General features: G+C 40.1%; 38 protein-coding genes and 1 tRNA gene (2 of these 39 only partly in view). 13 read left to right on the top strand and 26 right to left on the bottom strand.

The genetic code is table 11. The annotated features are described in order from the left end of the window. The 8 genes from KCTC52924_RS00955 to hutH all read right to left on the bottom strand — a co-directional run. Positions 1–64 carry the 5' end (the start) of a beta-ketoacyl-ACP synthase III gene (locus KCTC52924_RS00955; protein ID WP_251808630.1) on the bottom strand. It extends 1067 nt beyond the left edge of the window, so 64 of the gene's 1131 nt are visible here — the first part of the coding sequence; it begins with the start codon at positions 62–64; its stop codon lies off the left edge, out of view. After that, positions 64–990 carry a flavodoxin gene (locus tag KCTC52924_RS00950; protein WP_251808793.1) on the bottom strand — a complete coding sequence of 309 codons (927 nt, stop codon included), beginning with the start codon at positions 988–990 and terminating at the stop codon, positions 64–66. Before KCTC52924_RS00950 ends, KCTC52924_RS00955 begins: the two co-directional genes overlap by 1 nt. Before the next feature lie 122 nt (positions 991–1112). Next, complete coding sequence (locus KCTC52924_RS00945) at positions 1113–2003, bottom strand: lipid A biosynthesis acyltransferase (RefSeq protein ID WP_251808631.1); 891 nt, start codon at positions 2001–2003, stop codon at positions 1113–1115. Positions 2004–2019: 16 nt separating this feature from the next. After that, positions 2020–2262, bottom strand: coding sequence for an acyl carrier protein (locus KCTC52924_RS00940; RefSeq protein ID WP_251808632.1), 243 nt, complete (start codon positions 2260–2262; stop codon positions 2020–2022). Positions 2263–2264: 2 nt separating this feature from the next. Further along, positions 2265–3488 (bottom strand): beta-ketoacyl synthase, encoded by a 1224-nt coding sequence (locus KCTC52924_RS00935; RefSeq protein ID WP_251808633.1) that lies wholly within the window; start codon positions 3486–3488, stop codon positions 2265–2267. A gap of 16 nt (positions 3489–3504) precedes the next feature. After that, positions 3505–4248 carry a 3-oxoacyl-ACP reductase FabG gene (gene fabG / locus KCTC52924_RS00930; protein ID WP_251808634.1) on the bottom strand — a complete coding sequence of 248 codons (744 nt, stop codon included), beginning with the start codon at positions 4246–4248 and terminating at the stop codon, positions 3505–3507. Positions 4249–4266: 18 nt separating this feature from the next. Then, the gene (locus KCTC52924_RS00925) at positions 4267–5403 is read right to left on the bottom strand and encodes a WG repeat-containing protein (RefSeq protein ID WP_251808635.1); all 1137 of its coding nucleotides are present in this window, start codon (positions 5401–5403) and stop codon (positions 4267–4269) included. A gap of 133 nt (positions 5404–5536) precedes the next feature. Next, entirely contained in the window at positions 5537–7093 is a 1557-nt protein-coding gene (hutH, locus tag KCTC52924_RS00920) for a histidine ammonia-lyase (RefSeq protein ID WP_251808636.1), read from the bottom strand. 105 nt (positions 7094–7198) lie between these two features. Between hutH and KCTC52924_RS00915 the strand changes: the two genes are divergently transcribed. The 5 genes from KCTC52924_RS00915 (at position 7199) to KCTC52924_RS00895 (ending at position 12792) form a co-directional block, all read left to right on the top strand. Further along, entirely contained in the window at positions 7199–8446 is a 1248-nt protein-coding gene (locus tag KCTC52924_RS00915; RefSeq protein ID WP_251808637.1) for an NAD(P)/FAD-dependent oxidoreductase, read from the top strand. Positions 8447–8527: 81 nt separating this feature from the next. After that, positions 8528–9106: a DUF4256 domain-containing protein gene (locus KCTC52924_RS00910; protein ID WP_251808638.1), complete on the top strand. Its 579-nt coding sequence runs from the start codon at positions 8528–8530 to the stop codon at positions 9104–9106. Positions 9107–9193: 87 nt separating this feature from the next. After that, positions 9194–10087: a sugar phosphate isomerase/epimerase gene (locus KCTC52924_RS00905; protein WP_251808639.1), complete on the top strand. Its 894-nt coding sequence runs from the start codon at positions 9194–9196 to the stop codon at positions 10085–10087. A gap of 89 nt (positions 10088–10176) precedes the next feature. Next, entirely contained in the window at positions 10177–11292 is a 1116-nt protein-coding gene (locus KCTC52924_RS00900) for a DUF2914 domain-containing protein (RefSeq protein WP_251808640.1), read from the top strand. A gap of 291 nt (positions 11293–11583) precedes the next feature. Continuing rightward, entirely contained in the window at positions 11584–12792 is a 1209-nt protein-coding gene (locus KCTC52924_RS00895; protein WP_251808641.1) for a multidrug effflux MFS transporter, read from the top strand. Positions 12793–13384: 592 nt separating this feature from the next. On the opposite strand, the gene acs is transcribed toward KCTC52924_RS00895, so the two are convergent. The 6 genes from acs to KCTC52924_RS00865 form a co-directional block, all read right to left on the bottom strand. Then, a complete protein-coding gene (gene acs / locus KCTC52924_RS00890; RefSeq protein ID WP_251808642.1) occupies positions 13385–15292 on the bottom strand; it encodes an acetate--CoA ligase in 1908 nt (635 codons plus the stop codon). 157 nt (positions 15293–15449) lie between these two features. After that, positions 15450–17147 carry a sodium:solute symporter family protein gene (locus KCTC52924_RS00885; RefSeq protein WP_251808643.1) on the bottom strand — a complete coding sequence of 566 codons (1698 nt, stop codon included), beginning with the start codon at positions 17145–17147 and terminating at the stop codon, positions 15450–15452. A gap of 33 nt (positions 17148–17180) precedes the next feature. Then, on the bottom strand, positions 17181–17441 hold the full coding sequence (locus KCTC52924_RS00880) for a DUF4212 domain-containing protein (RefSeq protein ID WP_251808644.1): 261 nt from the start codon (positions 17439–17441) through the stop codon (positions 17181–17183). 108 nt (positions 17442–17549) lie between these two features. Further along, the gene (locus KCTC52924_RS00875; protein WP_251808645.1) at positions 17550–18626 is read right to left on the bottom strand and encodes an anhydro-N-acetylmuramic acid kinase; all 1077 of its coding nucleotides are present in this window, start codon (positions 18624–18626) and stop codon (positions 17550–17552) included. A gap of 18 nt (positions 18627–18644) precedes the next feature. Continuing rightward, positions 18645–21587, bottom strand: coding sequence for a glycoside hydrolase family 3 N-terminal domain-containing protein (locus KCTC52924_RS00870; protein WP_251808646.1), 2943 nt, complete (start codon positions 21585–21587; stop codon positions 18645–18647). A gap of 14 nt (positions 21588–21601) precedes the next feature. Next, positions 21602–22732 (bottom strand): acyltransferase family protein, encoded by a 1131-nt coding sequence (locus KCTC52924_RS00865; RefSeq protein ID WP_251808647.1) that lies wholly within the window; start codon positions 22730–22732, stop codon positions 21602–21604. Positions 22733–23036: 304 nt separating this feature from the next. Between KCTC52924_RS00865 and KCTC52924_RS00860 the strand changes: the two genes are divergently transcribed. Further along, positions 23037–26897, top strand: coding sequence for a phosphodiester glycosidase family protein (locus KCTC52924_RS00860; protein WP_251808648.1), 3861 nt, complete (start codon positions 23037–23039; stop codon positions 26895–26897). 68 nt (positions 26898–26965) lie between these two features. On the opposite strand, the gene KCTC52924_RS00855 is transcribed toward KCTC52924_RS00860, so the two are convergent. The 4 genes from KCTC52924_RS00855 to KCTC52924_RS00840 all read right to left on the bottom strand — a co-directional run bounded on the left by KCTC52924_RS00855 (position 26966) and on the right by KCTC52924_RS00840 (position 35084). Further along, positions 26966–28426 carry a sodium:solute symporter gene (locus KCTC52924_RS00855; protein ID WP_251808649.1) on the bottom strand — a complete coding sequence of 487 codons (1461 nt, stop codon included), beginning with the start codon at positions 28424–28426 and terminating at the stop codon, positions 26966–26968. 12 nt (positions 28427–28438) lie between these two features. Next, positions 28439–30001 carry a glycoside hydrolase family 10 protein gene (locus tag KCTC52924_RS00850; RefSeq protein WP_251808650.1) on the bottom strand — a complete coding sequence of 521 codons (1563 nt, stop codon included), beginning with the start codon at positions 29999–30001 and terminating at the stop codon, positions 28439–28441. Positions 30002–30124: 123 nt separating this feature from the next. Beyond that, positions 30125–31840, bottom strand: a complete 1716-nt coding sequence (locus tag KCTC52924_RS00845; RefSeq protein WP_251808651.1) for a RagB/SusD family nutrient uptake outer membrane protein — start codon at positions 31838–31840, stop codon at positions 30125–30127. A gap of 19 nt (positions 31841–31859) precedes the next feature. Continuing rightward, positions 31860–35084 (bottom strand): TonB-dependent receptor, encoded by a 3225-nt coding sequence (locus KCTC52924_RS00840; protein ID WP_251808652.1) that lies wholly within the window; start codon positions 35082–35084, stop codon positions 31860–31862. Between the two features lie 318 nt (positions 35085–35402). Here KCTC52924_RS00840 and KCTC52924_RS00835 point away from each other — a divergent pair, with 318 nt between their 5' ends. Then, entirely contained in the window at positions 35403–36152 is a 750-nt protein-coding gene (locus KCTC52924_RS00835; protein WP_251808653.1) for a DeoR/GlpR family DNA-binding transcription regulator, read from the top strand. 220 nt (positions 36153–36372) lie between these two features. Continuing rightward, positions 36373–37188, top strand: a complete 816-nt coding sequence (locus KCTC52924_RS00830; protein ID WP_251808654.1) for an N-acetylmuramic acid 6-phosphate etherase — start codon at positions 36373–36375, stop codon at positions 37186–37188. A 2-nt stretch (positions 37189–37190) separates the two neighbouring features. On the opposite strand, the gene KCTC52924_RS00825 is transcribed toward KCTC52924_RS00830, so the two are convergent. Next, positions 37191–37595: a cytochrome c gene (locus KCTC52924_RS00825; RefSeq protein ID WP_251808655.1), complete on the bottom strand. Its 405-nt coding sequence runs from the start codon at positions 37593–37595 to the stop codon at positions 37191–37193. Between the two features lie 209 nt (positions 37596–37804). Then, the gene (locus tag KCTC52924_RS00820) at positions 37805–38926 is read right to left on the bottom strand and encodes a PQQ-dependent sugar dehydrogenase (RefSeq protein WP_251808656.1); all 1122 of its coding nucleotides are present in this window, start codon (positions 38924–38926) and stop codon (positions 37805–37807) included. Positions 38927–39055: 129 nt separating this feature from the next. Between KCTC52924_RS00820 and KCTC52924_RS00815 the strand changes: the two genes are divergently transcribed. The 4 genes from KCTC52924_RS00815 (at position 39056) to KCTC52924_RS00800 (ending at position 48423) form a co-directional block, all read left to right on the top strand. After that, positions 39056–47542 (top strand): T9SS type B sorting domain-containing protein, encoded by an 8487-nt coding sequence (locus tag KCTC52924_RS00815; RefSeq protein WP_251808657.1) that lies wholly within the window; start codon positions 39056–39058, stop codon positions 47540–47542. Positions 47543–47621: 79 nt separating this feature from the next. Next, the gene (locus tag KCTC52924_RS00810; RefSeq protein WP_251808658.1) at positions 47622–48089 is read left to right on the top strand and encodes a GIY-YIG nuclease family protein; all 468 of its coding nucleotides are present in this window, start codon (positions 47622–47624) and stop codon (positions 48087–48089) included. A gap of 26 nt (positions 48090–48115) precedes the next feature. Continuing rightward, positions 48116–48355, top strand: a complete 240-nt coding sequence (locus KCTC52924_RS00805) for a GIY-YIG nuclease family protein (RefSeq protein WP_251808794.1) — start codon at positions 48116–48118, stop codon at positions 48353–48355. Beyond that, a tRNA-Pro gene (locus KCTC52924_RS00800) sits at positions 48346–48423 on the top strand. Before KCTC52924_RS00805 ends, KCTC52924_RS00800 begins: the two co-directional genes overlap by 10 nt. 138 nt (positions 48424–48561) lie before the next feature. Here the strand turns inward: KCTC52924_RS00800 and nagA are convergent. The 6 genes from nagA to KCTC52924_RS00770 form a co-directional block, all read right to left on the bottom strand. Further along, positions 48562–49749, bottom strand: coding sequence for an N-acetylglucosamine-6-phosphate deacetylase (gene nagA, locus KCTC52924_RS00795; protein ID WP_251808659.1), 1188 nt, complete (start codon positions 49747–49749; stop codon positions 48562–48564). Positions 49750–49756: 7 nt separating this feature from the next. Continuing rightward, positions 49757–51223: a sodium:solute symporter family protein gene (locus tag KCTC52924_RS00790; RefSeq protein WP_251808660.1), complete on the bottom strand. Its 1467-nt coding sequence runs from the start codon at positions 51221–51223 to the stop codon at positions 49757–49759. Between the two features lie 46 nt (positions 51224–51269). Beyond that, positions 51270–52301 carry a Gfo/Idh/MocA family protein gene (locus KCTC52924_RS00785; RefSeq protein ID WP_251808661.1) on the bottom strand — a complete coding sequence of 344 codons (1032 nt, stop codon included), beginning with the start codon at positions 52299–52301 and terminating at the stop codon, positions 51270–51272. Positions 52302–52429: 128 nt separating this feature from the next. Continuing rightward, the gene (locus tag KCTC52924_RS00780; protein ID WP_251808662.1) at positions 52430–53188 is read right to left on the bottom strand and encodes a glucosamine-6-phosphate deaminase; all 759 of its coding nucleotides are present in this window, start codon (positions 53186–53188) and stop codon (positions 52430–52432) included. A gap of 160 nt (positions 53189–53348) precedes the next feature. After that, positions 53349–54146: a DUF1080 domain-containing protein gene (locus KCTC52924_RS00775; RefSeq protein WP_251808663.1), complete on the bottom strand. Its 798-nt coding sequence runs from the start codon at positions 54144–54146 to the stop codon at positions 53349–53351. 158 nt (positions 54147–54304) lie between these two features. Next, complete coding sequence (locus KCTC52924_RS00770; protein ID WP_251808664.1) at positions 54305–55405, bottom strand: substrate-binding domain-containing protein; 1101 nt, start codon at positions 55403–55405, stop codon at positions 54305–54307. Positions 55406–55883: 478 nt separating this feature from the next. Between KCTC52924_RS00770 and KCTC52924_RS00765 the strand changes: the two genes are divergently transcribed. Continuing rightward, a protein-coding gene (locus KCTC52924_RS00765) for a TonB-dependent receptor (protein ID WP_251808665.1) crosses the window boundary here: on the top strand, positions 55884–57671 show its 5' portion. The gene runs 1347 nt beyond the window's last position; only the first 1788 of its 3135 coding nucleotides appear in the window; it begins with the start codon at positions 55884–55886; the stop codon falls past the right edge of the window.

Below are 57671 nucleotides of genomic sequence, written 5' to 3'. Positions count from 1 at the left end.
GATCATTATCAATTGGCTTATTTGGTAAGAACGTGGCTATTCTGGTAATGTAAACGTCTTTCATTAATTATTCTTTAAACGAACTGATGAATAATATTCTTTCTCTCTTTTTATGGTCTTATACCTGGGGATATAAGTTATTAAAAATACAATAAAAACTAGTGGAGCTATAGCCCAAATCGCAAATAACAAATAATATTTGAACAATACCAGTAATTTTTTACGTTTTCCATTTTCGGAAGCTCCACTCTTTATAATAAGATTGGCCCATTTAGTGAACAAAATATTTCCTCTCTTATCGGTCTGAATTAGAAGTGGTTTTATATGAACCGCATCCAGTTTTAACAACTCGTTCTGCAAATCTCCGTAGGAGTTAGACAGTAAGGCTTTATTGATGGGAACCCCAAATTTGGCGGAACCTTGGATATCTGCTTCAGATACCCCTGGTTTTGGGAATATCCCCAAGTACTTGGTTTTTTTTCCTCCCATCATCCAATGTACAATGGTAATTACGCTGATGTGATTTATATGTCGGTCTACCAAAGCTATATTTCCTACCAATTTTGCATTACAATCCAACAAAAGACGTTTCATTTTTTCCTGTGCCATTAGCCACATATTACGACAAGCAATAACGGTTACTACGGGAGTATTGTTTAATAATTGCTTGGCGAAACTGGAGGTTAAAAACGAATTTATTGGAATTGAAGGAGTTAAATACCAAACTTGATACCCTAAAATAACGAGGTCGTATTTTTTTTCTAATATTTTTTCTTCCGGCGGATGTAAGGCGCATGACAGTTGTAGGAAGGTCTCTGGAAATGCATCGTAGAAATCTGCCTGTGTCCAAGGGAAATCGAAATCCTTCTCTGGTCTGATACGATAGTAGGTAATGTTCACCTTTTGCTTGTCCAAAGTAGCAACCAGGTTTTGGGCGATGTCCCACAATTGTCCGGATTGGGAATAGTAAATAACAAGAACTTCTTTCATAGGGATATGTTCATTCATGCGTTCTATTGGTATCCCGACTGCCATTTCTTAACGAAAATATAGGTAGATGGGAAAGGTTCAGATTAGCAGGTTAAAACTTGGTTAACTAAGGGTTTGTTTTACTATTTAGGTGCTGGTTTGGAATTCCAAAAATCGAAATAATTGAACCATTGTAAGGGATATTGCTTAATTATCCACTCCATACTGCTCACATAATTTTGTAATAGACCTTGGGCATCCCGGTGTTTAAAATTAGCCTTTCTAGCATATAAATGATAATGGGAATTGGTTTCTTTCATCACATATACAAAAAGGACAGGCACCTGAAATCTAGATCCCAATAAAAAGGGTCCGGCAGGGAATTGGGCTTCCTTTCCCAAAATTGGGGCGGTCAATTGTTTTGCTGATTGGGCATAACGATCCCCCGTCATACAAACGATCTGGTTATTGGCCAAAGCGGCGTTCATTTCAAAGATATGGGAAAGATCATCCTTGAGAATAATAAATTTAGTCTTGGATTTTCTGGTGTACCGGGATAGGTATTCTTTGATGGCCTTATGTTCGGCGTCGGTGGTGAGGAGGTGGATGTTGGAATTCCCATCCAATTCATCCAGAAAAAATTCGGCAATTTCAAAGTTTCCTAAATGTGCGCTGATTAAAATGCCCCCTTTTTTGTCCGTCAAAGTTTGTTGCAAATTTTCCACACCGTCAAAATGATAGGTAAACTTGTCCCGGAGTCCAGAGGAAATAGCTACTTTGTCCAATATGGTCTGCCCAAAAACATAATAGCTTTTATAAATGGAAAGGATGCTCTTGAAAATACTGTAGTCAAGTCTTTTTCGGAAATAATAATAGCTAGATGTAGTGCTTTTTGGAGAGAAAAAACAAAAATAAAATGCTACAAAATACAGGATAAAATAGGCGGACCTTATCCCGAAATTTTTAATACAAAAAACAAAAATCTTATATCCTAAAACAGAACCTCTGGATTTTCCTTTCCATTGATTAGCCATTTTTTAGGATATTATTTTAAATTAATTTTTGCTCTATCAGATCATAGAAATCTTGAAGTGTAACAATATCAACGAAGTCTTCCCCCATTAATTTAACACCAAAGTTAGATTCGATGGCTACTACTAAATCAACAAAATCCAAGCTGTCCAATTCAAGGGTTTTCTTTAAATTGGCCATAGGTGAGATATCGTCCGAATCTACTTCGAATTCATCTATAAGAAAGTCGTTTATTTTCTCAATAATCACTTCTTTATCCATACTTATTCTTGCACTTTTTTGATTAACAAAGCTGAATTTGTACCTCCAAATCCAAATGAATTGGACAAAAATACATCAATTTTTTTATCTAGTGTTTTTCTTACTAGATTTAATTTGGCGGCATCATCGTCTGGATTTTCCAGATTTATATTTGGTGCAATGAAGGAATGCTCCATCATCAGCATTGAATATACAATTTCACTAGCACCAGCCATCCAGCATTCATGTCCGGTCATGGATTTGGTAGAACTAACATAGGGTCCGTTTTCCCCAAAAACCTCATAAATCGCCTTTGCTTCATTGGCATCGCCTACTGGGGTAGAGGTTGCATGGGCGTTTACGTAATCTATCTCACTGGTTTTTATGTTGGCTTGGTTTATTGCTTTTTTCATCGCTTTGGTAGGACCATCCACGTTGGGAGTTGAAATATGATCGCCATTGGAGGAAAATCCATATCCTATAATTTCCCCTAAAATAGGGGCGTTTCTTTTTATTGCAGATTCATAACTCTCGACAATTAATGATGCTGCACCCCCACTAGGGACAAGTCCATCCCTGTTTTTATCAAAAGGACGTGAAGCCATCCTTGGATCCTTGTCGTTTACTGAAAATACGCCAAGGCCGTCAAAACTGCCCATGGCCAGTTCATTAATTTCTTGGGCCCCGCCACAGATAATACAATCTTGTAGCCCACTTTTAATCAGTTGATAGGCTATGCCAATAGCATGTGATCCACTTGCACAGGCGGCACTAACGGTGAAGTTTATCCCCGTTAACCTAAAGATAGTAGATAAATTCATGGTTACCGATGAGTTCATGGACTTAAATATGGCACCAGAACCTACCAAGGTAGTATCTTTTTTATCCCTTAACTTGTCTATGGACTCTATAACTGATTTGGCAGTACTATCGTTCCCGTAAAGTACGCCAACCTCATTATTGTCCAGAAATTCCTGCGTTATTCCTGCGTTTTTTAAGGCCTCTAAGGTGGCTACATAGGCATAGGCACCCTCTTCTCCCATACTTAATCGTTGCCTTCGGGATAATAGTTCCTTTAGGTTTGGCTCTTCTACCATACCCGTTAAACAGGATCTAAATCCAAATTCTTTTCTTTTTTCATCAACTATTATTCCTGAAGTTCCATTGTAAAGGGACTCCTTAACTTCGGCCAAGTTTTTCCCCAAACAAGAATAAATTCCCATTCCTGTAATTACCACCCTGCTCATGCTCCTCTTTCTGTATTTAAGAATAAATTCCTCCGTTAATATTTATGACTTCCCCGGTAATATACGACGCGTTCTTGGAAGCTAAAAACGAAACCAAATGGGCAACTTCCTCGGCTTCACCAAAACGGTTGCTCGGGATCATTTTTTTAAATTCCTTTTCGTCCAGTTCTCCAGTCATGTCCGTTCTAATGAATCCGGGTGCTACCGCATTAACCGTAATATTCCTTTTCGCAATTTCCTGTGCCAAGGCTTTAGTTGCGGCAATTATACCTCCCTTTGCGGCAGAATAATTGGTTTGTCCCGGAGTGCCCTTTAGGCCGGAAACTGATACCATATTAATGATCCTTCCATATTTGTGAACCAATAATTTTTGAATCAGATGATTGGTGACATTAAAAAATCCGTTTAGACTGGTATTTATCACGCTATTCCAATCTTCGGGTTTCATCCACATAAACAATCCATCTTTTGTAATACCGGCATTGTTTACGATAACCTCTATGATTGCCTCCTTATTATTGTTGTGCCATGCGTCCAGTTTGGTTTGCACGTCCGCTGCATCGCCAACATTAAATTGTACAAGTTCCGCAGTTCCCCCAATTTTATGGATTTCTTGTAAGGTATCCAAGGCTGCAGCTTCATTGCCCTGATAATTGATTAATATTTTATAATCGGTATCTTTTGCAAGTTGTATGCATATGGCTTTTCCTATCCCTCTAGATCCTCCGGTTACCAGTGCAAACTTCTGTTTTTCCTTCATTTATAAAATTAGTATTATTTATTCCTTTACGTCATCAAATAGCTCTGCATTCTGATACCATTTATCACCCAATACTTCGCCTTTTTTATTTAAAAACCCCCAACCCTTTTTATGTTTTACGCGGGCCAGTCCATCAATAAAACCTTTTTCGACATTCTTTTTAAACATATCAAAGGACAATCCGGCGGTAATATCGTAGTCAGGTTGAATGGCCCATTTCCCAGTTTTATCTATAAAGCCCCATTTTTTATCTTTTGCTGGTGCCAGTCCGTTAGCACCAAATACTTCGGCATCCTTAAATTTAAAATCTATTATTTGTTCTCCCTTTTCGTTGATAAATCCCCAATTCTTATTCATGAAAACGGGGGCTAGGCCTTGGCTAAAATCGCGCGCCTTATCAAACTTTGGCGGAATAACCCATTCTCCCTGATTGTTGATAAAGCCCATTAACTTATTGCTCCTGGCATAGGTGAGGTCGGATTTGTCCGTAAAGTCCCAAATCCTTTCTGCATTCTCCACAGGGTTGAACGTACCGTTGGTAATTATCCCAAATGTGCCCTCTTTTTTCACCCAAACCCCTTTGCGGTTATAGTCGCCCACTTCTTCGTTTTCTATGGGAATATAAATTGCTCCTTTTGTGTCTACCATCCCCCAAAGATCTCCCTGTCTTGCTTTGGCGTAACCATCTACAAATCCTTTAATTTCATCATAAGTTGGCTCTATGACCAACTTTCCATCGGTTCCCAGTAAGCCAATTTTGTCGTTATTTTTATAAAAGGCCACGCCATAGTTAAAATCGTAATATTTATCAGAAGTAGGTGTGGCCACTACTTCCCCCGCGGTATTTATATAGTGCCACTGTTTATCTGCACTGACCAGTGCCAGTCCAGAGTTAAATTCCTTTACATTATCGTATTGTGGTTGAATGGCCCATTCTCCTTTTGGATTTATATATCCCCATTTGTCCCCATTGTTTGCGGCAGCACGCTCATTGGTGAAATTGTCCGCTTTTTTAAATTGGGGAGAGATGGCATACTCACCTGCTTTGTTGATATATCCAAACAAATTATTCTCCCTTACTAGTGCATATTGCTGGGCATAGATGCTGCCGAACATACAAAGAAGTACCATGGCCGATGTTATTTTTGTCTTCATTCTTAGGTGCTTTTTAGTTAATAAGATTCTTGATTATTAGATTTGTCTCATATAAAAAGGGGGAATGTTTAAAATGTTTAAACCGGTAATAATGTAAGGATTATTTCCATAATCTACTTCATTTGCAAATAATTTAATTCACTTGGCTATGGTTGTCTATCTCTAGTTCGGAGTTGAGAATAAAGTTTTTGACACTGTTGACGTAGGGATACATAGGCTCGTCCTTGTCGGAGATAGGGGGTACCAGTTTCCGGATATCGTCGTACATCTTTTTGGTTTTTGATGATATTTTATCCTGTACCTTTAAATATTCAATGGCCTGTACAATGGTTATCGCTTCTATTGCAATCACCTCAAAGGTGTTTTCAATTACTTTTTTGGTAATATTGGCCGCGTTGGTGCCCATGCTTACAATATCCTGATTGTCATTGTTGTTGGGGATACTGTGAACATACATGGGGTTGGACAACATTTGGTTTTCCGCGGTGGTGGAGGTGGCCGTAAACTGCACTCCTTGCATTCCGAAATTTAATCCTAAGGTACCCAGGTTTACAAATGGTGGCAGAATGTTATTTAGATGTGGGTTTAACAGATAATTCAGCTGTCTTTCCGCAAGCATACTCATTTTGGTAACAACCATTTTTAATTTGTCCATTTCTAAAGAAACATAGTCCCCGTGAAAATTACCGCCATGGTAAACATGTTCGTTTTCTACGTCAACAATGGGATTATCATTGGCAGAATTCACTTCTTCTATCAAGATCTTTTCCACATTGTTCAAAGTATCCAAAACGGGACCTAAAATCTGTGGTACGCAGCGTAGGGAATAGTACTCCTGCACCTTTTCCTCAAAAATAGTAACATCATTGTTGGGATGGTACAGATGATGTTCTCTTTTTCGGGTGAGGGTGCTATCCTTAAGATGGTCCCTCATTGTTTTGGCGATTTTGCGTTGGCCCAAATGTTTTTTGGACTGATTTAATTCGTGGGATAGGTGATCGTCGTAAGCTTGGACAATTTCATTGATCGCAGCGGAACAGCAAATCATCCAATTCAATAATTTTCTGGCATTTATCGTATTTATTAAGCCAATTCCCGTCATCACAGATGTCCCATTGATTAAGGCGAGGCCCTCACGTAGGGCAATGGAAATGGGAGTAAGGTTTTCAATTTTAAACACCTCCGGGGTATTTCTGCGTTCCCCTTTGTACATTACTTCCCCTTCGCCTATAAGTACTAGGGCTATATGTGCCAATTGTACAAGGTCTCCACTGGCACCTACTCCACCATGTTCATAGATGATTGGAGTAATGTTTTTATTGATAAGGGAAGTCATTAACGCTATAACTGAAATATGTACTCCGGAATGCCCTAGGCATAGGGTGTTCAATCTGGCCAACATGGCAGCCTTCACATAGGTAGGAGGAATTAAATTCCCAGTTCCGGATGCGTGGCTCCGTATTAAATTATATTGCAACTGAATCCTTTCAGAATCTTTGATCTTGTACTGAGCCATGGGGCCAAATCCCGTATTAACCCCGTAAATAACTTTGTTCTCAGAAAATTTTTTCAGAAAATCAAAACTATTTTCAACCGTAGATAAGACATTGTTGTTAATAAGAATAGATTCTTCTTTGAATATTATTTGGTAGAAATCTTCTATTCCCAACCTTCCTTTAAGAGTCAACATGTATATGAATTCAATATTTAAATAGTAAATTGGATTACTATTGTTAAAATTAGTTAATTTGGATTGCAAATGTATGATATTTAGGCAATCAATATTTTAAAAATAATGGATCAAAGTTTTGTTGAGGTCTTGGTAATTGGGGCAGGGCCCTCTGGATGCGTTGCTGCGGCCTATTTGAAGCAGCAAGGAATTAATGTTAAAGTAGTAGAGAAAAGTGTGTTTCCGAGGTTTGTGATAGGAGAAAGTCTTTTGCCTAGATGTATGGATCATTTTGAAGAGGTGGGACTTCTTGAGGGCTTGGACGCCATAGGATTTGAAAAGAAATTTGGAGCCCGATTTATTAAGGGAGATAAGGTATGTGAGTTCGACTTTAGTAAAAAGCATACCGCTGGTTGGGATTGGACCTGGCAAGTGCCACGGGCCGATTTTGATCAGGTACTGGTGGATCAAATTATAAAAATGGGAATCGATGTTTCCTTTGCCCATGAGGTAATGGATGTTAGTTTTAATGATAATGGCGAATCTACGACCTCGGTAAAGGACGAAAATGGGAAGCTGTACCAGATAAAGGCTAAATATATTATCGATTCTAGTGGCTACGGTAGGGTATTGCCCCGATTGTTAGATCTGGACAAACCCTCGGCACTGCCCAAACATTCCTCAATTTTCACCCATGTTGAGGATATAAACCGCCCCGCAGGAAAGGAGGGTACCCTCATTACTTTTGATGTGGTACAGACCGAAGTATGGTTATGGGTAATTCCGTTTTCCAATGGGAGAACAAGTATTGGCTATGTGGGTCCATCAGAGTTTTTAGAATCCTTTAAAGGTAGTGATTCGGAGAAGTTAATAGCAATGTTAAAACTATCCGATTATTATTATGAGCGGTTTAAGGGGGTGAGCTTTCTTTTTGAGCCCCATACCATAAAGAATTATTCAAAATCCGTTAAGCAACTCTATGGAAAGGGTTTTGTCTTAACGGGGAACAGTGCCGAATTTTTAGATCCTGTTTTTTCTTCTGGAGTCACCTTTGCCACAGAATCTGCCCTATTGGGCGCGAAACTTATAACCAAGGAACTAAAAGGTGCTACAGTGGATTGGGAAATAGAATATTCTAATCATATTAAGGATGGAGTGGCCGTATTCTCCTCCTATGTACAGGAGTGGTACACGGGTAATTTGCAGACCTTATTTTTCCACCAGCCCGAAAATCCGGAGGTGAAAAGGCAAATTTGTTCTGTTTTAGCAGGTTATGTATGGGATAAGACCAATCCGTTTGTCACCAAGCACGATCGACTTATAAGAACAGTGGCACATATTATAGATCTGGAAAATCAAAGTAAGGAAGAGTAAGAGCCACCTGATTCTTGTTGATTTATCGATAATCATATTGGATACTTGAAGACACGATAAAGCATAATAAAACTTGAGATCATGGAATACAAACCCGTATTGTCACAAGAACAGGCCCAAGAACTGATAAGCACATTAAAAGTCCGCTTTCATAAAAATATGGATCGGCATAAGGATCTTGGTTGGGGACCCATCCAAGTAAAGTTGGAGGCCGATTCCGAAAAATTGTGGTCACTGAATGAAATGGAGAGCACAGGCGGAGAACCAGATGTTGTTGATCCAACAGTTGTTGGGGATATTGAAATTTCAGAGGAATATCTTTTTTATGATTGTGCGGCGGAAAGCCCTAAAGGTCGCAGAAGTGCTTGTTATGATAGGGAGGGACAGGAGTCTAGGAAAGAGCACAAACCTAAAAATAACGCTATTGATATGGCAACAATAATGGGTGTTGAAATATTAACGGTAGAACAATATAAAGGATTGCAGAGGTTGGGGGTTTTCGATGCCAAAACATCTAGTTGGGTGAAGACACCTCCCGAGATTAGAAAACTAGGTGGGGCCCTTTTTGCTGACTTCCGTTACGGGACTGTATTTGTATATCACAATAGTGCCCCGTCTTATTATGCCGCAAGGGGTTTCCGAGCTTCAATAAGACTTTAAATACGGCTACTTTGCCAAGTACGCTGGTTGGGAGATATTTTATCTTTATTTTGGAATGTTTTATAAAGATTAAAACCGCTAATTGCTATGGATCGAAGAAAATTTATGGAGAAATCCAGTGTACTGGGATTGGCTGCAATGTTGCCCCTATCCTCTTTTTCATTAATGGATTCTCCGAAATATAAAATGGGATATCAATTGTTTTCCATTAGAGATGAAATGGCCAAGAACCCTAGGAAAACTCTGGAGTATTTAAAAGAGGTTGGATATGAAGATTTTGAAATCTATGGTTTTGATAATGAAAATGGGAGCTATTATGGGTATCCCTCTTCGGAATTTAAACTACTATTGGATGAGTTAGATTTAACGGTCAGTAGTGGTCATTATAATTTCTCCCCCTATCTGGAGAAACCTGACGAAGAGTTAAGCCGTTTCGTTGACCAGTGCATTGTTGGGGCCAAAGCGTTAAAAAGCAGTTATATTACATGGCCATGGATTTCTCCAGAACAACGAACGCTGGACAAGTATAGATTGTTATCCAATAAATTGAATATCATAGGGGAGCAAATAACAAATGCAGGACTTGGATTCTCTTATCACAACCACGGTTATGAATTTGAAGATCAGAATGGGGAAAATGGATTTAATATTATTATCAATGAAACCGACCCCTCCCTTGTGAAATTACAAATAGATATGTATTGGGTAATTCGTGCTTCAAATTACAGTCCGAAGGAATTGATTAAGGAACAACCAAACCGATATACTACCTGGCATATAAAGGATATGGATAAACTTAGCGGAGATTACACCGAATTGGGCAATGGTTCTATAAACTATCATGAGATCCTTCCAGACCCCAAGGAATCTGGATTAGAGTTTTATTATATAGAACAAGGGGGTAATTTCACTAAAAACTCAATGATCAGCGCTGCAGCCAGTGCTGAATACTTCAAGAGAGAACTTCAGAAATATTTGTGATTGTTCTTAGCGCATGGGGAATAGAAAAATAAAATAAACATAAAATATAACCTTAATTCGTTTATTTTTATACCCTTCCAATAAATTAGATGAAAAGAACATTAGTAAAACTTAGGAATAGTAGGTTTCGAAATTTTCTCAAGAAACATGAAAAGTATGCTCCGGTGTTATTCTTCATCGCAGGATTCGTTTTTGATTCTCTGACTTTAGGGCGCATTGACCGGTTATATGATTTAATTGTGTTATGTCTGCATATGACCTCCCTGACCATTACCCTTTTTCTTTTTAATTTGGTTGATGACGGAAGGTGGAAAAATACATTCTTGGGACGGTATGAGGAATATTTTCCCTTGGCGATCCAGTTTTTCTTTGGGGGACTTTCCAGTGCTTTTGTTATTTATTTTTCCAGGAGTGTTTCCCTTTCCAGAACCATATCTTTCTTTATTATCCTAGTGCTCTTGCTTTTTGCCAATGAGTTGCTTAAGAAACGGATCTCCAATAAATACTTACAGTTTGGGGTGTATTTTTTTATAAGCTTCACCTTTTTTACTTTTATTATACCTGTATTTATAAGTGAGATGAATACAAATATTTTTCTTATTTCGGGGGTTGTAAGTTTAATTTCTTCGCTTCTAGTAATTACGATAATATATGGAATCAGCCCAAGTACTAGATTGGAAGTACACCTTGGAAAACTGTTTGGAATGATACTATTTATTTACGCTCTGATCAATGTTTTTTATTTTCTAAAGCTTATCCCTCCAGTTCCGTTGGCCATGCAAACCGGAATTGTAGCGCACAATATAGAATCACAAAATAATAGTTATTACGTTACCTACGAAACAGATGACTGGTATATATTTTGGAGAGACCATAGGCTGAAGTATATTCATGAACCTGATGAAAATGTATATGTATTCACTTCCATTTTTGCGCCTACCGACTTAAAAAAGTCCATCTTCCATAGATGGACATGGTATAATGAAGGTACTGGGAAATGGGAGATTGTTGAGGATATAGGCTATGAAATTACAGGAGGTCGGGATGGGGGATATCGCGGATACACCTATAAGAATAATGTGAAACCAGGAACTTGGAAAGTGGAAGTCATTACCGAGGAAGAGTTGGTGTTGGGAGTCGTCGATTTTGAAATTGTAATTAATCCCTCTTTACAACCCAAGGGGGTGAGGCGGAGAACATTCTAAATATCCCATTTACTTTTCACCTAAAATTTGTGCCGTTATTTGTAGGTCCATATAGCAAAGCTTTTGTTATATGTGCGGGGAAGAATGCACTTTATCAACCACTTATTTGCATTATAAGACCTGCTCTTACACTTTGTTTAAAGAACAGCATATAGAGTTAAATCCCTTGGGTAGGGATAATTGCGCATTGAGGTGCTTTCATTATATCTAGAGCGACTTTCCAACTGTTATCATTTTGTTATTTTAAAGTCCTTTATTTCCTATAGTGCTGGATATGACTACTTTTGCCGGATGCAAAATTCTCAGAAGCGACCACAATTCGAATTTGTAGCCATAATGGCGTCTTTAATGTCAATCGTAGCATTGGCCATAGACGCCTTGTTACCGGCTATGGCAACCATTGGGGATACCCTAGGTAGCCATGATCCTACTGAGAATCAAAAGTTGATTACCATGATCTTCTTGGGCCTTGGAATAGGACAGTTGATTTTGGGACCCTTGTCCGATAGTTTTGGACGTAAGCCTATTGTCTATTTTGGTTTCGCGCTTTTTAGTGTGGCAAGCCTAATTTGTGTTTTTGCCCCCAGCTTGGAGTGGATGTTGGTAGGGCGGATATTACAGGGAGTTGGTCTTTCGGCCGCGAGAACCATTAGTATCTCCATGATACGGGATTCTTACAAAGGCGACTATATGGCCAAAATTATGTCCTTTGTTACCGCTTTCTTTATTTTGGTGCCCATTGTTGCCCCAGCTATGGGGAAATTCTTTTTGGACCGATTTGGATGGGAGTCTATTTTTTACGTGCAATTGGTAGCAACTTTTATAATTGGACTGTGGTTCTGGAAGCGGCAACCAGAAACCTTGAAACCAGAGTATACCATCAAATTCTCTAGGCATGTTTATTTAAAGGGACTTAAGGCACTTTTAGGGTATAAGGAGACCGTAGCATTTACTATTATCTCAGGATTAATTACCGGTGCATTTATGGTGTATTTAAGTGCTGCTCAGCAGATTTTCGAGAACCAGTATGGCTTGGCGGATGACTTTCCTTACATCTTTGCGGGATTGGCAATATCTGTTGGAATATCTACTTTGTTAAACGGGACCTTGGTAGTAAAATTGGGCATGAGAAAGCTTTCTTTTATCTCTCTTGGTCTGTTTTGTGCTGTTTCACTAACCTATATTAGTTTGTTTTGGAATACTGGTAACCCCCCTTTGTGGGTATTGATCACCTTCCTTGCTTTGCAGTTTTTTACTTTAGGCTTTTTGTTTGGAAACCTAAGGGCCATTGCCATGGAACCCATTGGGCATATGGCGGGAATTGGAGCTGCCATTACAGGGTTTGTATCTACTATGATCGCCATTCCGATTGCTACATACATCGGTAGTTTTATGGTGGGGACCACGCTTCCACTGTTTATCGGATTTTCGCTCTGTGGTGGTCTGTCGTTCTTTATCCTTCTAGCTGTGCGAAGAAGCATGGTTTTACTTCCGGCTTAAGGTTGAATTTGCTCCGAAAACTTACGTTAAAAGGAAAAGAGTAAAAAAAATTTGGAATTGAGTCAATTTGAAAATGTGCTCATTTATCAATGAATTAATGTCAAAACGTAGCAATGGGTTAGATTTGGCTATTGGAAGCTGGCAACTTGTTTTAATTTGGAAATGAGTCAATTAGAAAATGAGTGAATGGTTTAAAATTATTGTTCATTCTCTATACTCCTTTCTTCTAATATATTGATGTTTTATCGAATCAGAACTAAATCTATTTTTCGGAGTGGATCTAAGATTTTATTGGTTCGATTTTCGAAAATAGGATTTTGGTTTTAACGCTATAAAAAATAAAAAGTTACCTAGAAGATAAGTCCTATTGAAGGGGGAATTGATCCTTTTTTGGATGCGGATTATAACGGATTTATGCTGAAGAATCGGTGCTTTATTGAACCCTAGTTTTTAGGTAGAACCAAACCATTGGGTGTTGGAACATTGCATTACTGATTGCAGCGGCATCCTTTTTTATGGCTATAAAAAAGATATAGCGGAAAGCAGGTGCCACTTTATTTTTTATAAAGTGGCAATGCCCCGAATTTATGATTTAAAGTACATTCTTTTTAATGTCATCTACCACTTCTGGGTTTAGAAGGGTACTGGTATCACCTAGATTTTCCATATCCCTACAGGCGATTTTCCTGAGGATACGTCTCATGATTTTACCAGAACGTGTTTTTGGCAATCCATTGGTGAATTGGATCTTGTCTAGCTTCGCTATTGGGCCAATGTGTTCCGTAATCATTTGATTGATCTCTTTCCTTAGGTTATCGTGAATACGGGATTCTCCGGTCTCTTTTAGGGTAACAAAGCCATAAAGGGCACTCCCTTTAATATCGTGTGGAACACCAACAACAGCCGATTCTGAAACTGCTGGATGTTCGTTTATCGAGTCTTCTATGGGTGCGGTTCCCAAATTATGGCCCGAAACGATAATGACATCATCTACACGCCCGGTAATTCTGTAGTAGCCTACCTCATCTCTAAAGGCCCCATCACCAGTGAAATAGTATTCGGGGTAGGTAGAGAAATAGGTTTCTTTGTAGCGCTGATGGTTACGCCAAATGGTTCTGGCCATTCCTGGCCATGGGAATTTTATACACAGGCGTCCATCTACTTGGTTCCCAGTAACTTCTTGTCCATTGGCATCCATGATAGCGGGCTGGATCCCGATAAATGGTAGTGTAGCAAAGGTAGGTTTTGTAGGAGTTACAAAAGGTATGGGGGTAATCATAATGCCTCCAGTTTCCGTTTGCCACCAAGTGTCCACTATAGGGCTTTTCTTTTTCCCAATAACGTCGTTATACCAGTGCCATGCCTCCTCGTTAATAGGTTCCCCAACAGATCCCAATACCTTAAGTGAGGTAAGGTCGTGTTTTTCGGTAAAGGAGATATTTTGTTTTGCAAGCGCTCTAATAGCGGTGGGTGCGGTATAAAATTGATTTACCTTATGCTTCTCCACAATCTGCCAAAATCGACTATAATCTGGGTAATTGGGTACTCCCTCGAACATAAGGGAGGTGGCCCCATTGGCAAGAGGTCCGTATACGATATAGCTATGTCCAGTAATCCAGCCTATATCTGCTGTACACCAGAATACATCATTTTCGGTATATTGAAATACATTTTTAAAGGTATATGCGGTATATACCATATATCCTCCAGTGGTATGTACCATTCCCTTAGGGTTGCCTGTGGAACCTGAAGTATATAGGATGAACAAAGGATCTTCTGCATCCATAATCTCTGGAGCACAGTTTGAGTCGGCTTTGTCCATTAAAGGTTGTAACCACTGATCACGTCCTTCATGAAAATTAATTTCAGCATGGGTGCGTTTAACTAGCAGTACTGATTTTACTCCTGGACAGTCTTTTAGTCCCTCATCTACAATACCTTTTAGGTCTATGGATTTGGTACCGCGGTAAGAGCCATCCGATGTAATAACAAGCTTACAATCGCTATCATTTATCCTAGACGATAGTGCTGTTGCGGAAAAACCTGCAAAGACTACGGAGTGGATCGCCCCAATACGGGCACAGGCTAGTAAGGCTATGGATAGTTCGGGAATCATAGGTAAGTAGATACATACCCTATCCCCTTTTTTTATACCTTGATCTTTTAGGACATTGGCCATTTTACAGACCCTCGAATGCAATTGCTTATAGGTAATATGTTCTGCCTCCTCATCGGGATTGTTGGGTTCAAAAAGGATGGCTGTTTTATCACCTCTATTTAATAAGTGCCTATCTATACAGTTTTCGGTAATATTTAGTTGAGCACCTTCAAACCATTTAATTTCTGGGGTCTTAAAATTCCAGCTCAGGACTTTATCCCATTTTTTACGCCATAAAAAATGTTCCTCTGCAACTTCTCCCCAAAAATTTTCAGGTTCCCGAACAGATTTTCGATACACCTGATAGTATTCCTCCAAATGTTTAATGTGATAATTACTCATGCTATTTTTAAATTTTTATAAATTTATACAAATCATCCTAATTCGGATAGTTTCAGGAAACGATTTTACAATTCCACAATATTTTGGGATAAATACTATGGAAATTGAAAAGCCTTTTTCCTTTCCCAATCCAAAAATCGGCGTTAAATCTCTATTTTCAATGATCTACAGGATCTCCTGCACCGCTGGGGATCCTAATGTGTTCTACGATTTCCTGAACTCGAGTTGGAGGTTCTGGTGTAAACCTATTAATGGTAAGCGCCACTATAAAGTTAACAATCATTGCCACGGTACCAAACCCTTCTGGTGATATTCCAAACCACCATTCAGATTTGTCCGGGATTTCACCCAGCCATCCTAGTTTAAATTTGGCCATATAAAATAACATTAGGCCAATCCCTACGACCATACCACCGATGGCTCCTTCCTTGTTCATTTTTTTGTAAAATATACCGAGAACTATTGCGGGAAAAAATGAAGCAGCAGCCAAGCCGAAGGCCAGGGCTACTACCGCGGCGACAAAGCCTGGTGGGTTAATGCCAAAATACCCGGCAACTACTACGGCCATCGTTGCAGCAGCACGTGCCGTCCATAACTCTCCTTTTTCGGAGATATTGGGCATTAATATCTTTTTGATAAGGTCATGGGAGACTGAAGCGGATATTACCAATAGTAGTCCCGCTGCGGTAGAAAGCGCTGCTGCTAGTCCACCTGCAGCTACTAGGGCGATTACCCAGGCCGGGAGATTGGCGATCTCTGGATTGGCCAAGACCATAATATCATTGTCCACAGTAAGCTCGTTTAGATTTGGATCTGCCAGGTACTGAATAATTCCATCCTGATTTTTATCATCAAAGCCCAAGAGGCCGGTATCTTCCCAATTCTTAAACCATAGGGGCATTTCGCTATAGGTGCGATTGCTTACCGTATCTATTAAATTGATTTTCGAAAAAACCGAAATAGCGGGAGCGGTGGTATATAGAATGGCAATGAGTAATAATGCAATCCCCGCCGATTTACGGGCATCCTTAACTCTTTTTACGGTAAAGAACCGGACAATAACATGGGGGAGTCCCGCAGTACCTACCATTAATGCCAAGGTAATGGCAAAAACATCGATAACAGATTTAGATCCGTCGGTATATTCATCAAAACCCAACTCCGTAGAAAGGCCGTTTAATCGATCTAATAGAAAGGTGCCCGATCCATCGTTAAAAGTGGCTCCCATTCCCAATTGTGGGATCGGGTTTCCTGTCATTTGAAAGGAAATAAATATTGCGGGGACCATAAATGCAAATATGAGTACACAATATTGTGCGACTTGGGTATAGGTTATCCCTTTCATACCACCTAAAACGGCGTAAAACAATACGATTACCATTCCTATGATTACCCCAGTATTGATATCTACCTGTAAAAATCTTGAAAATACCACGCCAACGCCACGCATTTGACCGGCAACATAGGTGAACGATACGATTAAGGCGCAAAAAACGGCCACCATTCTTGCAGTATTGGAATAATAGCGATCTCCTATAAAATCGGGAACCGTAAATTTCCCAAATTTTCTAAGGTAAGGGGCTAGGAGTAAGGCCAACAGTACGTAACCTCCGGTCCATCCCATAAGGTATACCGAACCGTCATATCCCGCAAAGGCTATAATACCTGCCATGGATATAAAAGAGGCCGCGGACATCCAGTCGGCCGCAGTGGCCATTCCGTTTGCCCAAGGAGATACTCCACCTCCGGCTACATAAAATTCTTTGGTAGAGCCGGCACGAGACCAAATAGCAATTCCGATATAAAGGGCAAAGGTAATTCCGACAAGAAGGTAGGTCCATGTTTGAACGCTCATAAATGGTGGTTTTAGGGTTGGGGTAGGTTTTTTTTACTCGTTGTAGCCGTATTTTTTGTCCAATTTGTTCATTAGGCGGATGTAGACGAAGATTAGAATAACAAATACATAAATAGATCCTTGCTGAGCAAACCAAAATCCTAATTTAAAACCTCCGATCTTAATGGTGTTAAGGGCATCCTTAAAAAGAATCCCCGCACCAAAGGAGACTAGAAACCAAATGGAAAGCAGTATAAAGAGATAGCGTACATTTTCCTTCCAATACGCGGTGGCTTTTTTTTGTTTGTCTTCCATTTTAGTCCAATTTAGGGTTATTTGATTCCCTTATTTTTTTCAGGTTTCTAATATATGAATTTGAATTAATATATGTCATAATGAATTTTCTGTGGTCGGTTTCTTTCTTTAGGCAGGAAAGAAGATTACTCCACCTGAACTGTCACGTTTTGCTCCGGTAACCGAACGTAAACAATTGTTGGCAACTTCTTGGCGCAATGCCGCCATTAGTGCAAACACCAAGGCCTCCTTAAACTCTACCAAGGTTTTAGAGGGTTGTATGACCCTGGTTTTGTCGGTCAGTTTTTCTTGTAATGTCTCCATTAGAAATCCATTTAGTGCTCCTCCCCCCGTAACAAATAGAGTGTTATTTGTTTTATTTTTTTGCAATTCTACCTGAGTAGAAATCTGGTCACAGATGTGATGTATACAGGTATGTAACAGGTTTTTCATACTATCTTGGGTAGCATCTACAATAGGGATTACTTTCTCTACAAACCATTCAAAACCAATGGATTTTGGAAAAGGTAATTTGTAAAATTCCAAATGGTTCAATGTTTCCAACATTTGTTGGTTAACACTTCCTGTTCTTGCTATAGCACCATCCTTGTCATAGTCGAGATTAGTTTTTTGGGTGATATGGTTGAGGATCATATTTGCCAAACCAATATCATAGGCAAAACGCTCACCCTCACGTTCGAAGGAAATGTTACTTATTCCCCCTAGATTAAGGCAAAAGTCGTACTGACCAAAGAAGAGTCGGTCTCCAATTGGGACTAAGGGAGCTCCTTGTCCACCCAATGCCACATCGTTGGTGCGAAAATCACAAATGACCTTGGTACCGCTCTCATTGGCGAGATGTTGACCAGAACCTATCTGAAAGGTGAATCCTTTTTGGGGTTGGTGGTGGGTGGTATGTCCGTGGCTACCTATAAAATCGACTTCCAGATTATGGGCATCTATAAATTCCTTGGATTGTTTTCCTAGCCAGGTGCCATAGGAATTATGAAATTGTAAGAGTTCCTCGGCGGGAAGAAAAATAGCATTTTTAAGTTTCTCCTTTAAGGTTGTGGAATAGGGGATACTCAGGGTTTCTTTTAGGTCGAAATCCCATCCAGTTGGTGTTTTCCAAATATGGCAATAGGCGAGGTCTAGACCGTCTAGAGAGGTGCCAGACATTAATCCCAAAACTTTAACTGTTTTCATCCCTTTTTGGTTATTGAATTATTTGATGGCATTGTACAACAGCTGTTGAATGTTAGTCCGGGTATTTAGTTTATACAGTGTTGTATTCGCCCTAGTAGGCAGTACGCGGTTAGATAAAAACAGGTACAAGAGTTCTTCTTTAGGGTCCATCCAGACCATGATTCCGGTAAACCCAGTATGCCCAAAGCTTTCGCTACTGGCATCCTTTGCGGTATTGCTATTTTCGCCTATATATTTTAAATAGGGTTTGTCAAATCCCAACCCACGATGGTTATTATTCTCAGGGAACTGTGTTTTGGTGAATTCTTTTAATGTACTTTCCTTAATAAATTCCTCCCCTCCATAGGTGCCCATGTTCAGGTACATCTGCATTAATTTGGCCAAGTCGTTGGCATTAGAGAACAGGCCTGCATTTGCGGAAACCCCGCCCATGATAGCGGCACCTTCATCGTGGACGGTACCGTGAACCGGAAGATGTCTAAAGATGAAATCGTGTTCGGTGGGGACTATGTGTTTTTTGTCAAATTTTTTATCTGGATTATAGGTCAGTCTACCCGCACCCAGTTTGTCATAAAAATTCTGGTCCACATACTCCACAAAATTTTCTTGTGTAATTTCTTCTATAATGGTGGGCAATAACATAAAGAGCAGGCCGGAGTATTTGTATTCCTTTTTCTCCAAGAGGGGCGATTTTTTAATCGCTTTGAATACTTTTTTCCGATAGTTGCGATGCAGCCACATATTAGAGGTGATCTTGATGGGAAAACGTGCTGAAGAATCCTTTTTGATGGTACTCCATTTGTAGCTACCATTTTTTCTCAAGGTATTTTTCCAATAAGTGATATAGGGGTTAAATTGGGCCTGATGGGCCAAGATCTCCTTAAAATTTGCGTCTGCCTTATTGGAGTTTTTAAAATAATCCAGATAATCGGCGATTCCTTTGTTGAGGTCAAACTTTCCTTCATCGTACAATTTCATAACCGCGGGAAGAGCAGAGGATATTTTAGTAACCGATGCTAGGTCATAGATATCCTCAAGGGTCACTTTTGTGGTGTCGTTGTATTTTTGTCGACCATAGGCTTTGTGCAACACAACCTTTCCGTTTTTCGCGACCAATAACTGTCCCCCTGGGATTCCATTTGCATGGATAACCTGGTTCATCAGAGAATCTACCCCCTTAAACAGGGTCTTGGAATCCATCCCGGCATCTTCGGGCAGGGTGTATTTAAACCGAATTCCGCCTTTAATGGTAAGTCCGTCCCCAGCCTTAAATTTTTTTCCGATTCCGATGGGGAGCTTGCCATTTGCCCCAACACCACCAAATATTAATTGTGCAGCCAAATCTTGTGCAGAATTACCATCTTGGTAGGCAGCAATTAGGCCTTTGGCGTTTTCCAAATTTTCCAGTTTGTCTATGGAATACGGATTTTTAAAATAGGAAATTAGGGTTTTTTCAAAAGGGAGGGTCTGAATAAAGGTCTGTACGGCCTCCGAGAATTTAATGGTATTTCTTGGTCTGGGAGTGTCATCATGTACACCAATTATCACCAAATTGTATTGGGGGAGTTCTTTCTTAATCGCTTCAATTTCCTTTAGGGAAGCCTCCATTGGTAGGGTGAAATGAGTTATTTTTGTATATAGATCAAGTGTTTTTTGAAATTTGGTCTTACTATCCGCACCAATAGAAATGGACATGATCTTAAGCGTGTCTAAACTTTTTAATGGGATGATGTTACCCTCATTTTTTAATACGGTCAAGGACGCTTCCGTTAATTTCCGTTCCAATAGCAGGGCTTGTGGATTGTTAATGTCCTGTAGGAGGTTGGTAAGGGGTTGAGGTTTGTACTCGTTCAGTTTTGCCCATTGTTTGGCAGCAAGGATCTTGCGTACCCTGGCATCCACTGTTTTTTGGGAGAGGATGCCCTGATCTATGGCCATTTTGATTTCGGCAACGGCCTTGGCTACATCGGGTACAACTTCTAGAACATCATTGCCCGCCAAAACGGCTTCTTTATCTACTACTCCGGGTGCGTTGCCCTTGGTTACCCCCTTCATATCCATGGCATCCGATATAACTAGGCCTTTAAAGCCCAATTGTCCTTTTAATAAGTCGGTAATAATTGCCTTGGAAAGTGTGGAGGGCTTGCCTGAAGGATCCAAGGCGGGAATATTTAAATGGGCTACCATAATGCCATTGATACCGGCATTTATAAGTTCCTTAAAGGGATATAGTTCCAAGTCGTTCAATCGCTCCAAGGAGTGGTTTATTTGTGGGAGATCAAAATGGGAATCTGTACTGGTATCCCCATGGCCGGGAAAATGTTTAGCTGTAGTGAGCAAGCCCTCATCTTGCATGCCTTGCATATAGGCGATGCTTTTTTTTGTCACGTTATATTTATCTTCTCCAAAAGATCGGTAGCTGATTACCGGATTATCGGGGTTGTTGTTTACATCAGCAACCGGGGCAAAGTTGAGGTGTAATCCCACTTTTTTGATCTGATGGGCCATTTCCTTTCCCATTTCATAGATCAATTCATCATTTTGTATGGCTCCCAAAGCCATTTGAAAGGGAAAACTTATGGTGCTGTCCAATCGCATGCCTAGGCCCCATTCGGCATCAATAGCTCCCATCAGCGGCACTTTGGCCGCATTTTGGTACTCGTTCATCAATGTGACTTGACTTAGGGGGTCCCCTTGAAAAAAAACCAATCCCCCAACATTCCATTTTTTTATAGTATTCAGGATTTCCGTTCGGTGTTCTGGTCCCCGGTTAGAGTAAGCAGCCACCCATATCAGTTGTCCTATACGCTCTTGGGGGGTTAGCGATTCCATTATGGAGTCTACCCATGTACTTTGGGTGTATTGTAGGAATTCAGGTGTTTTTGCTGTGTTTTCCTGAGCAATAGCAATTGTAACGAACAGGTTGAAAGCTATAAATAGGGATATTTTGTTTAAAAACATATTGAGGGTAATTATTATACTTTAATATATATTCTTTTTTTGTCGAGAACATAACCTAAAATCCACATTACTGCTATAAAACTTATGGCAAATGCTAAGGATGCATTTAGGTCATTTAACCAGCTTAAATATAGATTTTTGTACAGCCATGATTGTAGGGGGACTGCATTGATATGGATCAAGGCCAAAAGTTTTGCGACCAGACCCGATACCACATAGATGAACAACGGATTTTTGCCAAATGCTTCAAAGAAATAGGCCCATTTTTTAAGGTTCAGCAATTCTATGATATAGATTAAAACAGCGAGCACCATTAAGGTCCATCCCGTACTGTACAACACAAATGAACTTGTCCAAATAGGTTTGTTAATGGGGAAATAAACATCCCAAATAAGGGCTAAAGCAATAAGTCCCAACCCGGAGGCTATAAGTTTTATTACGGTTTTAAGATTTTTGCCCGATTTCTGTACAAACATGCCAGCTGCATATCCCGCAATTACGTTTACGGTGGCTGTCAGGGTACTCAGCAGCCCTTCTGGGTCAAAGACAATACCAAAGCCTTTATAGATATTTTCTGGTCTGAAAATTAGGCTGTCAAATTTTAAGGCCGCGTTATTTTCCAAACTGAAGGGAAGGGGAGATGATCCAAAAAAGTACATAATAGCCCAATAGGCCAGTAGGATCAAAACGCCTACAATTACAGATTTTTTTAGTTTTAAATAATGAATGATCAAGGCCGCAAAAAGGTAGCAGAGGGCGATACGTTGCAACACTCCCATTATTCGGATGTTGGCAAGATTTTTAAGGACAATTTCCCCGTCGGCACGATATACAAAAGGAAATGCGTTCAACAGGAGTCCGATTAAAAATATGGCAGCTGCCCGTTTAAATACCTTTTTTAGAAATAAACTGTTCCCAAGGGTCTCATATTTTCTTAAACTAAAACTCATGGCGGTTCCCACTACGAATAGAAAGGAGGGAAATACCCAATCTGTAGGGGTAAAACCATGCCAGGCAGCATGTTTAAAGGGTGCATAGATGGTGGACCAGCTTCCAGGGTTGTTTACCATGATCATTAAGGCAATGGTCATACCACGTAAAATGTCCAAGGCGTAATACCTTTGCGGTGCAATAGTTTTTTCCATTAATTAAAGGTTTTTTAAAAGTTTCGGTCCAGTTTTGGCTTAATCCGACACTAGTTTTAAGTTGTTGATTATATAGGTTGAAATCTTTAAAAGTAAGGCTTTTTTCAATAAATTAAGAATGTCTTACGCGCCATTTATTTTATATTAATTTCCTGTTTGCCCCTTGTTGTAGGGGGAGGTTTGTTTTTAAAGGTATTAACGGATTAATTTTTGGTTCTAAATAGGGGTAACGCTATATTTAGGCTTTAAATGTTTTTAAGAACATCATCGATTTTTAAACACTATTAACGCTATTTTTATATTTATGAATTCCAATTTATTTGGCAAATCAAATTCCCTTTTCAGTAGGGAGATAAATGTTTTCATCTATCTTTTCTTTGTTTTTTCGCTGCTCTATTCTTTCCCTTTATTCTCCCAAGAACTTATCTTGGATTGGAAGGAGAGGGAAGACTTAAATATTGTATTGCCAAATTCGGTCCAGATTTTTGATGCAGCAGGAACCTTGGCAGATGGTAAGCCCATTAGGGCGGTATATGCAAAAGTAGATTTGCGGGATCCTAATCTAGACCTTAGATCTATAGGGAGTAATACTATACGAGAGACTACGTTGGAAACCAATGAGAAAAGTCGAGGTATTTTGGCAATGAACGGTGGATATTTTGCAGCTAACAGCGCTGTGAGTCTCATAGTGAAAGATGGAAGAACAATAGCTCCTGGCCCTACTGGGGACAGGGCTAGAGGAGCTTTTGGAATGGTAAACGGAGTGCCAGAAATAGTTTGGTCCACAGGTTCCCAAGAAGGAGCTGCCATTTGGAAATACGAAAAACCAAGTACCACAACCAAAGGAGTGAAATGGAAGCCCGAACAAGCCGTTGGCGGCGGTCCCGTTCTGATAAAGAACGGGGCGTTACAGGTGACAGCGGAGGAAGAAGGTTTTGGTAAGAGTTTTTTAATAAGGCATCCCAGAAGCGCCATTGGTTATGTGGATAAACATACCTTATTGATGATGGTTGTAGATGGGCGCCAAGTGGCCAGTGTAGGGGTTACCTTAGAAGAATTGGCTCAGCTTATGCAAGGAATCGGGGCCCAAGAAGCCCTAAACTTGGATGGAGGTGGATCTTCGGCCATGGTAGCGGGCAAGGAGGTGGTAAACATACCAACCGATATCACTGGGGGAAATAGAAATAGTTTGCGAAAAAATGCTGGGGCACTGGTGCTCTCAGAGAAGGTACCCAGCATACATGGGGAGGTAACCATTCTGGATACCGAAAGCCCGTCCTATTCCGAGATTGGAATCTGGAAAAATAGCAAGGACAGCAATTATTACGGACAAACGCCAGCTCGAAGTGGTACAGTAAATACTATTAATAAGGCCGTTTATCAGTTAGAAGGTATTAGGCGAAACAAGTACCAACTTGGGGTATGGTATATTGTTGATAAAGCGCATTCGGATAAGGTTAATTATGTAGTACATAGTGCCTCAGGTATTGATACCCTTTCCGTAAATCAGCAATCCGTTCATCAACCTGGGAAATGGGAGGTATTGGGGTCGTTTCATTTAGGTCCCGGAGATTTTATTGAGATAATTGGTGGGGGAGAAGGTAGGTTTACCACGGATGCCATTCGACTGGTATCCTTGAAAAACTCCCCAGAGCTACCGGAAAGGGGGCAAATGCGGATTGCAGTGATCAGCGATCTGAATTCGGGCTTGGGCGCGGCAGATTACGAATGGCAGGTAGATAGTATCTTACAGCGCATCCCAAGAATATGGAAGCCAGACCTCGTAGTATGCGGAGGTGATATGGTAGCGGGGATGGGAGTTTCAGATACACTTCAACTTAAAAAAATGTGGGAGGGTTTTAACAAGCATATTATGAATCCCTTGGACAAAGCGCAGGTTCCTTTTGCCTTTACCGTAGGAAATCATGATGGACCACGATCTTACCCCATTGAACACGAGGCGACGAGGAAATTTTGGGAGAAAAATATAGATAGGACCAGACTGAATTTTGTAGATCGATCGCATTTTCCCCATTATTACACGTTTGTAAAAGATGAGGTGTTCTTTGTTTCTTGGGAAGCTTCTTCTTCGGTAATAAGTAAGGAAAACCTAGATTGGTTGGAAAAGCAGTTTAAGACTCCGGAAGCAAGAAATGCGAAATTGCGGTTTGTAATGGGGCATATGCCATTGTACGGGGTGGCCCAAGGCAGGGATTCAAGAGGCAATCTTTTGGAAAACCCACAAAAGTTGCAGCAATTGTTGGAGGATTATAAGGTACATACCTATATCAGTGGACACCAACATTCCTACTATCCTGCAAAGAAGGGGAAGTTAGAATTGCTGAATGCGGGAGTGGCAGGGTCTGGTGCTAGGGCGTGGTTGGGGGAAAACCGCCCCCCGGAAAATACGATAACCATTATAGACCTTTTTGAAGATGGTGATCGATTAGAATATACGACCTACACCATTAAAGAAAGGGATGCTGCCAAAATGGAAATCCTGGAAACATCTCAATTTCCTTCCTCCATGTACGGCGTTAATGGCCATATTATACGTCGCGATATAAATACGGATTTTACCCGAGCCGAAGGAAATTTGATGTCGGTTAACGGGAATATTGCAGGCAATACAATCTTAGGTAATGGAAAAGTGTTTGCAGAAATCCGTGGGAACACCTTATTCCTGGAGGGCAAATTGGTGCTTCTCAATGGATCTTTTTCCAAGGATGCTTCCGTAAGTTTGGGGCTAGGGAGAAATACCGAAGCGGGTAAAGCTATAGAAGTTTTAAAAGTAGTCCGGAAAAAAAGGGGGCAACTAGCCTTTAAGGGAGAAATGATATTGAGCCGAGATCTAAAAGAATCCCTTGCTGTGGGTGGTCTGAACATTTTGGTGTTATGGGAGGATCAGGAATATAGAACTCAGTTATACCCGGTTGGCAATAGTTCACCGGAAGCCTCGGAAATACTATCACACCTATCCAAAAACACCTATGGGATAAGAAATCTTGAAACTATATATGAGGTAGAATGGCAACCTTCTTTGGATAAGGACGGGGATTTTGTATCCTACACCTATCAATTAGCGGAAGATCCCGACTTTAAGAACCTCATATGGCAACAGAAAACGGGCAGGGAAGTCTTATTTAAAACTACGGAGAATACGTGGTACAAGCTCTTGTCGGGATTAGAAGAAGGGAAAGCTAAAGTTTTTTACCATCGGGTCCTCTCCTCTGACGGGAGTCACACCGCCGCTTCAAAAACAGAAGTGCTCAACCTAATTAAATCAGACGAGCCTTTGGAAGATTTTGCGGAAATAGTGGCCCCGAATTATGAGTTTGTCAATAGAATTGTTCCTTCTGCAGGGGGATATGGTGCCGTTTGGGATGGTAGTAATAAACTTTGGTTGGCTGATTATAACAAGGGTTTTGTGATAAGAACTGCGGAAGGAGAACCCGCAACTTTTTCACCTTTGCAAGATGTTACGATCAGTGGAACCGATTATCAACTTAGCCCAGTGAATGGGGTAGGGGTAGATTTAGATGGTAATATTTTGGCGGGAATTAATAGGCGACTCATTAAAATTGATGCCAATACTGGTAAAGGTATAGCAATATGGGAGGTGCCAAAAGGGGAGCGTGCCATAACGGCTCCGAGGGTCAACAAGGGTGGCGAGATTTATGCTATGTCCCTTTTTGCCGATGACCCCAACTATGTACTGAAGCAAAATACAGAAGATACTACCAAATTTGATTTGGTAAGGACCTTAGCACTAAAAGATAGGATTTTGGCGCGTACGTTCGATATGAGTCCAGATGGTGCGACCTTGTATTTCCCCGATCCCGGAATGGCTAGAATACAAGTGTACGGAAGCACCGATGGATACAATTATCAGCAAGAAGAATCCATTACTAGTACGTATGGTGGTAGCAGTGCCTTACGGGTAACTAGGAACAATACGTTTTATGTGGCTACCAGGTCTAGTGGAATTTCACCCTCTACCTTTCATTATAGGGATGCGAATAAAAAACAGGTATGGACCTTGGAACTTCCCGATTTAGATGGAGCGGAACCCAGGGGTTTGGGTGTGTCCCCAGATGAAAAAACCCTTGTCTTTTGTAGTTGGGACAAGGGTGGGGGGTATTATATGTTTCGGTTAAAGGAGTAAGGTGAAATCTCAATCCCCTAATAATTTTATCTCCAGTTAGGAAATGTATGCCAGTGGAGCTAGTAAGTTTATGAATCTGTTACTAAGGTTGTCTTTTTTCTTTTGGACAACATCCAAAGTCCGATCATGGTAAACGCAGCATTCACTAACAAAATTTCAAATCCAAAACGGAACCCATTAAACCAGGTTTCTGAATTTTGGTCCAGAATAATCGATAATATAGGCGATAGGATACAGATTAGCGGCACCAACTTGTCGTGGATCTTTTGTTTGAACAAGAGTCCGAAGGCAAATAGGCCTAACAAGGGGCCGTAGGTAAATCCGGCAACTTTAAAAACCGCACTTACCACACTACTGTCGTTAAAGGCGTTGAAGATTACAATCACCGCAAACATTAAAAAAGTAAATCCTATATGTACATATTGTCTAATGTTCTTTTGAGAGCTTTGTTTTTTTCTAATATCCAGAATATCTACGCAAAAAGATGTGGTAAGGGCAGTTAACGCAGAATCGGCACTGGAAAAGGCAGCGGCCACTATTCCAATAAGGAATACTATTCCTGCCAGAACGCCAAAATAATTCAGGGCCAATAAGGGGTAAAGGTCGTCCGTACGTTCTGGGATAGCAATATTATGGCTAACCGCATATTCGTAAATAAGGACTCCAAGAATCAGGAACAACATGGTAGATAGGAAGAACGTCACTGAAAACCATAAAATATTTTTCTGAGCATCTTTAATATTCTTACATGTTAAGTTTTTTTGCATCACGTTCTGATCCAAACCATTCATGGCAATGGTGATAAAAACCCCAGCTAAAAATGTTTTATAGAAATTGCGATTGGATAACCAATCCCATTCAAAAATTTTAGACATCGGATTGGAGGCCACCACTCCATAAAGGTCTCCCAGTTTTAAATCTAAATGCTGTAAAATCACCACAATACTAATGATGACGGCAGCCAATAGAAAGGTGGTTTGCAAGGTGTCTGTATATACAATGGTCCTGATGCCTGCTTTATAGGTGTATAGCCAAATCAATAAAATAGTAATAAATACTGTTACCCAAAATGGGATTCCAAAGGCATTAAAAAAGGCAATTTGTAGGACCAAGGCAGCGAGAAAGAGGCGGAAGGAAGCGCCAATGGTCTGGGAAATAATGAATAAGGTTGCTCCTGTTCGGTACGATTTTATCCCGAAGCGGTCTTTTAGATATTCATAGATGGAAATTAAGTTCAGCTTATAAAATAGCGGGATAAGTACAAAGGCAATAATGGCATAACCTACCATATTACCCATTACAAACTGAAGGTAGGTCCAGGCAGTGTTGCCTACCTCTCCAGGGACGGAAATAAAAGTGACCCCAGAAAGGGAAGCGCCAACCATCCCATATGCCACTAAATACCAGGGCGACGCTTTGTTACCAGTAAAGAATGTGTTATTATCCGATTTTTTGGAGGTGAAATAACTAATGGCCATAAGCATTCCAAAATATGCTGCAATAACTCCAAAAACAATCAATGGGCTCATAGGTACTTAGTTTTAATCGATATTCAATTCAAAAAATTCACTTTGGTTGCCTGTTCTATCCACTGCTGTTAGGCCGACTTTAATAATGGGGAATTTACCATTTTCTTGGGCAAATGGAATGCTGATGGATTTAGTTCCTTGGTTTGCGATGATATGTTCCCATCTTTTGCCCTGGTGTTGGTAATATAATACCCATCTAAAAACTTTAAATTCCTCTAAATGGCTCCATGATAACGTAATAGATTCCTGCTCCTTTTCTATTTGTAGGCTTGGTGGTGCAAGGGGTGAATTGTTGAGCCATGGGGAGGGAGGAACCAAAGTTTTATTGCTATAAGGGCCTTGTTTTATGGCCAATGCCAAACTATCGTATTTAATTAATGGGGCAATGCTCCAATGTACGGCACCTTTGCTTTTGGGTACCATACCGCGGGTAATCATAATCTGATTAATTACTTCGTCCGCATTTTTTTCATCCCCACCTTGGTCTACGCTCATGCCCGGCCATAGGTGAAGTTGCTTGGTATTTTCGCTTTGCCACCACCCCAAAAGCTCTGGAAAACTTTGGCCCTTTTTATTGACTTTCCAATACAGTTGTGGGGTGTAGTAATCTACCCAACCTTCGTTTAGCCATAGTTTGGCATCTGCATAAAGTTTGTCGAATTGATCTAAGCCCACCACGGATTCCGGGTAGCCTGGTCTCCATATACCAAAGGGGCTTAAGCCGAATTTTACGTGAGGTTTGGATTCTTTTATCTCGGTATATACGTTTTTTATAAAGGTATTTACACTGTTGCGTCTCCAATCCGATCGGGATAATTTACCGTCAGAGTCTAAGTATGCTTGCCAGCTAACGTCATCTGGGAAATCTTTCCCATTATTATAAGAGTCATAGGGGTAAAAGTAATCGTCGAAATGTATCCCATCTACCTCATACCGATTTACAATATCCATTACCACAGCTAGGGAATGATCTTGGGTTCCTTTTAAGGATGGATCCATCCAATACATTCCATTTTCCAGTCCGACCACTAATTCAGGATTGGTTTTTATGATGGATTTATCGCTAATTTCTCCGCCTGCAGTATGATGCGCACGATAAGGATTAAGCCATGCATGCAACTCCAAACCTCTTTCGTGTGCCGCCTGAATCCAAAACTGCAAGGGGTCATAATCTGTTTCCGGTGCACTGCCTTGTTTTCCGGTTAGGTAATAGGACCAGGGTTCTAGATTGCTTTTATAAAGGGCATCTGCCTGCGGGCGGACCTGAAATATAACTGCATTAAAATTGTGTTCCTCTAAGAAGTCTAACAGTTTTAGGGCTTCCTTTTGTTGTTCGTCGACAGGAAGTCCTGGGGAACTGGGCCAGTTGATGTTAGCGACAGTGGCCACCCATGCGGCTCGGAACTCCTCTATATTATAGGGTGTTTTTGGATCCCATTTTACGGCTTTTTTATTGGTGCTGGTCGTTGCGATAGGTTTCTTGCCTAGGTAGGTTGAGGTTTTGGAGGAAGCACATCCGATAAAGAGGAATATAAAAATCCCTATTAAGAATAGGTAAAGGGGGCTATTTTTCATTGGATTAAAAAATTGAATTTAGAAATGGAGGTCTTTTAATATTTGAATACCTTACAATATTAAAAAAAAAGTACTTCAGAGCCTTGCTCTGAAGTACTTTAGAAAAAAAAATAACAACAAATGTTATTCCCATCCGGGGTTTTGTTCCAAAGTTACCCCTTGATCTTGGTAAAGTGTAATTTGATCTAATGGGATTGGGCTAAGATATACTCGTTCATTATCCAGTACTCGGAGAGATGCGGTTGCAGAAGCAGGAATAATGTATCCTTCTTCACCGTCCGTTAACGAGATATCATTCAGTTCACTATCAGGATAATCGGACTTCTTGATCCAAGCTCCTTGGTTAATATCGGGATTAGCTAACATATCCACATAACCCAATTTCTTCCAGCGTTTAAGATCGTCCAATCTATATCCTTCCATCATCAATTCTACTCTTCTTTCCCTACGTATTTCCCAAAGGAGGGCAGGTACTTCTGGATCTCTATTGGGATCGTCATAAGCTATGCCACCTACAGCAGGCAACTCTCCAGCCACTTCCAAATGTGGCAGATCAACACCTACGCGGTCTCTCAATACATTGATGGATTTGTCCAGATCGCCTTGCGATACTCCGGCTCCTCCTAAAGTGGCCAATTCCGCTACCGCTTCAATGTAATTTAGCAATACTTCCCCGTATCTTATAATTGGGGCATCCGTTGGATTTAAATTAGAGCTTCCTATGGGATCGTCCTTTATGCTTTCATTTAAAAACTTATGTGACGCAATTCCAGTTGTGGAATGGTTAGGCGCTACGCCGTTGATCCTTAGCTCTGTTGATACAAAGGTCTCATAAATTCTACCGTCCCTATCGGCCATTACCTTATCAATACCTTGATCTCCTTGGTACAAGGTGGAAAGGGAAATTGGCAATCCATCTTTCGCAAGATATGATTCAATGGCATTTCTGGAAATTCCTGTTTGGGGTTCCTTATTATTATAGCTGTTCAGGGCATGGGTAATAAGACCTGGCTCATATTCTCTGTAAAGGATAACCTCTGGATTTGAGGAAAGACTTAGCGAATTAAATACCTCCCTATAGTTGGCAAGGGAGTAATTTCCTGTGTTTACGATTTGATCGGCAGCCCATTTTGCTGCTTCCAAATATTCAGAGGCCTTAGCGCTGTTATTTTCGTGATATTTCTGCCAAGTACCCTCGTATAGCATGATGCGCGACATGAAGGCAAGTACTACATCTTTATTAACTTCAAGTCCATCATTGTCTACGGATGCCCTAACATTGGCAGCTGCAAATGTTAGGTCTTCCAACACCTTATCCATTACAAACGTACGATCATCCCTTGTTTTATATAATTGATCGTTATCTTCTTCAGACAACTCCTGGTCAAAGTAAGGTACATCTCCAAATCTGGCAACGAGGTCATGATATTCCATAGCCCTGAAAAACCTTCCTATTCCGGTCCAGTGGTCTATAGCTTCTTGTTCCATGGGAACAGTTTGTACCCGATTGATAAAGATATTGGATTTTCTTACCCAACCAAAGCCCCATCCCCCACCTGAAGTAGGTACTTGCAATGCAAATCTTGGTGGATTGGTAGGTGCAAAATCATCGTTTAGGGATTGTCCGGAAAAGTAATTTCCCCAGGTATACCCAGAACCGTAGCCTTTAAAATATCCAGTGTAGAAACCAAAGGCAAAGGTTTTTACATTGCCTTCGCTGGTCCAGAAGGTCTCGTCCACCAACATATCTTGTGGGGGCACGTCCAATAAGTCATCTTCACACCCTACAAATGCAATAAGGCAAAGGAAAAGTAGTGCTATTTTATGTATTGTCTTCATATTTTATTTATGTTAAAATTTATAGAGATAATTGTAGTCCAAAAGAATATGATCTTCTAAATGGATAGACCCTTCCGAATGTTGAGGTGTCATTGGTGCCTGCGTTGGTATAGTCTACTTCAGGATCTACTGGAATTTGTATTCCACTAAATTCAAATAAATTCTCTCCACTTAGGTACAATCTCAGTCGATCTACTTTTAACTTGTTTAACACAGATTTTGGAAAGGAGTATCCTAGCGTAATATTCTTCATACGTAGGTAAGACATGTTAAGTAAATATTTGGTTTGTGGTAAAAAGTTCATCCTGCTGTTGCTTTGGCCTTGGTCGTTAGGTCTAGGGTAGTAAGCATTTGTATTCTCAGGAGTCCAATGGTTAAGTTGGTGCTCGTACCAACCTTCCCCATATCTATATCCGGGGATAAATACAGGACCGTTGGCCCAGAAGTCACGTTTTCCAACTCCCTGCATAAATAAGCTAAGGTCTATCCCTTTAAAATCTGCTCCCAATTGGATTCCGTATTGGTATCTAGGGGTAGAATTACCAATTACCTTCATATCACCCGAATCGCCTACTGTGTTGGTGCCATAATCTATTACGCCATCTCCGTTAAGATCCTTGAACTTAACATCTCCAGGTCCATATTTAAACCAAGAATTTGTTTCAAAAATATCTTGGTTGGGTACGCCACTGGCATAAGTGCCGTCGGTGTTAAAGTCGTCTTCGGTAAAAAACCTATCCGTTTCGTATCCCCAGATCTCTCCTAAGTTTCTGCCTTCATAATTGGAGTATATACTTTCGGTTGTGTTGGAGAATTTCGTCAATTTTTCTTTGAAATCTGTCAAGGTAACCAATGCATTTATTCGAAGGTCATTGCTAAACTGATGTTTGTAATCCAAGCTCAACTCCCAACCTTTGGTCTGTAGTTCACCAAAGTTACGTCTTGGTGAGGATGTTCCAAAGCTGCTTGGAAGGGTTACCCCTGAACTGTGCATGTCACTAACGGTTCTTTCGTACCAATCAAAGGTCATCCCCAATTTGTTATTGAAAAATTTAGCGTCCAAACCAAAGTCCAAGGTGGTCACTGTTTCCCAAGTCAAAGAGGAAGGCAATGCACCAGGAGTTCCAGTAGTCACTTGATTACCTCCGTTAATAAGCCATCCGGAAGAACTAGAGGACATAATTCGGTATATACTGGATAAATAGGTGTTCTGATTTCCTACAGAACCATAAGAGGCTCTAAGTTTTAGGAACGTAAGAGTTGGGTCCAACGCCTCCATAAAGCTCTCTTCAGTTAGGATGTAACCTGCGGATGCCGAAGGGAAATAACCCCATTTATTATCAGATGATAACCTAGAGGAACCATCATACCTGGCATTTACTTCCAACAACAATTTGTTTTTATAGGCATAGTTTACCCTGCCAAAGAAACCTAATGTATTCCATTTGTTCCTATCGCCACCAACAAACTGATCTCCAGTTGCAAGTGCCAACTCTCCTTGGTCTGGATTTAAAAGATCCCTTCTTTGTGAGTAATGGTACCATGAATCAAATTTTTCCATATCCCCTCCAAAGGTGAATTTAAATTCGTGATCACCGAGATCTTTTTCATAGACAAGATAGGCCTTTGCCGTATTTCTTCTACTCCACTGAGAGTTGTATTGTACACGGTCATAGGCAGAGCTACTGTAAGGGACATAGGAGAAGTCTGCTCCCTGAGCCCAGAAATTATAGGCAGACAAAGTACCGCCCACTTGTTTTTCGTGTTCTTCAACCCTATCATGTGTAAAATCAAAGTTAATTGCTAAATCTTTAATTGGAGTTATGGTGGTCCCTAAATTAATACGTGAGAGGCTATAATTATTTTCGTTCATTTTAGCTTGTTCCACTTCTGAGATATGGTTTCTGAAAGGTTTTCCATCTACAGTTCCATATGGGTAGAATGCTGGCCATCTTGTAGTATAGTACCACGCATCGTAGGTATTGGATCCAAATTTAAACGGTTCCGTTTGCGAAGAATTATTATGCAGCACCTTTGCCCTGATATCCAACCAATCCGTTACAGTAGAATTAATGTTAAGGTTTAGGTTGTATCGTTCGTATTTATCCGGATTTGTTTTATAAACCCCACCTTGATTTAAATAACCAAGTCCAAGATAGTAGGTAGTGTTTTCACCACCGCCTGTAAGAGAAAAATCCTGTTTTTGCTGAGGTGCCCATTTTTTGACAAATAGCTTTCTAGGATCCCATGATCTATAGAAAAATAGGTTGCCATCCCTTACTTCATAATCCCTTCCTTCAACCATATCCATTCCTAGGTCCTGTCCTGCATACTGCTGGTCCCAATCCCTCATTTTTTCGATGGCCAGTTGGTCTATTCGCATTCCTACCACCCCATAAGATTGTAGGGACGGTATTCTCCTGTTAACGGCAGCAAAGGCCATTTCAGCACCATCCGCAGCAGGCGCTACTTGAGGGGTAACCGTTGGTGTTGCCCACGAAAAGTTATTGGAGTAATTTACAGAGGGAGCCCTATTCTTCTTTCCTTTTTTGGTGGTGATTAAAATAACTCCCCATGCTCCACGTGCTCCATATATAGAAGTAGAGGCAGCATCTTTTAAGACCGATATTTCTTCAATATCCTCTGGGTTTATAGACTGTAGGTTTGGAATTTCCACGTTGTCTACAAGAATTAAAGGTTGTGCCCCGCCACCAGTACCTAAGGTGCCAACAGACCCCCTAAGTTTAATAGTAGGGTTCTCCCCAATCTGTCCACTGGGCGAAGTAATAGTTAGGCCGGGGGTAGCACCCTGTAATCCTCTAGCTACATCCGTAATGGGTCTTGAAGTCAATACGTCCGTGTTTACTGCAGTTACCGCTCCGGTAACATTTCTTTTTTTCTGACTTCCATAACCTACTACAACAACCTCGTCCAAACCTTCTACATTGGTTTGAAAGATAATCGAGAAGTTGGTTTTGCTGCCTATGGTAACTTCTTGTTTAAGAAATCCTAAGGAAGAAAATACAAGTACCGTGTTATTGCTCTCAGGTACTTGCAGGGTAAAATTTCCGTCAAAATCGGAAGTAGTTCCGTTGGTAGAGTTTTTCACATAGACTCCTGCTCCTGGGATAGGAACCCCTTCAGAGTCGTGAATCTCACCGGTTACTGTTTTTGTCTGTCCCCATAATTGGATGGAGCATAGGAGTGCCAGGAACAAAAATGATTTTTGAAATCGTTTTTCCATAATCTGTGTTAGTTTAAATTAAGTTAGTTTTTAGTCGGTAATAGAAAGTGTCCTCATTACGCAGGACTGGAAAATAGGAATGTTTAAAAGTCATAGTGAATTGTTAATTTTTGGTTAATTAATGACTAGTGTCACTGGTCTTGTTCACTTAGAGGAGTTGCAATTATTTGCCATTTTAAAAGAAAATAGTGCTTTTCCTTTTCAAAAATAGGCAAATAATTGCATTCTCTGCAGTTTTATGCAGTTATTTTTCAATTTGTCTTCAATTTTATGCAATGACATTGTTAATTGTTTATCTTTGCTGTAAGTGTTATAGTTATGTTAAAAGCCGAGCGACAGCAAATAATTTTGAATGAAGTTAGGAGGCACAACAGGGTGTTGTTGCCTGATATGGCGGACCTCGTAAATGTGTCTGTGGATACTGTAAGGAGGGATATTAAGGAATTACACCGCGATAAGAAACTGCAAAAAGTTCACGGGGGAGCAATTTCCTTGGGTTTCCATAATTATCATTTTCAGGTTAATGAAATTTATTCCAAGGACAAGAAATCTGGGATAGCAGAGAAGGCAATTACCTTATTAAGGGATGGGCAAGTAATTTTGTTTACCGGTGGAACCACTAATATGGAATTAGCTAGATTGTTGCCTGTTAATTTAAAGTTGACTTGTTTTACACCTAGTTTGCCAGTGGCTAATCAATTGTTGACCAAGCCCAATGTTGAGATTATTTTTATAGGAGGACAAATATCAAAGGATGCCCAGATAACAATTGGAGGAAGTGCTATTAATATGCTATCCGAAATCTCCGTGGATCTTTGTTTTCTGGGATCTCATTCAATTGATCTTACCCATGGCCTAACGGAATTTGACTGGGAGATAGTTCAGTTGAAGAAGGCCATGATCAAGGCTTCTAGAAGGGTAGTGGTTCCGGTTATATCAGAGAAATTAAACACCATACAACGTTATAAAATATGCGATATAGATGATGTTGATACGTTGATTACTGAATTAAATCCACAAAATTCCCTATTAGATTTTTATCAGAATAAAGGATTCAATATTTTGTAAAAATTTTAGAACCCACTTAACGTGATACATGATAATTAAAAATATGATTAAGAATTTCTTCTAATTGCGGACTTATTACCTTGCTTCTGTAATTTTAAATTTATTTTGAGCTATAAATGTATCGAATTTTAAGTGACATGTTTCTGTTATTTTTGTGAGTGAAATTTATATGGCCAATGGATAACAATATTTTATATTTAACAATACAATACTATTAAGCATGTCAGATTACAATAGAATTACCGAAATGCCATCCGATTATTCAGATTTGGAATTAATGGATACGGTTACGATCCTCAAAAGTATTAATGAGGAAGATAAAAGAATAGCAGAGGCGGTAGAAAAGGAGATACCGGCCATCACCAAATTGGTAGATGCCTTGACGGAAAGGTTTAACGAAGGTGGTAGGTTATTTTATATAGGGGCAGGAACCAGTGGTCGACTTGGTATTTTGGATGCCTCTGAGATTCCGCCTACCTTCGGTTTGCCCCATGATCGGGTAATAGGATTGATCGCTGGAGGCGATATTGCTATTAGACAGGCTGTTGAAAATGCAGAGGATGATGCCTCGCAAGCATGGAAGGATCTAGAGGTTTATAAGGTCACCAAAAATGACACTGTAGTGGGGATAGCTGCTTCCGGTACAACTCCTTATGTAATTGGTGGGGTAAAGGATGCCGCTGCCTATGGCTTGTTAACCGCATGTATTACCAACAATCCAGGTTCTCCCTTGGCAGAAGCAGTAGAGATTCCTATTGCAGTGAATGTAGGACCAGAATTTCTTACGGGAAGTACAAGGATGAAAAGTGGAACGTCGCAGAAGCTGGTCCTTAATATGATTTCCACTGCCTTAATGATCAAAGTTGGGAGGGTAAAGGGTAATAAGATGGTGAATATGCAACTTAGCAATATTAAGTTGGTAGACCGTGGCACCCGTTATTTGGTAGAAGAACTAAAATTGGAGTATAAAGAGGCAGAAATTTTATTGAAAAGATACGGTTCCGTAAAGAAGGTAATCGATGCCCAAAAAGGATAAGCTTATTTTTTTACGATTTTAGATACCTCTTCAGGGGTAACAAGGGCTTTGCTCTTATTGCCCCATGAATTTAGGATGTAATTCATTACATCTGCTATCTCCCCATCGTCCAGTCCCATGGTGGGCATCGTATTATTATAGGTAATTCCATTGACCACAATTTCTCCCTGTTGGCCAAATTTTATACCCCGGATACTTTCCTCCCTTTTCTGCAATAAATAATCGGATTTGGCCAAAGGCGGGAAAGTTTTTTTCACTCCTTGTCCATTTGGCAAATGACAGGTAACACAAAAATCAGAGTAAATATCTGCGCCTCTTTTAATACTTTCCTCCAGTTCTTTGTCCTGAAAAAGAAAAACGGATAGTGAAATTATGGTGGAAATATAGATCAAAACTACCAACTTCATAAGTGCTTATTGAGTGTTTATAGGCTTTGAATTTACTTTTTTTATCATTTAGAGGAGCATTTATAGGAGAATACAACGTCTATAACCTTCTTACTGTGTTGGTGGAGATTGCATTCAATTAAAATGAAAATTTCCCACGGGAAAATCTTTATGGTCCTATATGTACCGCTATTGGTTAAAAGAATATAGTAGAAAGGAAAAAAGATGTATTATTCTTTTGGGACCAATTTATAGATTCCTTTTCCTTCTACTGCCACATAGATAAATCCGTCGGGTGCCTGTCTAACATCGCGCACCCTCCCAAGGTCGGTCATAAGTTTTACCCGGTTCACCACCTTATTGTTTTTTAGTTCCAATCGTTCCAAATATTGAAATTTCAAGGAACCTACTAATAGGCTTCCTTTCCAGTTAGGGTATTTATCACTGGTTACAAAAGCCATTCCACTTGGAGCAATGGAGGGTACCCAATAATAAATTGGTTGTTCCATTCCTTCCATTTCGGTCTTGTCGGTGATTGGTGTTCCACTATAGTTTATCCCGTAGGTGATAACCGGCCAGCCGTAATTTTTTCCTTTTTCCACTATATTAATCTCGTCCCCACCCTGTGGTCCGTGCTCATTTATCCAAATTTCCCCTGTATTGGGATTTTTGATCATTCCTTGTGGGTTTCGGTGACCGTAACTGTAAATGGCGGTTTTAGCCTCTGGGGTGTCCACAAAAGGATTGTCTGATGGAATGCTTCCATCGGTATTTATTCGATAAATCTTTCCTCCATCCCTGGTAATGTCCTGGGGGTTAACATCTCGATCCCCACGTTCCCCAATGGAAAAATATAAATATCCGTTATTGTCAAATTCGATCCGCGAACCAAAATGATGCCCTTTTGTTGTGTTTGGGCTTGCTTTGTAAAGTACCTCGTTATCGGTTAAACTATTTCCATTCAGTTTTGCACGCATAATGGCGGTATGCCCGCCTTTTTCTTCTCCTTCTTCAGAAGCGTAGGAGATATAAATCCAACCATTGTTTTGGTAATCTGGGTCTATTGCAACGTCTAACAAACCGCCCTGACCTCTATTATAGACGGTGGGGGAGTTATTGATAATTGTTTTACTGCCATCTTTAAAATGGATTAGATTCCCAGATTTTTCGGTAATCAACATACTGCCATCAGGCAAAAACGCCATTCCCCACGGAATCTGTATTTCACTGATAATAAGTTGGGGGGTGAAGGTGATTTCGATTGGGGTATTTACTTCATTTTCAGGTTGTTGAGCGCAGGAATAAGTTAGGCTTATGAACGCTAAGAGCAGTAGAGAAATACTATTTTTCATAATTCAACGTTAAATTATTAATATTTTGCCTTAAATCATAAAGATAATTATAAAATATAAGTATAAAACATTACCTGAAAATATAATTTGATCCCAAATCCAAATATATTTTAAAAACCTACTTAACCTATGCTTCCACAAAAACCACGGCACCTCCTGTATGCCTCTTTGTTGATAATGCTATCAATAGTCTGTACCTCTGCAGTAGCAAAATCAATAATCTATAAATTAGCTGCAGATATTTCGACTGCATTAAAAATTGTTGATTCCAGTAAAGAATTTAAAATTCATTCTGAGACAGCATTGACTTCCCTAAATAACGGAAGGGATGGTTTAGAGGAACTAAGTTTGGTTCCTGCAATGATGGGTCCCTCTATTATCATCAATGCGGATGGTTATGATGTTTGTAACAATGATGGTAGTATGATGGCAAGTTATACCCTATGTGGTGATTTTGATGATCGACTTGTGGCGTTACAGAGTTCTTACAGTAGTTACGATTGGCAACAGTATAAACCAACAGTCGGCTGTGTTTTTAATGTAGATGATGAATGTGCCAATACCAGTCTTAGTTGTTGGGAAACCATTAGTAATAGCAATACATTTAACATCGATGCTAGCATCATTAATTCTTCAACTGGGGCAGGGTATAGGGTTAGGGTTAATGGTACTGGTCCATATTACTACTTTAATGTTAAGAAAAATACCATAACCCAAACATTTGTAAAAAGAAATTTTATTTGTAGTGTTCCTGGAAGGATTCAAATCACTAATCTTCCCAGTTCCTATGAGTACAGTATAGACAATGGAAGTGGTTTTGGATCATGGCAAGGGCCTATTTTCGACAATTTGATGCCCGGGACCTATGTGGTAAAGGCAAGGTTGAAAAACACCCAAAACACCTGTGAATATTTATATGATACCATAGAAATCGAACAAAGGGATATCGATATTGATCTTACTTTTATAGATGCACAATGCAGTGGGGATACCGGAAGCATTTCAGTGGCGGTCCATAATGTTCCTGGGTCATATAGGTATACGTTGTTGGACGTTAATGGGACACCACAGGAATTCACCTCTTTTATACCTGCTAACAATTATGTTTTTAGTGCTGTGGGTTTTGGCAGGTATAGCGTAAGGGTAGAAACACAGCAATGTATGGGAGATGCTGCTTTAGGAATTGCTCCTCCATCCCAAGATTTGGATGTCAATGGTAATCCCATTGTAATAGGGGAAGGAATTGTTGCCCTGGATGCATCTACCGAGGTCAATAATAGTTTTGGTTGTAGCGTTGCCAGTGTGGGTATTGCGGTTAGAACTTCGGGAGGGACGGCGCCATATACATTTAGAGTAAATGGTACGGGGCCTTCCAGTAGCCCATATTCCGATAATACCGTCTATACCGTTACTAGCCCAGGATCTTATGATTTTTTAATTACCGATAGTAATGGATGTACCATTACCGCTTCTGCCAGTGTAGAGGAATTAACTCCCCCCCATATTACAGTTAGTGGAATAGATGGTACGTGCACCAATGGAGGTGCCAAACTGAATTTTAATGTAGTAGATGCAAAGGGGTATAATTTGTTTTTTAGGGCGAGCCCAAGTGAATCCTGGACTACCAATCCAATGATTACCGTTCCAGCGGGCAGCTATAATACCATCCAAGTACGATACCAACAAGGTGGTTTCGACTGTATTTTGGACTTACCTAATTCCGTAAATGTTGCTACCACCGGGGTTATATCTGGAAATGCCGTAAAAATCTCAGATAGGACCTGTGATGGCATGGGAGGGACCAATGGGGGAGAAATTGAGTTTCAGGGTCCCTTTACGGGAGGTTCTGGAAGTGGTTATGTCTTTAGTATATCTGGGGATGCCCCCGCCAACTTTAGTACACAAACAGTCTACAATAATTTGGCTCCCGGAACCTATACCCCAATAATAAGGGATAGTGGTGGGTGTCGTTTGGAATTGACTCCGATAACCATTCATAATATTGATCCCCCAACAGCAATTGCTTTTGCCCAAAGTAATGTAAACTGTTCTGCGGGAACCGTAGACGTGGAATTAGCGGTTACCAGTAATTACCTCATTGCCAAATATGAGGTTATTGGTCCAGGTCCTACAATTGACAATGGGACTGATGCTGTATTTACAGGATTGAATACTGCAACGGCATATCAATTTAGAGTAACCGATGTAAATGGTTGTTCCTATACCAATAGTTTTACCCCTACAACAATTAGTTCTATTCGGGTGCGGGTAAAGTTGGGCGGGGATACACAGGTTTGTATCGGAGCTAGTGACGGTACAGGTGCCTTTTTTATAGACGGTTTTTACAACAACTATACCTATAATATTAACGGCGGACCCGAAAGTGCGCCACAAAGTGGAGATGAGGTGGTGTTGTCCCCATCTGGTATGGGTACTTATATAATTACGGTAACCGACGTTGATACAGGTTGTACGGATACAAATTCTATCAGTATTTTGGAGCCTTCATCTGCGTTATCATTAACGGCTACGGTTACCGCTATGAGCTGTGCTAATAGCAATAGAGGTAGGGTAGTGGCCAATTCTTCCGGTGGATGGGGTGATCATAAGTATACATTGACACCTCCTACGGGACCAGCGAATGGTCCAACATCAAGTAGAACGTTCGGAAACCTGACTCAAGCGGGAGCTTATACATTGACCCTTACCGATTCTGAGGGATGTACAGAAGTTTTCAATTTTAACCTTACTCCTATAAGTGCTCCAACCATTACTTTGGATGCTGGAGCCTCGGATTTTTGTTATGTTCCAGGGACTGGTGCTGTTTTAGCGGTGAATTCAACTGCAGGGACTGCACCCATATCCAGTCATCTATATCGTATCATCGGACTAACATCTTGGCAGCCCAGTCCTTTGTTTACTGGAGTACCTCAAGGAAATCATACGATTGAGGTGATTGATGACAATAGTTGTAGGCACAGTATAAATGTTACCGTTAATCCTATACTGAGGGTGACTACGAGTATAGAAAGCGAGATACCTTGTGGCATTAATCCCGGGCAGATACGTGTCCGTGTTTCCGGGGGATACCGCACAGGAACCGGACCTAAGCAGTATGAGGTTAGTTCAGATGACGGAGTAACCTATGGAGCTTCACAAGCATTGGTTTCCAATAATTTTTTATTTGATACATCAAATCCCGGTACTTATGTTTTTAGAGTTACCGATAATGAGGGATGTATTGCCGATTCCAATCCTTTGGTATTAAGTCCGCCTGAAAATATTGCGCCCGCAAGTTTTTCAGTTTTTCCTCCTACATGTGGCGAAACGGATAGCGGTAGGGCAATAATCAGTCCAGATGGCACTAGCGGGGTAGCACCGTACGAAGTAAGTTTTGAGGGAGGTACATTCTCATCACAATCAGTATATTCCAATTTAAATGCAGGACAAACCTATACATTTATTGTTAGGGATGACAGAGGGTGTATGACTATTTTACAAAATTTGACGATTCCAAATGCTGGGCCTGCTCCTGATGCAACTGTCAATGCAAATTTGGCAACCTGTAATTCGGGGACGGTTGAAGGGTCAATCGATGTGACTGCAGTAACAGGGGGTGCTCCGGATTTTATATATATATTGGAAAACCAATTTGGTGTTGAACTAGACAGAATTGGTCCAACATCAAGTACTACTGAAACTTTTAATAACGTAATCCCAGGCCTTTACACAGTAGTAACTTTGGATGCCAGTGGATGTAGAGATGAAGATGTTGTTGTCGTTGATGATTCAGATTTAGATATTGTTCCTGACTCGGTAACTGCACCAGTTTGTGCTATTGGCGGATTTACGAATACAGTCGAAATTAATGGAGGAGACGGAACCTTAGGTTTTGAAATACGGTTGGTGACAAATCCAATAAGTAGTTTTGTTCCTGTAAATAGCCCACCAAGAAGGCATACATTCAATAACCTGCAGTATGGTGTAAGTTATACTGTAGAGGTGTTGGACGTGGCTACTGGCTGTTCTTATATTGAAGTTATTGATCCTATAGATGGTCCTTTGCCTTTGGATGTTACTGCTACTTCTACTGCGGGTTTTTGCGATGCAACCCGAAACGGACAAATAGAGTTCACCATTACTGGCTTCAATTCAGGTGATGATTTATTGATTGAGATTTACAATGTGGATGATGGTACATTACATAGTACTGATAATCCGACAAATGTAACCAGTATTTCTTATGTGAATACATTTGGAACCTTACCTGGCAATTATCAGGTAATTGTTACCAATCAAACAGATAGTTGTAGCGATGGAGCATTAATTACTATTAATCAAAACCTTCCTGACATTGATATTTTGATTGAAGAGCCTGCAAATTGTAATGCAGATGGACAATTTACGGTAGTTGGCTCAGGTGGTTCAGGTGGTCCTTATGAGTTTGCATTTGGTCCTACGGGATTTGATCCAACAGCTACTTTTTCTACTGTGACAACCTTCACTGGGCCTGCAGGGAACTATGATGTTTACGTAAGGGATGCTAGTGGCTGTACTTCTTTTGATATTGCCACCTTAATTGATTTGAATCCAGTATTACCACCACCGACAATAAGTGTAGTAAATCAATGTGTGGTTACAGCTACCTCATTTGAGATTTATGTTTCTATACCAAATAGTGTGGATACACCTAGGTTTACTTTGGGGGGAAGTACCCAAATAGGAGTGCTAAATGGAGCTGTATATGAGGCTACTTTTTATGTAAATAGCCCAGGAGCTTATACTGTTGATGTGGTTGATGCGAATGGTTGTAGCAGTCAAGCGATTGCAGATGTATATGAATTTATATCTGTAAGAGGTGGTTTCACTACAATGCCCAATTGTTTAATAGCAGATGGAACAATAACTACTCAGGTAGTAGGGGGTAGCGGCAACTTTAGTTATCAATTAAAAAATGATGGTGGAGGGAATATAGGAGCTCCTATAGTAGGTGATAGATCAGCAGGGGTATTTACAGGAATCGCCACTGGAAATTATAGTATACATATAGTAGATACCGAAACCTTTTGTCAGGATACGGTTGTAATAATTTTGCAAAACCCTGTTACTCCAGATGTCTCCGGTGTTATTAAGCAGGATGTTTCCTGTTTTGGCGTTAACGATGGAAGTATTGATATTACACTTAGTGCTGGAAGTGATGTAGATAGTCCTATGGATTACCGTTTGGTTAATTTTGATACTAGGGTACTTATAATCAATAATAGCTCAGGTTCCTTTGGTAGCCTATCTCCTGGTCGTTATGAAGTAGAGGTGGTTTCTGCAAGGAATTGTGAAGGTTTGTCGGAATTAATTGAAATTGTGGCACCTCTAGACTTTACTATATCTGCCAGTGCGCCAGATTTTGCTTGTGAAGTAGGAGTAAATAGATATAGTTCTACTATTATTACTGTCAATGTGGTAGACGCTGGAACCCTGGGTTCTGGTTACCAGTATAGTATAACTGGATTTAATAATTACCAGACGGCAAATACTTTTGAAATAATAGATAACGGTACACCGCAGAATATTACAGTCTATGCGATTGATGGTAACGGGTGTAGGGCATTCGTTGACTTGCCCACCATTAACCCTCCAACGAATGTAATTCCCAACTTATCAGTGCTAAGCGTGCTTAATTGCATTGATCCTGAGAAAGTTAGGATAGATGTGGTGGGAACTAACAACTTTACTGTGACCATTAACTCAGTGATTCCCGTAGCACCAGTGACGATTATAGGAAATAGTTTTGCGCTGATAGATCTACCTGCCGCTGGAGATTATCTCTTTGAGGTTACGGATAATATAGGTAAATGCACCTATCCTATGCCGAAACATACGGTAAATAATCCTGAGGTACCCGTTGTGGTGATTAGCGAAGCCAAACCTATAACTTGTTTTGGAGCAAATGATGGTGAGTTGGCTATAGAGGTAACCAATTATTTAGGGGATTATACCTACAACGTATACAGAAGTGATGATTTAACCGCTTCAACCTCTCTTATGACAGGAAATTTTAATAGCAGTGATAATCCAGAGAGAATTACCGGTCTGCCGGGAGGTAACTTTTATGTAGTCATCAGTTCAGATGATGTTCCCTATTGCTCTGGAAATAGCAGTGTAGCAACGATCAGAACACCAAATGGGACTTTATCCATTAGCGCTATAGAAATAGGGAACGTTAGTTGTAACGATAATACCGGCAAGATAGAGGCCACAGGAATAGGCGGTTGGGATATTGCACCTTATGAGTACTCCCTTTCTGTAGAAAGCCCATTGGGGAGCAATAACTTTGTGGAAATTGAGGCTTTTAGCGTTAATAATGAGTTCGATAATCGCTCTAGTGGTAATTATAGGGTCTCCATAAGGGATATGGAGGGGTGTGCAGCTAGCTATGACATATTGTTAAGTCCTATTGATCCCATAATAGCTGGTATAAGGGAGCCGAAAGGTTTGGTGTGTCCTGGTGGGAACAACGCGGTTTTGGAGGCTTTTGACCCCACAACAGGAGATGCTTCAACCGCAACGGCAGGCGCTTCGGGCGGTGTTTTCGGAGCAGGCTATAAATTTCAGTTGATCTATTTAGGTAGCGATGATATAACCGACGAGTTGTCTAGAAGTGGGCTTCAAGATTCACCAACATTTGAAAGTACAACGGGAGGATTTATCAGCGGGGGCTGGTATGCTATTGAAGTTTCCTCAAGTTATGACTGTATTGGTGTAACACAACCTTATTATGTAAATCCGCCGGCACCCATCCAACCTAGATTAGTACAGGTACAGGCTCCGGGCTGCGGGGGCTTTGGCCAAATAAGGCTTAGTGTGGAGAATCCTGAAGTAGGTTTTGTATATGAATATAGAGCTTATAATGCAACACCATCCGATCCTTATGTAGAAATGATAGGTAGTTTTGAATTGATTAATGTTGGGCCAGGATTTTATCAATATGATATTCGTAAGAAAGATCTATTAGGCCTTAATGTTTGTAAGAGTGTTCGGTCACAGGGGATAAGTCTTGTGGATGCAGAACAAGTAGAACTGGTTCCCAATTTACCGGATGATATTTCCTGTGCCTCGGAATTAGATGGTAGGATAGAATCATTTGCTGCTGGTGGGGTTGGTAATTATTTATACACCCTATATGTGGGAAATCCGGGTGATCCTTTTTCTCCAAATGCTACGTCAACTATTTTTAGGCCCGCGCAAAATGATGGTACTTTTGAAGCGCTACCAGAAGGCACAGATTATTATATTGGGGTTACAAGTGGCCTAAATTGTGGGGATATAAAAGGACCAATGGAAATCATCAGACCGGCTCCAATTGAGTTTAACACAGCTTCCAATCCGGTTACATGTAGTGGATTGATAAATGGATCCATCGCAATAGAAGTGACTTTAGGTGGGGAAGGGTTGATTCAGTTTGCCATTACGCCAGATTTCAATAAATTTTTCAGTGATCCTGTAAATCCCAATGCATTTACTTTTACGGACCTTGCACCTGGAAACTATGAAATATTGATACAGGATGAAAAAGGATGTAATGAGAAAAGAACCTTAACGATTTTAGAACCAGATGAGCTAACTACTACAGTTGTAACCACCCCCGAAACCTGTATAAACGCTTCGGATGGCTCAGCACAATTGAGTGTTAATGGAGGTACCCCATTCTTGGATGTCCTTAATGGTACAGAATACTTTGAGACAAAACTAATAGGACCCAATTCCGTGGGTGATGAGGTTTTTGTGAGAAACAATTCGCTATTCTTAGATAATCTTATAGGTGGGGAGACTTATGTGGTGTTTATCCGCGACTCTATGGGTTGTGAAACAGATATTAGTGTACCAATTCGAATAGGGGTCGATTTAACTTCGGAAGCAATAGTAGCGTATGGTTGTGAGGGGATATTCCCAAACAGTACCGTAAACATTAGGATGGACGATGCTAGTCTGCTTCCACGATTGCTGTTTTCCTTGGATATAGATGATATTACAATGGCTAATAACCAGACTCGTTTTGGAGATTTGCCTGTGGGTGATCATACTGTTTATATCTACCATGAAAATGGATGTGCAACATCTGTTGACTTTGTAGTTAATGCCTATGAGCCTTTGACTTTGACGGCGATAAAAACTGGCCCCAACGCGCTAACCGCCTTGGCTTCTGGTGGTTTTGGAGGCTATGAATACTTTTTCCAAGGGGATTCCTATGGAGTGGTAAATGTGTTTTTATCCAATCAAGATACCAATGTTACTGTAAGAGTAGTAGATCAAATGGGTTGCGAGGCAACCATCTCTATTCCCTTTAAATTTACTGGAAAGTTGGATATTCCGAATTTCTTTACTCCAAACGGGGATAATAAGAACGACAAGTGGTTCCCGGGAAATAGGGATTTCTTTCCAAATATTGAGGTGAAGATCTATGACCGCTACGGAAGGGTAGTGGCACTGCTAGACCAGGTATCCGGTTGGGATGGAACCTATGAAGGCAAGGAATTGCCTACAGGGGATTATTGGTATGAGGTAAATGCCAATGATCAGGATAAACAACGGTTTATGGGGCATTTTACACTTTATAGATAAAGCGATTAACCCATGTAATCTTATGTAAATTGGGGGACTTAGTATTTTAATTTCTTATTTATGGTCAATCAGTTTTTATTTGGCAAGATTATTATATATTTGCAGTCTGAAAAAAATTATTTTTTTTCGGGGTGTACCACGCCAAATGCGTGGCAGGTCTAGCCCGGTTATCGCGCCTGCTTTGGGAGCAGGAGGTCGTCACGCTCTAAGCGTGACCACCCTAGCAAAAATAACTATGGTCGTTTATATTTTATATAGCGAGAAACGTTCAAGATATTATGTAGGTCAGACTGCAGATATTGAAAAAAGATTGAAAAGACATAACTTAGGAATTGTTCCCTTAACAAAGAGTGGAATTCCTTGGGAATTAGTTTTGCAAATTGAGGTATTATCACGATCCGAAGCCGTAGTTTTGGAGCAAAGAATAAAGAATCGAGGAGCAAAACGTTTTATAGATAACCATTTCGAGGTGTACCACGCCAAACGCGTGGCAGGTCTAGCCCGGTTATCGCGCCTGTTTTGGGAGCAGGAGGTCGTCACGCTCTAAGCGTGACCACCCTAGCAAAAGTAACTATGGTCGTTTATATTTTATATAGCGAGAAACGTTCAAGATATTATGTAGGTCAGACTGCAGATATTGAAAAAAGATTGAAAAGACATAACTTAGGAATTGTTCCCTCAACAAAGAGTGGAATTCCTTGGGAATTAGTTTTGCAAATTGAGGTATTATCACGATCCGAAGCCGTAGTTTTGGAGCAAAGAATAAAGAATCGAGGAGCAAAACGTTTTATAGATAACCATTTCGGGGTGTAGCGTAGCCCGGTTATCGCGCCTGCTTTGGGAGCAGGAGGTCGCAGGTTCGAATCCTGCCACCCCGACCAAAAAAAAATCCGATCACATTTGTGATCGGATTTTTTGTTTGTATCAAGTTTATGAAAAAGTAAAAGTCTTTTTTTTGAACCAAAATCACTACGGATAAGGTTTATTTAAAATACTTGATAATCCGACATTTATTATTCTTAATTCCGGCTGTATACTCGTTTTCCTCCAACGATGGTTTCCTGAATTTCTATATTTTGATCAAAAATAACAATGTCGGCGTCTTTTCCAACAGATAAGCTTCCCTTTTTATGATCGATGCCCATAATACGTGCCGGGGTAGTAGTCATCATCATTATGGCATCTAGCAGCGATACATCCGCCATTCTTATCATATTTCTAACTAGGCGGTCAGCGGTAGCAACACTTCCAGCAAAGGCAGTGCGATCTGGTAGTTTTGCTACGCCATCTTCTACAATAACCTTTAATCCATGGTCTTTATGTCCAAGAACACTTTCTCCTGGTGAACATCCTGCAGCGCGCATGGCATCTGTTATCAGTGCTATTTTATGAGGACCCTTTACTTTGTAAATCAATTTTAGTAGGGGGGAGGGAAGGTGGATTCCATCAGCAATTATTTCCACGTCCAATTCGTCCATCAATAAGGAACTTTCTATTACGCCTGCAAATCGGAAGGCATTTTTTCGGCTTACTCCAGACATGCCGGAATAGAGGTGAGTCGACAATGAAAAGCCGTTTTCTACGGCATCTACCACCTCTTCGTAAATAGCATCCGTATGGGCAATGGATGCCAGAACCTTATTTTCGCGAAGATAACGCCCAAATTCCATAGCGCCCTTTAGTTCCGGTGCGGCACTCCAACGTACTATATGTTTGGATCTTTGCAGAATTTCCTGGTATTCAACTGGATTTGGATCCCGGATATATCTGGGGTCCTGTGCGCCTCTTTGGCTCATGGCGAAATACGGTCCTTCTAAGTGTAGTCCTAAAAATTCAGCACCGTTGTTATTGATGTTATTGGCCTGTTCGTAAATCTCCAAGGTGTTTAGTAAATCGTCCTTACTCCCTGTTAAGGTGGTTGGTAACATAGCCGTTGTACCATACTTGGCATGCAATTCGGCAATTTTCAGAAAACCCGTTACCTCTCCATCCATAAAATCGTGTCCACCACCACCATGAACATGGATATCAATAAAGCCAGGTGAGATATACCGATCTTTGGCATCAATTACGATGGCATTGTCTACCTTTTTGACTTCGCCTTCGTATATTGCAGTGATTTTGTTTCCAAAAATTTCAATGGTTCCCTTGGGAATTATTCTAAAGGGAGTAATAATTTTTCCGTTGTGTATTACGAGTTTTTGCATAGTTTATTTATATATCCGCTATTGCTGTCTCTAAATCTTTTACTTCGTTGGAAATAGGTTCCTTTAAGATCCATCCAAGTATACAATAGACTAACATACTGACAATTACCGGCATGCCTACTTCCAAGGCCATACTATCCATAGGTATTATTTTGGTTATGCTGAAGGCGGTTAATCCTGCTAAAACTGAGGAAATAGCAGCTATTGGGCCACAGTTTCTGAACATAGGTATCAATCCAAACAAGAGCGGTACCGCAATAGGCCCCAAAAGGGCACCAAACCAAGTAACAATAAGTCCTAATACCCCTCCAAAATATTCATATTGAAACGCGATTATAATGGTAAGTGTGGTAAAAACAAAGGTAGTTATCCTAGCGGTAAACAATGAAGTCCCTTTGTTTTTAAATTTACCAGACACTACTGGAAGTATATCCCGTGTGATAACGGCAGAAATAGTATTTACATCAGACGAGGTCATGGACATGGTATTAGCAAACAAAGAAGCAATGACCAGACCGATCAGTCCATTGGGCAAAAGGTTTTGTATTAAAAGGCCATAGGATTCAGAAGGGTCCTCCATCTCAGGTAGAATAAGGGGGGCTGCCCACATAGGGAAAAATAGGATCAAGGGCCATATTAAATAGAGAATCCCCGAGAGATAGGCCGCTTTTGAAGCTTCACCTTCGGTGTTAGATGAAATGTACCTTGTGGCAAGTGGCCAGCTTCCCCCGTTATAACTCAGGAAGTTAATAAAGAGAAAGACCAAGGCGAAGCCTACAGTATAGGGATCGTTGAATAATTGACTGTTTTCAGAAGGGAGTTGATCCCATATACCAAAAATTGAGTCCCAGCCTTCAAATCGGTTCAATACCACAACAAACATGGTAATCCCAGCTACCAGTTGTACCAAGAATTGAGCTAGATCGGTCAAAATTACGGCCCAAAGTCCACCAATAGTTATATATATCAATGAAACACCGCCCGATATCAATATTCCATGAGTAAAGGAAATTCCTGTAGTTACGTTAAGCAGTATGGCAATGGCTGCCCACTTGGCACCAACATCAAAAAGTTTTAGCGTTACACCTACCCAGGCTATCAGCTGTTGGGTAAAAACATTATAGCGTATAGCTAAATATTCCAATGGGGATTGTATTTTAAATTTTTTCCGCAAACGTACCCAATAGACGGGGAAAATTTTAGCGGTCGCTATTATTGCCGTTCCAATTGTAAATGCCCACCAGATATAAAGCGAAAATCCATACGTATAGGCAAGGGCTGCATAAGCCACAAAAACAGCGCCACTATATCCTGAAACATGATGGGAAATACCAGATAACCACCAAGGTAAGTGGCCGCCAGCAACAAAAAAATCCTCTGAACTCTTGTTTTTAAAATAGGCATATACACCTATGAGAATCATTGATAAAAAAAAGATGCCAATGACTAAAAAATCGATATAGTTTAATTCCATAGTTGTTTGATTATTGGTTCTGTAAGGACAGTTTTAAATTTGGTTGTTATTTTAATTCGATTATTTGTTTTTCCTTGGAAGATTTATAAATGGCCGAAATCAGTTCCAAGGATTTAAGGGCGCTTTCTCCATTTACTTCGGGGTCTCGATCATTGCGAACTGCCAGAACCATTTCTTTTAGTTGAGCCAAGTGCAAACGATAATCTACAGACATGGGGTCTGATGCGCCACTAGAAGATATTTCATCAGTCTTTTTTGTTGTTGCTTCACAACCTTTTAAATTCCAGCTAACTATTTCACCCCCCTCATAGATAATACTTCCGTTTTCACCAAATATTTCCAAACGGTCCTTATAGCCAGGATATAATGATGTGCCTCCTTCAATGGTCCCCATAGCGCCATTTTTAAAATCTAACATGGCAATTCCAATATCTTCCCCCTCTATATCGTGCACCATGGTCTTTACTTTGCCAAAAACGCTCTCCACATCTCCCATGATATCTAGTAACAGATCAATGGTATGGATGCCTTGGTTTATTAAGGCTGCCCCGCCGTCCCCCGTGAGAGTCCCTTTCCAGTCGCTAGTTTTATAATAGGCTTCATCCCGATACCATTTGATGTACGCATTTCCCAAAATTAATTTCCCCAAAGCACCCTGATGGACTGCTTGTTTCAGCCGTAAATAGGCTGGATTGAATCGATTTTGAAAAATGACCCCCAGTTTCACGTTTTGCGCACGGCATACCGCTATAATACGGCTGGCCCGTTCTACTGTCACCTCTAAAGGTTTTTCTACAATCACATGCTTCCCTGCCATAGCCGCCGCTAGTATGGGTTCCATATGCCTGCCGCTCTCGGTACAAACAGAAATAATATCTAAGTCGTCCCTGAGCAAAAACTCTTCTAAATTTGAATAGGCAGGTACCCCAAATTTTTCGGAGGCTACTTTTGCCCTTTCCGGAGTAGAACTGCAGACCGCTATTAATTTACAGTCTTCAAGTTCTTGAATACTCTTGGCGTGGTGTGATGCAATAGCACCTGTTCCTATGATTCCAAATCCGAGTTTTTTTCTATCCATAATTTTATTAGTAATTATTTGTTCAGTATTAATGCGTTGAATGACTGTTTTGTGTTATTTCCATATAGCTTATTTCGGCCGTAACGGTCTTCATACCCAATAAACGGTGCACAAAACGAATAAATCTATTATAGCTTCGCTGCAGAACCCTTGTCAAGGAACATTCTTGTATCGGGATGTTTTCTTAAAATTGTAGCAGGGCATTCAGTACTTATTGGATTATAAAGGGTATTGTACACTGCTTGGGCCTTTCTTTGGTCGGGAACTACACAGCTAATTGTTTTACAGCTTAATATTGCCGGAATGGTCACCGTTAAAGCCTGTTTTGGAACATCGTCCATGGTAGGGAACCATCCTTCTCCAATTTGCTGGTTTTTACATGCTTCGTCTAGTGTTACCAGTTTTACCCATTCAGGATCGTTAAAATCAGCCACTGGTGGATCGTTAAAGGCAATGTGGCCGTTCTCACCAATGCCGATACAGGCAATGTCTATAGGATGTTTTTTCAGCTCAATGGCATATTGTTGTATCTCTTGTTCAATATCTACCGCATCCCCGTTTAAGAAATACACTTTTTTTGGTTCCACTTCATCCAGAATTCTTTCCTTTAGATATTTTCGGAAACTGGCAGGGTGCGTGTTAGAAATCCCCCTGTATTCATCCAAGTGAAAGACCGTTATTTTTTGCCAGTCGATCTCCTTGTTCTTCAAATCCTTTAAAAATGTAAACTGGGAAGCTCCGGTCGCCAAAATAAGATTGGCATACCCTTTTAAGGCAATCGCCTCTTTCAGCTTACTCTCTACAAAATTCGCTGCGGCACCTCCCATTTCGTCAGGGTTTTCATAAATGGATATTGAGATGTTTTCAATAGTTAGATCAGTCTTCATATACAAATTTTTTAGTCACTTTTTTAACAATATTTCTACTTTATTCGACAAGCTTAAGAGCTTACACAGCACTAAGAATACTAAATGTTGTAAGTTGCAGCCTGGCCTCCAAACAGTACCGTAACCCCTTAAGTGGTTCTTATTTGGTAAGTGGTGTATATTATTCCTTTGCTGGGGTTTTTCTAATCTTGATATTTCTGAACCAAGCATCGTCCTTATGGTTTTGCAGGACTATATGTCCTTTTCGTTTTTCTAAAAATTGAGGAATGTCCCTATATTTACTGGCTTGGAACAAAGAGTCCAAATGCGGGGAACCCAATTCATAGGTTAATACAAGGTCCCCATTTAACCAATGTTCAACATGATTGCCATTAATGGAAATTTTGCTTGAATTATATTCTCCCACAGGTTTGATTCTGGTATTTTTTGGAATGACCAAATCGTACAGACCACCGGTGTATTGTGAGGGTTTTAACTTCCCGGCATAGGTGCTATCCTTGTCGTCGAGTAATTGATATTCAAATCCCAAAGCAGAATATTTGGAATCGTATTTTTGTGACATTTCCTCTGATACATTATACTTTAGGCCGGTATTTCCTTGATTGGATATTTTCCATTCAAAATATAATTCAAAGTTGTCAAAAGAATCTTCGGTCATTAGATCTCCACCTTCCATTGGTTGTCCATCGGCAAGGGATGGAACCTCGCCAGAGTTCAGTTTCCGTATCGCACCGTCTTCGATCTTCCAATGTTCCTTCTGGACCATATCCCGACCTAGACTTCGCCATCCATTAAAGGTTTTACCGTCGAAAAGTAGTATCCATCCTTCGTTTGTTTCTGCGGTAGTTAATGTATTGATTGCGCTTTCTTTCTGTTGGGAGTTTTTTTCTTCTTGCTTTGACTTGCAGCTTATAATAAGCAAAGTGGGTAGTATAACTCCTATGAGTAACTTTTTCATTTTCATTTTTTATTATTTCATCCTTTTACCTCTCGCATTGCTTTGTTAAGATTCTTTTCCTAATGTTAGAGCACTGCTGATTCTATGGTATTACGCACTAATTTTTGATGCTAGACTCTGTGTTTTTTGTAATGCTCTTTATATGTTAGATTTAACTTTTAATCTGGATTTTTCATAGTATTGGGTTGATCGACAACAACAGGTTCCTGAAACTTTATATAATAATCTATATTTTCTTTTATAATAATATCTAGTGGTAGGTGCTGTATTTTTACAAGAGATTTCTTGTGTACAAAATACTCGAAAAGTGCCTTAACGGCCATCGTTCCTTGCGAAATTGGCCTTTGGGATATAAGAAAATCGATATTCCCATTCTTCATTTCGCGGATATTTTCCTGCAGCATGTCAAACCCTACTACTTTAATTGAAAGTTCGTGCATGGTGTGATATTTTGCTATGATATGGGCTCTGGAATTGGTGACGAAAACCCCTTTAGTTCCCGGGTTCTTAATGTAGTATTTTGTGAGTTCCCGTGTAATATCCACTTCTTCGATAGAGGGTACCGTAATGGTATTTATCTTTCCTTTTCCTGTTTCTTTCAAAGAATGGAAAAATTCGCGAAATCCTTTTTCAATGATATTAATATGGCTGTTTTCCAGACCTTTTACAAAATTCAATATAAGAATGTCATCGGAACTGTTCAATATGGAGCTCATAAGCTTGCCTGCCACATGGCCACTTCCGTTAAGGTCGGGTCCTATATAAGAAAGATTGTTTTGGTTTGGGATAATTGCATCGATAAAGATGTAAGGGATTTTTTTGGCGTCGAGCTTTTTAATAAACAATAGGCTCTCTTTTTCAAAAAGAGGGGCTAGTATTACGCCATTGGGATTCATAGCGAGTAAAGCATCTGCACTTTCTACAAAACTCGATTCGTCAAAAAGATTGTATTCAATAGAATGACAGGCGATGCCAAAATCTCTGTAATCAACAATTGCTTCTTCTATGCCTCGCTTGGGAAGGCTCCAATAGCTATTTGGGTTGCTCGCTCTGGGAAGAAGACTGCATATATTGAACTGTTGTCCCAGGGCTAGGGTTCTGGCCAAAAGATTGGGGTTGAAATTGAGATTTTTGATCGCCTCCTCGACTTTTTTTTGTTTTACCGCGGAGACTTTCCCTCTTTTGTGTATCACCCTGTCAACGGTTCCTATAGAAACATTTGCATAATCGGCGAGGTCCTGAATAGTTGTTTTTTTCACTTTACCCATTGTTGTAAAAAATAGAGCAGCGCAATAGCTGCTTATGTGTGCGCACACAAATGTATAAAATTTATATTATATAAATGAATTTAATATCGAATATTTCAATATTATCATGCTAATATTTGGTGTTATATGTTTCTGTACTATATATTTGTGTAGCCACACATTTTTCATAATTTTCTTGTTTTTTAAAAATATTTACTTAATTTCGAGATTCGATATTTGATTGCCCTTAAATATAAACGTTTTGAAAGTATACTATATATAGGGTGTTAGAAGGTATAAGTGTAAGGGAATCCAGTAAATGATAAGAAAAGCAAACGTTGCTATTTTTTTATTTTTTTTAATAATGTGTACCTACACATTATTAACTTAAGTTGACGTAGAAGGGTTTCGGTAGATTGTGCGGAAATCTGTTAGTTTCGATAAGTAACGTATAACCAATATGAATAACCAATATAAATAAGATAATTATATGGAAAAATTAAAATTAATTTTAGGGAGTGGTATGGCGGCTGTGGCATTTCTATTTCCAGTAAATGGTGAGTGTAATAATTCAATGAAGGCCTTCAGTGATACGGCCCCCGTTGAAATGGTGAATACTAGGACGCCTAATGCTAGTGAAATTAAAAGACTGGGTGTTGTTCAAGGTTGGGATGTAACAGGTAGGATACTCGATAAGGCTGGGGTGCCATTACCTGGTGCGACTATTGTGGAAAAGGGTACTTCAAATGGTACCATGACAGATTTTGATGGGAATTTCTCATTAATGGTTTCTGAAAAGGATGCTGTCCTTTTAATATCATATATAGGCTATGTTAAGCAAGAGGTGGTTGTAAAGGGTCAAGAAATTATAAATGTTGTTTTGGATGAAGATGCGGAGAAATTAGATGAAGTGGTGGTGGTAGGATATGGTACTCAAAAAAGGAAGGATCTTACTGGTGCTATTACAAGTGTTAATGTTGATGCCATGCCACCTTCGGCAAATACAAATGTCATGCAGGCGATGCGGGGACAAACGGCAGGCCTAAATGTGGACGGAGGTTCTATGGCGGGAAGTGAGCCTAGTTTTACCATTAGAGGAAAAACTTCTTTGTCCGCGAGTAATGGGCCTTTAATTGTATTGGATGGTATTATCTATAATGGAACTATGTCTAGTATAAATGTATCAGATATCGAAAAGGTTGATATTTTGAAGGGTGCTAGTGCTGCAGCTGTTTATGGTTCTAGATCTGCAAACGGGGTAGTGCTTGTTACTACGAAAAAAGGAAAGAGGGGGGAAGGTCCTAAGATAAACTTCAGTGCTAATAGTGGTTTGCAAGGGTACGCAAATAACCCAGTGAAATATATGAATGGTGAGCAATATGCGAAAAGGTTAGTCGATTATAATTACTTTCAGAGTTTGTATAGTTGGTATGGGAAAAATCCATCGGGGCCAAGTGATCAGGCCGGAAGGCCGGTTCATCCTGGTTATCAGGAACAAAGTGTTCTCAATGTTTTAAAATCAGATGATGAAAGGGCTAATTATGTTGCGGGAAATGAAATTAATTGGATTGATGAGGTTACTAGAACGGCACCAATATCTAATTACAATCTAAGTATTTCAGGGGCTGGTGATGGCTTTTCTTATTATGTTTCTGGGTCGTCAACAGACCAAAAGGGTGTTTTAATAGGAGATCAATTTAAAAGAAATACTTTAAATAGTAAAGTAGAGGGGGACTTGGTTGATTGGGTTACCGTAGGGGTGAATATGTCGTATTCCTACCAAGATCATTCAGGATTGGCAGCTCCTATGGGGTCCGCTTTAAATGCTAGCCCCTTGGCTAGTAAATTTGATGAAAATGGGATATATCCAAGCCGATTTAATCAGGAATTTTTAATGGCACATCCGCTGCGTTATGAATATGTTGAAAATGATGATATTCGAAAAAATTTATTCGTTACCGCTTATATGAAGGTGGAGGTACCTGGTGTTGAGGGGTTAAATTATGATTTTAATTACTCCAGCAATACAACAAGCCAAAGAAATAGAACTTTTTATCCAAGTACGGTAGAGGAAGCTTCCGCTGTAAATGGTCGCGGGAAAATCGAAAATAATGAACGGACAAACTGGACATACAATCATATTTTTAACTACCGGAAGAGTGTTGCTCAAATGCACAATATAGACATGACATTGGTTTATACCAGAGACCATACCGCTTGGAATGGATCTGTTATGGATGCCAATAGGTTTACGAGCGAAATTCTTGGATTTAATGAT

Origin of the sequence: Arenibacter antarcticus, assembly GCF_041320605.1 — a bacterium.
Classification (GTDB): Bacteria; Bacteroidota; Bacteroidia; order Flavobacteriales; family Flavobacteriaceae; genus Arenibacter; species Arenibacter antarcticus.
This window is presented reverse-complemented; position numbering and strand designations above follow the sequence as displayed.

Bases quoted from the DNA above. Each gene is read 5' to 3' on its own strand.
- KCTC52924_RS00950 (WP_251808793.1), bottom strand. From the start codon at position 990: ATGAAAGAAGTTCTTGTTATTTACTATTCCCAATCCGGACAATTGTGG.
- KCTC52924_RS00945 (WP_251808631.1), bottom strand. From the start codon at position 2,003: ATGGCTAATCAATGGAAAGGAAAATCCAGAGGTTCTGTTTTAGGATAT.
- KCTC52924_RS00940 (WP_251808632.1), bottom strand. From the start codon at position 2,262: ATGGATAAAGAAGTGATTATTGAGAAAATAAACGACTTTCTTATAGAT.
- KCTC52924_RS00935 (WP_251808633.1), bottom strand. From the start codon at position 3,488: ATGAGCAGGGTGGTAATTACAGGAATGGGAATTTATTCTTGTTTGGGG.
- fabG (WP_251808634.1), bottom strand. From the start codon at position 4,248: ATGAAGGAAAAACAGAAGTTTGCACTGGTAACCGGAGGATCTAGAGGG.
- KCTC52924_RS00925 (WP_251808635.1), bottom strand. From the start codon at position 5,403: ATGAAGACAAAAATAACATCGGCCATGGTACTTCTTTGTATGTTCGGC.
- hutH (WP_251808636.1), bottom strand. From the start codon at position 7,093: ATGTTGACTCTTAAAGGAAGGTTGGGAATAGAAGATTTCTACCAAATA.
- KCTC52924_RS00915 (WP_251808637.1), top strand. From the start codon at position 7,199: ATGGATCAAAGTTTTGTTGAGGTCTTGGTAATTGGGGCAGGGCCCTCT.
- KCTC52924_RS00910 (WP_251808638.1), top strand. From the start codon at position 8,528: ATGGAATACAAACCCGTATTGTCACAAGAACAGGCCCAAGAACTGATA.
- KCTC52924_RS00905 (WP_251808639.1), top strand. From the start codon at position 9,194: ATGGATCGAAGAAAATTTATGGAGAAATCCAGTGTACTGGGATTGGCT.
- KCTC52924_RS00900 (WP_251808640.1), top strand. From the start codon at position 10,177: ATGAAAAGAACATTAGTAAAACTTAGGAATAGTAGGTTTCGAAATTTT.
- KCTC52924_RS00895 (WP_251808641.1), top strand. From the start codon at position 11,584: ATGCAAAATTCTCAGAAGCGACCACAATTCGAATTTGTAGCCATAATG.
- acs (WP_251808642.1), bottom strand. From the start codon at position 15,292: ATGAGTAATTATCACATTAAACATTTGGAGGAATACTATCAGGTGTAT.
- KCTC52924_RS00885 (WP_251808643.1), bottom strand. From the start codon at position 17,147: ATGAGCGTTCAAACATGGACCTACCTTCTTGTCGGAATTACCTTTGCC.
- KCTC52924_RS00880 (WP_251808644.1), bottom strand. From the start codon at position 17,441: ATGGAAGACAAACAAAAAAAAGCCACCGCGTATTGGAAGGAAAATGTA.
- KCTC52924_RS00875 (WP_251808645.1), bottom strand. From the start codon at position 18,626: ATGAAAACAGTTAAAGTTTTGGGATTAATGTCTGGCACCTCTCTAGAC.
- KCTC52924_RS00870 (WP_251808646.1), bottom strand. From the start codon at position 21,587: ATGTTTTTAAACAAAATATCCCTATTTATAGCTTTCAACCTGTTCGTT.
- KCTC52924_RS00865 (WP_251808647.1), bottom strand. From the start codon at position 22,732: ATGGAAAAAACTATTGCACCGCAAAGGTATTACGCCTTGGACATTTTA.
- KCTC52924_RS00860 (WP_251808648.1), top strand. From the start codon at position 23,037: ATGAATTCCAATTTATTTGGCAAATCAAATTCCCTTTTCAGTAGGGAG.
- KCTC52924_RS00855 (WP_251808649.1), bottom strand. From the start codon at position 28,426: ATGAGCCCATTGATTGTTTTTGGAGTTATTGCAGCATATTTTGGAATG.
- KCTC52924_RS00850 (WP_251808650.1), bottom strand. From the start codon at position 30,001: ATGAAAAATAGCCCCCTTTACCTATTCTTAATAGGGATTTTTATATTC.
- KCTC52924_RS00845 (WP_251808651.1), bottom strand. From the start codon at position 31,840: ATGAAGACAATACATAAAATAGCACTACTTTTCCTTTGCCTTATTGCA.
- KCTC52924_RS00840 (WP_251808652.1), bottom strand. From the start codon at position 35,084: ATGGAAAAACGATTTCAAAAATCATTTTTGTTCCTGGCACTCCTATGC.
- KCTC52924_RS00835 (WP_251808653.1), top strand. From the start codon at position 35,403: ATGTTAAAAGCCGAGCGACAGCAAATAATTTTGAATGAAGTTAGGAGG.
- KCTC52924_RS00830 (WP_251808654.1), top strand. From the start codon at position 36,373: ATGTCAGATTACAATAGAATTACCGAAATGCCATCCGATTATTCAGAT.
- KCTC52924_RS00825 (WP_251808655.1), bottom strand. From the start codon at position 37,595: ATGAAGTTGGTAGTTTTGATCTATATTTCCACCATAATTTCACTATCC.
- KCTC52924_RS00820 (WP_251808656.1), bottom strand. From the start codon at position 38,926: ATGAAAAATAGTATTTCTCTACTGCTCTTAGCGTTCATAAGCCTAACT.
- KCTC52924_RS00815 (WP_251808657.1), top strand. From the start codon at position 39,056: ATGCTTCCACAAAAACCACGGCACCTCCTGTATGCCTCTTTGTTGATA.
- KCTC52924_RS00805 (WP_251808794.1), top strand. From the start codon at position 48,116: ATGGTCGTTTATATTTTATATAGCGAGAAACGTTCAAGATATTATGTA.
- nagA (WP_251808659.1), bottom strand. From the start codon at position 49,749: ATGCAAAAACTCGTAATACACAACGGAAAAATTATTACTCCCTTTAGA.
- KCTC52924_RS00790 (WP_251808660.1), bottom strand. From the start codon at position 51,223: ATGGAATTAAACTATATCGATTTTTTAGTCATTGGCATCTTTTTTTTA.
- KCTC52924_RS00785 (WP_251808661.1), bottom strand. From the start codon at position 52,301: ATGGATAGAAAAAAACTCGGATTTGGAATCATAGGAACAGGTGCTATT.
- KCTC52924_RS00780 (WP_251808662.1), bottom strand. From the start codon at position 53,188: ATGAAGACTGATCTAACTATTGAAAACATCTCAATATCCATTTATGAA.
- KCTC52924_RS00775 (WP_251808663.1), bottom strand. From the start codon at position 54,146: ATGAAAAAGTTACTCATAGGAGTTATACTACCCACTTTGCTTATTATA.